At 41.4% G+C, this 57,671-nt stretch carries 48 protein-coding genes and 3 pseudogenes (2 of these 51 running past the window's edge); 27 read left to right on the top strand and 24 right to left on the bottom strand.

The features are described from left to right. From KFE98_19660 to KFE98_19570, 19 genes are all read left to right on the top strand, one after another. Positions 1 to 3,480, top strand: the 3' portion of a protein-coding gene (locus KFE98_19660; protein UTW62195.1) for a hypothetical protein. The gene continues 2,916 nt to the left of window position 1, outside the view; the window shows 3,480 of its 6,396 coding nt (coding positions 2,917-6,396); the start codon falls outside the window, past its left edge; the stop codon is at positions 3,478 to 3,480. 2 nt (positions 3,481 to 3,482) lie between these two features. Then, positions 3,483 to 4,163 (top strand): hypothetical protein, encoded by a 681-nt coding sequence (locus KFE98_19655; protein UTW62194.1) that lies wholly within the window; start codon positions 3,483 to 3,485, stop codon positions 4,161 to 4,163. 7 nt (positions 4,164 to 4,170) lie between these two features. Then, entirely contained in the window at positions 4,171 to 14,085 is a 9,915-nt protein-coding gene (locus KFE98_19650) for a hypothetical protein (protein UTW62193.1), read from the top strand. 437 nt (positions 14,086 to 14,522) lie between these two features. Beyond that, positions 14,523 to 15,218 (top strand): IS1 family transposase, encoded by a 696-nt coding sequence (locus KFE98_19645; GenBank protein ID UTW62192.1) that lies wholly within the window; start codon positions 14,523 to 14,525, stop codon positions 15,216 to 15,218. A 94-nt stretch (positions 15,219 to 15,312) separates the two neighbouring features. After that, entirely contained in the window at positions 15,313 to 17,238 is a 1,926-nt protein-coding gene (locus KFE98_19640; GenBank protein ID UTW62191.1) for a hypothetical protein, read from the top strand. Between the two features lie 8 nt (positions 17,239 to 17,246). Beyond that, positions 17,247 to 17,996: a hypothetical protein gene (locus KFE98_19635; protein UTW62190.1), complete on the top strand. Its 750-nt coding sequence runs from the start codon at positions 17,247 to 17,249 to the stop codon at positions 17,994 to 17,996. A gap of 737 nt (positions 17,997 to 18,733) precedes the next feature. Further along, complete coding sequence (locus KFE98_19630; protein ID UTW62189.1) at positions 18,734 to 19,186, top strand: hypothetical protein; 453 nt, start codon at positions 18,734 to 18,736, stop codon at positions 19,184 to 19,186. A gap of 552 nt (positions 19,187 to 19,738) precedes the next feature. After that, positions 19,739 to 19,972: a hypothetical protein gene (locus tag KFE98_19625; protein ID UTW62188.1), complete on the top strand. Its 234-nt coding sequence runs from the start codon at positions 19,739 to 19,741 to the stop codon at positions 19,970 to 19,972. Between the two features lie 531 nt (positions 19,973 to 20,503). Next, positions 20,504 to 21,196: an IS1 family transposase gene (locus tag KFE98_19620; GenBank protein UTW62187.1), complete on the top strand. Its 693-nt coding sequence runs from the start codon at positions 20,504 to 20,506 to the stop codon at positions 21,194 to 21,196. 74 nt (positions 21,197 to 21,270) lie between these two features. Continuing rightward, complete coding sequence (locus tag KFE98_19615) at positions 21,271 to 21,780, top strand: SUKH-4 family immunity protein (GenBank protein UTW62186.1); 510 nt, start codon at positions 21,271 to 21,273, stop codon at positions 21,778 to 21,780. Positions 21,781 to 21,933: 153 nt separating this feature from the next. Then, positions 21,934 to 22,353 (top strand): hypothetical protein, encoded by a 420-nt coding sequence (locus tag KFE98_19610; protein UTW62185.1) that lies wholly within the window; start codon positions 21,934 to 21,936, stop codon positions 22,351 to 22,353. A 444-nt stretch (positions 22,354 to 22,797) separates the two neighbouring features. Further along, positions 22,798 to 23,325, top strand: a complete 528-nt coding sequence (locus KFE98_19605) for a hypothetical protein (GenBank protein UTW62184.1) — start codon at positions 22,798 to 22,800, stop codon at positions 23,323 to 23,325. A 518-nt stretch (positions 23,326 to 23,843) separates the two neighbouring features. Next, entirely contained in the window at positions 23,844 to 24,125 is a 282-nt protein-coding gene (locus tag KFE98_19600; GenBank protein ID UTW62183.1) for a DUF1493 family protein, read from the top strand. A 208-nt stretch (positions 24,126 to 24,333) separates the two neighbouring features. Further along, a complete protein-coding gene (locus tag KFE98_19595) occupies positions 24,334 to 24,804 on the top strand; it encodes a hypothetical protein (GenBank protein ID UTW62182.1) in 471 nt (156 codons plus the stop codon). Beyond that, on the top strand, positions 24,770 to 25,081 hold the full coding sequence (locus KFE98_19590) for a hypothetical protein (protein UTW62181.1): 312 nt from the start codon (positions 24,770 to 24,772) through the stop codon (positions 25,079 to 25,081). The genes KFE98_19595 and KFE98_19590 overlap by 35 nt, the downstream gene beginning before the upstream one ends. Positions 25,082 to 25,133: 52 nt before the next feature. Next, a complete protein-coding gene (locus tag KFE98_19585) occupies positions 25,134 to 25,475 on the top strand; it encodes a hypothetical protein (protein ID UTW62180.1) in 342 nt (113 codons plus the stop codon). Between the two features lie 591 nt (positions 25,476 to 26,066). Continuing rightward, positions 26,067 to 26,774, top strand: coding sequence for a protein phosphatase 2C domain-containing protein (locus KFE98_19580; GenBank protein ID UTW62179.1), 708 nt, complete (start codon positions 26,067 to 26,069; stop codon positions 26,772 to 26,774). A 672-nt stretch (positions 26,775 to 27,446) separates the two neighbouring features. Then, positions 27,447 to 28,925 (top strand): tetratricopeptide repeat protein, encoded by a 1,479-nt coding sequence (locus KFE98_19575; protein ID UTW62178.1) that lies wholly within the window; start codon positions 27,447 to 27,449, stop codon positions 28,923 to 28,925. Positions 28,926 to 29,229: 304 nt separating this feature from the next. Next, positions 29,230 to 29,643, top strand: coding sequence for a hypothetical protein (locus KFE98_19570; protein ID UTW62177.1), 414 nt, complete (start codon positions 29,230 to 29,232; stop codon positions 29,641 to 29,643). A 38-nt stretch (positions 29,644 to 29,681) separates the two neighbouring features. Here the strand turns inward: KFE98_19570 and KFE98_19565 are convergent, their stop codons facing one another. From KFE98_19565 to KFE98_19505, 13 genes are all read right to left on the bottom strand, one after another. Then, positions 29,682 to 30,125 (bottom strand): hypothetical protein, encoded by a 444-nt coding sequence (locus KFE98_19565; GenBank protein ID UTW62176.1) that lies wholly within the window; start codon positions 30,123 to 30,125, stop codon positions 29,682 to 29,684. A gap of 97 nt (positions 30,126 to 30,222) precedes the next feature. Next, positions 30,223 to 31,065 carry a hypothetical protein gene (locus KFE98_19560; GenBank protein ID UTW62175.1) on the bottom strand — a complete coding sequence of 281 codons (843 nt, stop codon included), beginning with the start codon at positions 31,063 to 31,065 and terminating at the stop codon, positions 30,223 to 30,225. 58 nt (positions 31,066 to 31,123) lie between these two features. Beyond that, positions 31,124 to 31,414: a hypothetical protein gene (locus KFE98_19555; protein UTW62174.1), complete on the bottom strand. Its 291-nt coding sequence runs from the start codon at positions 31,412 to 31,414 to the stop codon at positions 31,124 to 31,126. Between the two features lie 186 nt (positions 31,415 to 31,600). Continuing rightward, a complete protein-coding gene (locus KFE98_19550) occupies positions 31,601 to 32,122 on the bottom strand; it encodes a hypothetical protein (GenBank protein ID UTW62173.1) in 522 nt (173 codons plus the stop codon). A 223-nt stretch (positions 32,123 to 32,345) separates the two neighbouring features. Next, entirely contained in the window at positions 32,346 to 33,071 is a 726-nt protein-coding gene (locus KFE98_19545) for a DUF2007 domain-containing protein (GenBank protein UTW62172.1), read from the bottom strand. A 208-nt stretch (positions 33,072 to 33,279) separates the two neighbouring features. After that, on the bottom strand, positions 33,280 to 34,107 hold the full coding sequence (locus KFE98_19540; GenBank protein UTW62171.1) for a hypothetical protein: 828 nt from the start codon (positions 34,105 to 34,107) through the stop codon (positions 33,280 to 33,282). A 255-nt stretch (positions 34,108 to 34,362) separates the two neighbouring features. Next, positions 34,363 to 34,602: a hypothetical protein gene (locus KFE98_19535; protein UTW62170.1), complete on the bottom strand. Its 240-nt coding sequence runs from the start codon at positions 34,600 to 34,602 to the stop codon at positions 34,363 to 34,365. Positions 34,603 to 34,767: 165 nt separating this feature from the next. Then, entirely contained in the window at positions 34,768 to 36,777 is a 2,010-nt protein-coding gene (locus tag KFE98_19530; GenBank protein UTW62169.1) for a transglutaminase domain-containing protein, read from the bottom strand. 134 nt (positions 36,778 to 36,911) lie between these two features. Further along, a complete protein-coding gene (gene aspA / locus KFE98_19525) occupies positions 36,912 to 38,336 on the bottom strand; it encodes an aspartate ammonia-lyase (GenBank protein ID UTW64750.1) in 1,425 nt (474 codons plus the stop codon). 90 nt (positions 38,337 to 38,426) lie between these two features. After that, positions 38,427 to 38,987, bottom strand: a complete 561-nt coding sequence (locus KFE98_19520) for a hypothetical protein (GenBank protein ID UTW62168.1) — start codon at positions 38,985 to 38,987, stop codon at positions 38,427 to 38,429. A 12-nt stretch (positions 38,988 to 38,999) separates the two neighbouring features. After that, entirely contained in the window at positions 39,000 to 39,392 is a 393-nt protein-coding gene (locus KFE98_19515) for a hypothetical protein (GenBank protein UTW62167.1), read from the bottom strand. A 90-nt stretch (positions 39,393 to 39,482) separates the two neighbouring features. Continuing rightward, positions 39,483 to 40,025 carry a hypothetical protein gene (locus KFE98_19510; GenBank protein UTW62166.1) on the bottom strand — a complete coding sequence of 181 codons (543 nt, stop codon included), beginning with the start codon at positions 40,023 to 40,025 and terminating at the stop codon, positions 39,483 to 39,485. A 94-nt stretch (positions 40,026 to 40,119) separates the two neighbouring features. Beyond that, entirely contained in the window at positions 40,120 to 40,809 is a 690-nt protein-coding gene (locus tag KFE98_19505) for an NUDIX hydrolase (GenBank protein UTW62165.1), read from the bottom strand. A gap of 125 nt (positions 40,810 to 40,934) precedes the next feature. Between KFE98_19505 and KFE98_19500 the strand changes: the two are divergent. The 7 genes and pseudogenes from KFE98_19500 to KFE98_19470 all read left to right on the top strand — a co-directional run bounded on the left by KFE98_19500 (position 40,935) and on the right by KFE98_19470 (position 46,487). Further along, positions 40,935 to 41,770, top strand: a pseudogene (locus KFE98_19500) (ribose-phosphate pyrophosphokinase). Continuing rightward, positions 41,767 to 42,318 carry an NADAR family protein gene (locus KFE98_19495; protein ID UTW62164.1) on the top strand — a complete coding sequence of 184 codons (552 nt, stop codon included), beginning with the start codon at positions 41,767 to 41,769 and terminating at the stop codon, positions 42,316 to 42,318. Before KFE98_19500 ends, KFE98_19495 begins: the two are co-directional and overlap by 4 nt. A gap of 5 nt (positions 42,319 to 42,323) precedes the next feature. After that, positions 42,324 to 42,866, top strand: a complete 543-nt coding sequence (locus KFE98_19490; protein ID UTW62163.1) for an O-acetyl-ADP-ribose deacetylase — start codon at positions 42,324 to 42,326, stop codon at positions 42,864 to 42,866. Further along, positions 42,841 to 43,680, top strand: coding sequence for a TIGR02452 family protein (locus tag KFE98_19485; protein UTW62162.1), 840 nt, complete (start codon positions 42,841 to 42,843; stop codon positions 43,678 to 43,680). Before KFE98_19490 ends, KFE98_19485 begins: the two co-directional genes overlap by 26 nt. Beyond that, positions 43,667 to 44,215 carry an RNA 2'-phosphotransferase gene (locus KFE98_19480; GenBank protein ID UTW62161.1) on the top strand — a complete coding sequence of 183 codons (549 nt, stop codon included), beginning with the start codon at positions 43,667 to 43,669 and terminating at the stop codon, positions 44,213 to 44,215. Before KFE98_19485 ends, KFE98_19480 begins: the two co-directional genes overlap by 14 nt. Beyond that, positions 44,212 to 44,935 (top strand): annotated as a pseudogene (locus KFE98_19475) (serine/threonine protein phosphatase). Before KFE98_19480 ends, KFE98_19475 begins: the two are co-directional and overlap by 4 nt. Positions 44,936 to 45,014: 79 nt before the next feature. Next, positions 45,015 to 46,487, top strand: a complete 1,473-nt coding sequence (locus KFE98_19470) for a nicotinate phosphoribosyltransferase (GenBank protein ID UTW62160.1) — start codon at positions 45,015 to 45,017, stop codon at positions 46,485 to 46,487. A gap of 98 nt (positions 46,488 to 46,585) precedes the next feature. Here the strand turns inward: KFE98_19470 and KFE98_19465 are convergent, their stop codons facing one another. The 9 genes and pseudogenes from KFE98_19465 to KFE98_19425 form a co-directional block, all read right to left on the bottom strand. Then, the gene (locus tag KFE98_19465; protein ID UTW62159.1) at positions 46,586 to 47,185 is read right to left on the bottom strand and encodes a bifunctional phosphoribosyl-AMP cyclohydrolase/phosphoribosyl-ATP diphosphatase HisIE; all 600 of its coding nucleotides are present in this window, start codon (positions 47,183 to 47,185) and stop codon (positions 46,586 to 46,588) included. After that, positions 47,182 to 47,949 (bottom strand): imidazole glycerol phosphate synthase subunit HisF, encoded by a 768-nt coding sequence (gene hisF / locus KFE98_19460; protein UTW62158.1) that lies wholly within the window; start codon positions 47,947 to 47,949, stop codon positions 47,182 to 47,184. The genes KFE98_19465 and hisF overlap by 4 nt, the downstream gene beginning before the upstream one ends. Next, positions 47,943 to 48,656 carry a 1-(5-phosphoribosyl)-5-[(5-phosphoribosylamino)methylideneamino]imidazole-4-carboxamide isomerase gene (gene hisA / locus KFE98_19455; protein ID UTW62157.1) on the bottom strand — a complete coding sequence of 238 codons (714 nt, stop codon included), beginning with the start codon at positions 48,654 to 48,656 and terminating at the stop codon, positions 47,943 to 47,945. Before hisA ends, hisF begins: the two co-directional genes overlap by 7 nt. Further along, the gene (gene hisH, locus KFE98_19450) at positions 48,653 to 49,231 is read right to left on the bottom strand and encodes an imidazole glycerol phosphate synthase subunit HisH (GenBank protein UTW62156.1); all 579 of its coding nucleotides are present in this window, start codon (positions 49,229 to 49,231) and stop codon (positions 48,653 to 48,655) included. Before hisH ends, hisA begins: the two co-directional genes overlap by 4 nt. Beyond that, complete coding sequence (hisB, locus tag KFE98_19445) at positions 49,228 to 50,316, bottom strand: bifunctional histidinol-phosphatase/imidazoleglycerol-phosphate dehydratase HisB (protein UTW62155.1); 1,089 nt, start codon at positions 50,314 to 50,316, stop codon at positions 49,228 to 49,230. Before hisB ends, hisH begins: the two co-directional genes overlap by 4 nt. After that, a complete protein-coding gene (gene hisC, locus KFE98_19440; GenBank protein ID UTW62154.1) occupies positions 50,317 to 51,342 on the bottom strand; it encodes a histidinol-phosphate transaminase in 1,026 nt (341 codons plus the stop codon). Continuing rightward, positions 51,335 to 52,623 (bottom strand): annotated as a pseudogene (gene hisD / locus KFE98_19435) (histidinol dehydrogenase). The gene hisC and the pseudogene hisD overlap by 8 nt, the downstream one beginning before the upstream one ends. Continuing rightward, positions 52,623 to 53,480: an ATP phosphoribosyltransferase gene (locus KFE98_19430; GenBank protein UTW62153.1), complete on the bottom strand. Its 858-nt coding sequence runs from the start codon at positions 53,478 to 53,480 to the stop codon at positions 52,623 to 52,625. The pseudogene hisD and the gene KFE98_19430 overlap by 1 nt, the downstream one beginning before the upstream one ends. Before the next feature lie 272 nt (positions 53,481 to 53,752). Then, positions 53,753 to 54,481, bottom strand: coding sequence for an SDR family oxidoreductase (locus KFE98_19425; protein ID UTW62152.1), 729 nt, complete (start codon positions 54,479 to 54,481; stop codon positions 53,753 to 53,755). 135 nt (positions 54,482 to 54,616) lie between these two features. Between KFE98_19425 and KFE98_19420 the strand changes: the two genes are divergently transcribed. Then, a complete protein-coding gene (locus KFE98_19420; protein ID UTW62151.1) occupies positions 54,617 to 55,462 on the top strand; it encodes a LysR family transcriptional regulator in 846 nt (281 codons plus the stop codon). 22 nt (positions 55,463 to 55,484) lie between these two features. On the opposite strand, the gene KFE98_19415 is transcribed toward KFE98_19420, so the two are convergent. Further along, positions 55,485 to 56,891 carry a hypothetical protein gene (locus tag KFE98_19415; GenBank protein ID UTW62150.1) on the bottom strand — a complete coding sequence of 469 codons (1,407 nt, stop codon included), beginning with the start codon at positions 56,889 to 56,891 and terminating at the stop codon, positions 55,485 to 55,487. 178 nt (positions 56,892 to 57,069) lie between these two features. After that, positions 57,070 to 57,671, bottom strand: partial view of a T9SS type A sorting domain-containing protein gene (locus KFE98_19410; GenBank protein ID UTW62149.1) — the final stretch only. Its footprint extends 4,579 nt past the window's final position; 602 of the gene's 5,181 nt are visible here — the last part of the coding sequence; its start codon lies beyond the right edge, outside the window; it ends in the stop codon at positions 57,070 to 57,072.

The following is a 57,671-nucleotide window of genomic DNA, read 5'->3' as shown; positions in this document are numbered from 1 at the left end:
ATAGAACTGCCTAATGAATCCAAAATAGAAATAGATTATGAGAGTGACTCTTATGGCAGAGTTATGTATAAAAAGGCTACCCGGATGTATAAGATCAAGGGGTTTGCCCATCATTTTCAGGATTTACCAACGGAAGAATTGTATAACGATACTCCAAATGAATTGGTGAATCACTTGTACATGGTTATTGATCTGGGGCCGGATGCTATAGATGGAGGCCTATCAAAAGCCCAAGCTGATCAAATCTTAAGAGCGCAGATCATTGGTGATTTGGAGGAAGTCTATTTTAAGGTTTTCGCAGGCCTAAAAGCCTATTCGGATGATACCTGGTTTGACTTTGTGGCCGGATATGCGGGAATTGATAAGTCTGAGTCTCAGATGTCTAAAACCGGTACTGAATGGGATAGGGTTTATATCAAGTTAATTCCCAAGGGACTGAAGAAAGATAAAATTGCGTTTCACCCCGTTTCCAAGGCTGTTTGCCAATTTGCACGGTCTATGCATTCGGGAAAAATGTTTCCTGCTGCAATCACTCCAGGAGGGCAGGTGAATGCCAGCTTGGCCAAACAAATGTTTCATGATGCAATCAGCATGCACAAAGGAGTGGATCATGTCTTGATGAAAAGAGGAGTGGGGAAATACATTTTTCCGCAGCGATCCTGGGTAAGGCTTAATTGTAAGAACGAGCTTAAATATGGTGGTGGACACCGAGTCAAGGAAATCCGAATGATTGATAATTGGGATAAAATGGCTGTAGGTGAAAACTCAAAATCCAATACCTATGGGCTCAGTTACACTTATGAAGATGAGACTAATCACAAGTCTTATGGGGTAGCAAATTGGGAGCCAATTATTGGTGGGGATGAAAATCCATTTAGAGAGCCTCTTCATTATGAAAATAAGCGGGTTTGGGCCAATAACGATGCTCTTTTCGGAAACTGGCCATTCGGTGAGTTTATGTGCCCATCCCCAGTAATTGTTTACGAGAAAGTGATTCAAAAGCCCCTGGAAATTTCAGGAGAGGTGGAAAAGAGGATAGGCTATACGGAATACGAATATTATACAGCCAAAGATGGCGGAACAACATTTAAGGCTGGAGAAATTAAGCGTGAAGAACATAGACCGCACCCTTTATTTCAGATATTCAATATTCGGAACAATTACGAGTTAAGGGCTTCGCAGGGTTTTGTATTAAAACTATCCGATTTACATGGTAAGCCTAAAAAAGTGTCTCATTATAGGTTCAAGTCAAATAATGATCAAGAAATCTATCAATACACAAACTACAAGTATTCCGTTGGTCAGAAATTGGATGAAGTAGATGAATCGGGTAAGTTGTATTCGAACAGTGGTTTTCATGGAAGAGAGGTGGATATGACCGTTTATAGTAAAGAGCAAAGATCGGAAACGCGCACGGCTTCGATTAAGGTCAATTTGGATGCTTCTTTCACTCCAACAACTCCTCCTGTATTACTTCCGATTTTTAGCCTTTATGGAATGTACAATGAAGATAAAAAGACATTTCGGTCTGCTACCTTCAATAAAGTCATTCAGGATTATGCTCAATTAGAGCAGGTAGAATCATACAAAGAAGGGTATTTACAAACGGTAGACAACAGCTACCTTGATCAACGTTCTGGCCAGGTTAGGATAACGGAATCTGTAGGGAAATTTCAAAATGATGTCTGGTCATCCAGTGATCCGGCCCATTTACGTTACCCAGAAATGGGATATGCTTATGAGAACATTGGTGCGACCATTAATGAAGACTATCCTAACGAACATTTTACAAATGATGGTCTCATAGATCAAAATGCCTCACAATATTTCTTTCCTGGAGATGAGGTTTATCTCTACAATTTGGATGATAAGCTTTATGATCCTGAGCCATACTGGGTAGTTGAAGCTCTCAATGACCTCAATCAGGGGGCGCCTGATTGTTCTACCTATGTGTTCATGGACCGACATGGTGATTTAGCCACGTTAGCCTCGGGTAAAAGGCATTCCGCAAAGATTATTCGATCCGGACGCCGAAACTTATTAACCGCTAAAATTGGCCAAATCACCGCGTTAGGGTCAGTTCCAGATCCAATTTCGCCAACTGCCATTAATCCGGCTATTTCTCAAACAGCTTTAAGCGTTTCCGCCCAAAAATTTGGACAAGATTGGAAGGTCTATGGTGCTCGTAAGAATATTACTGGGGAAGGAGACGATTGTGCTTTTCAATATGATGAGAAATGCTCTGCTGTTAAGACAGACGCAACCTACAATCCTTATGTGAAAGGTTCAAAGGGTAATTGGCGGCCAACAGAGTCTTTTGTATACTACGCTGGACGGAATCAGAATAAGAAAGAAAATGATAATCAAGATTTCCTAGATCTTAAATACCACGGGACATTTGTAGCCTTTCCGTTTTGGACTTGGAATGGAAGTCAATTGGTGCAGGCTGATTATTCGGCCCAAACCGGAGGAATTCCTGTGTGGTCTGACAGTGAGCCGCGGCCTTGGGTTTCTATGGGACAAATTCAGGAATACGGCCCTAATGGTAATCCAATGGAATCTCAGGATCCGAAAGGAATTGCTTCGGCTGCGCACATGGGTTATAACCAGAGCATTCCCAAAAGCCAGGTGGCTAACTCTAAGTATTTGCACGCAGCATACGATGGCTTTGAAGATTATGACTACCAATTCTCTAATCCTGGATCGGTTTCAAATTCTACAGCTCCAAACCTTCCGGCTTGCATGGACCAACATTTCAAATTTCCAATTACCAATGATGGCTATGTAAGTGGTAATTCTTCCCACACTGGACGGTATAGTTATTTGATTGAAGAGGGAAAGAGTGTCACGCTTAAAAGTAGAGTAGATGATCAATTGGAGCCGGTAGATCAAGATGCGTCCAATTTGAAACGGATGTTGGATGGCACCTGTTCTACTTTTTCTGCAAATCATGTACTGGATGACAAGGAATTAATCCCTCCATTTTCTTATAAACCCAATGAGCCGTATCGAATTAGTTTTTGGGTTAAGGTTGGTGATGAGCCGTATTCCTTAACCAGCGATAAGCCAATCATTTCTTATGAGGATGATGTTGAAGTTACGCTTTTAGGTTGTGATCCATCTGACGGTCAGTACACGGCTGAAATAGATTACTCACCTATCATTGACGGCTGGCAAAAATGGGACCTGACTTTTACTACGCCAGCGGCCAATGCCAAAATCAACATTGAATTAGTCTTTAAGAATAAAAATACCTCTAAGGATATGTTCATTGATGATATCCGTTTACATCCGCTTCAGGCTCAAATGGAATCTTACGTGATTGACCCTGTCAATCTTAGGTCACGAGCTGTATTAGACGTAAACAACTTCGCCACTTTTTTTGAGTATGACGACGAAGGAGTCCAAACCATTGTAAAAAAAGAAACCGAACGAGGCATTTTCACTATTACCGAAACCCGCCATTCAACCTTTAAGTAACCATGAAAGTATTAGTTGTATTTGTGGCACTAATCTCCAGCTTTTGGGGATGGGCCAATGATCAAGAAGCGTTTTATAGAGCCTATTCAAAGGCCTTTAGCGGAGACGAATATCAATATCGACTTAATTTCTCACTATTGGGAGAATCGGATCAGCAACCCATTGATCAGATGGAGTATTTCATCATGAAAAATTCCGGTGGTCTAAGTATTCGACTGGACAAGCAGAAGACTTATTTCATCAAAGGATACCTGGTCAATATTGATGAACAGAATGAAGTGGTTGTTCTATCGAAACCCGAAGGAGAGGCACTTCCAGGTATGGATCCTTCAAGCTGGGAACACCTGTTTGAATATTTGACCATTGATCAGGTAAAAAGAAACAATCAAGGGGTTCAATACCTGGTTTCAATCAACAATCATCCACTTTATTCTCATGCCGAGTTCATCTTTGATCAAGAAGATAATCTTCGATCTGTAAAACTTGAACTTAGAGCTCAATCTCCCTACAGTCAACAGTTTGGAGCACGCTACTGCCAAGTGGAATACCTTCAGGCTGATAAGCAGGATTTTGATGGTGATCTCTCCTTGAAAAATGTCTTTACGACAGAAAATCCTCCATTTGAGCTAAACCAACATTACACTCAATATCAACTCATTCAATACTCCGATTTTGAAAAATAACCACACCATGAAAAAATTGATCATTTTCCTTGGAGCCTTCTGTCTCAGTCTGTCTTTAAGTGCAGGTAAGGAGGTTGTCAATACTCGACTTGCGGGTAATGATATTAAAGCAAATGCTAAACTCACCATTGCTGATGGAAAGCATCATTACATGGATGCCAATCCTGGTTTATGGCCATCAGAATTCACCAATGTTGCTTTAACGAGTAAGGTGATTTTGGGAATTGATCCTTACCAGGGCTGGACACCGTCGAGTGACTATACCTGTACGGTTGAAGTAGCTATCCGCTATTGGAATGAGCAAATGACAGAAATAAACCTACCCAACCAACAGCTGGAAGTGACCTTTCCAGTAAACGGTAGTCCGGTTGTTGCTTTGGACAAGTATGTTTTTGAAGGTGCCATTAAAACCGAGATAACGGTAGTTTCTGTATCGGATAACCTGGGAGCACTGGAGAATGTGTTTATAGATCTCGAAATTCACACAGAGCGCTATTACAAGTTTGATTACGCTAATTTTCCGGAAACCAATCCTTCTCAAACGGATTTTATCAATTCATTCTTTCAAAAGAATTACGATGCTAATGCTCAGGAGTTGATTGTTTCCTGGGATGCCGTTACTGGAGCAGAAGCGTTTGAATTTGAATGGATCTATTTGGCTGACAAGAAAACCGGTGCCCCGGATAAGTTGAGCTTTGATGAGCGCTCCACAAGAATCCGAACTCATGGTCATTCTTTTGCCATTCCTATGGTTTATACGGCTGGAGACGTCGCCTTCCGCATACGGCCACTTTATTATTCGAAAGAGGATAATTATGCTCGCCTTCATCCCGGAAGATGGATAGATCATGGAATAGGAACGACGAGTTTAGCACAATATCCCAGTGGAGCCAAATACAATTGGTCAACTTCCTATGAGGAAACTATGACCTGGCAATTCCAAATGGGATTTAATGAAATGGGGAATACTAGCCAAAGCGTGGTGTATGCTGATGCCGCCGGAAATCCGAGGCAATCCATAACGCGAAATAATGAGGAGGATGAGGTTGTGGTAACCAGTGTCATTTTTGACGCTTATAGCCGACCAGTAATGGAAATACTCCCTTCACCAGTGGCTACCCAAAGTTTGAAGTATGTCAATGATTTGAATTTGTATCAAACAAGTTCTGGATTAGAGCCGCTGCATTTTTCTCATTTTGATACTGAAAATCGCCGTAATAATTGGTGTGTAAGTGGTCCAATTAGTATAGATCCGTCTTCAGCTGGAGCCGGTAACTATTATAGCTCGAGTAATCCCAATAAAGATGGTGCCGAAAAGTACTTACCTGACGCCGGAGGTTACCCCTATGTTCAAATGGAGTATCGTAAGGATAATACCGGAACGGTTATGCGAACAAGTGGAGTAGGAGAGAACCATCAATTTGGAAGTGGTCACGATGTATATCATCGTTTTGATAATGTGGAGAATGGCTTTTTGGCTAACTATTTCCCGTTGTTGAATTATGATGTAGGAGCTTCTCATACCCAAAGAATTACTCGGGATGCTAACCGGGTAACTACCCAGGAAGTATACAATTCTGCAGGTCAAATTATTTTAAAACAAGTGGGAGGAACCGTTCCTTCAAACCTTCAGCCTCTTGCTGGTAATTCAGTGGAAACTACAACCAATTTGTTGATCGATTTAACTGATCACGAGTATTACAGTGAGACTGAGCCACTTCTATACTCAGGAAGTTATGAGTTGAAGTATGACCTCACTTATGACCATTTACTCACCTGTAACCTTTGCTATACCTGTCATTATGAATTTGTTTTCAAAGTGACTAAGGTCTCAACGGATGAATGTAACCAGCAAACGGAAACAGTATTGGTGGATTACAGCGCGCCTATTGGGAGTTTAAATGTTCAATCTACCTGTCCTAATCCGGTTACCGAGGTTTTTGATGCCAATCGAGAGTCTGGACTTAAATTTTTCATTTCTCCATCGGAAGTTGAAGCCGATAAAATGGTTCACCTGGAAATAAAGAAGGAGATCAAGGTAAGTGAGGAATCGAAAGATTATTACAAGGAACAATATCTGGCAAACTACTGTGGAAGTGATCCGGAAACACACCTACTGGATATGACTCCGGATAATTGTAATTATGATTTTTGCACCTACGAGTTCTACTCTGAATATGGCACCAATGCCACGGAATACAATACGCTATTTGGTACCACCATTTCTCAAACCGATTACGAAAACATAAAAGCGGAAAAAATAGCCGATTGCAAGGAGACGCCTTCGCGATGTGAAATACTTACCGATCATTTAAAATCTGATTTTGCACCTGGAAATCAGTATGCGCTCTACGACAATGCACCGAGCGCCATGCAATCTACTTCCTATTCCCATTCAGATCCGTATAGCCTATTTAATACGGATGTATTTACCAATCTTCTTCGCCTTCCAGGTGATCCTAATCAAATTATTGATTACAAGTATTTTAATGGGCAGTATACCAAGCCCGATGGAAGTCTATTATCCGTAAACCTAAATACGGTTGAGGATTTTATGAAATACTACCACGATGGCTGGCTCGATTTGTTTTTACCTGCACACCCTGAATATGCTTGTTTGGATTTTGTGTGTGGAAACAAAGATGGTTCAACAGTGATTGCCCCGTATGAGTACGCCGATAAAATGAACAACACACTCACCTTTGACGAGGCTCGAAGTTCCGGTTTACTTAATCCACTGAATCTCAATTTTGGAAGTTCAGCAGACATGGGTAATTACCAGGTGAGTTGTAGTCAGTGCGGCACAGCTCAAATAGATGAATATTTTACCCTATCCGGATCGGCAGGAACAGCCTATTTGGTAGATCTGAAGGATTGGATTAAAGATACCGATGGGTTTTACGATGATGGAGCATCGACACCGCTCTATGTCAATATTTACGTGGCTGCGTACATTTTAGCAGCCTGTGATCAATCCACTCCAGCTTCCATCAATTCCTGTATTAATGCACAGTTAAACAGCGGTAAATTTGATTTGGACAATTTAGGTTGCGACAAAGAGAAATGGTGGATATTCTTTCGTGGATTGTATTTGCAAAAGAGAAACCTCCTGGTAAATGAATTATTGAAAACCGAGCGTAATACCTCTACCTGTCAGGTGCCCAATGGAAAAGAGGCAAGAATTTCGACATTCGAGGATCTTTTTGGTTCTGGATTTGATGTTCTTCGCCAGGCCATAACGACTACCCCAACTGTTTCTTACGGAACACTTCAAAACAACATCAATTCGGGCACTTCTTGTAGTGATGTTGCTGAATCTATGGCCGATGATTGGATGGCCGAAATAGGATCCTGTGGTTTGTCTGGCTCAGGAACACAACCTTACGACGATATTCGGGAAGCCTTTAAGCAGGTATTTATCAATTCCTGTCAAAATGATCATCCATTAGGGGCTCAGGAGTCTTCTGTTCCTTATTCGGTTTCAATTAACGGGAATATGAAAGACTTGTACTCCTTCGAAGATGTGTTGACCGAGTATGGAGTGACTCAAGGATTAAATTGTTCTGTTTATTTGATTGACGCTCCCCAAGTGGGAACAAAGTTGGGAGCCAATGGCCAATTGGATGCTTGTGGATGCGATGCCTTGTTTCAGAATGAACAAAACTTTGCGAACGCATCTTACACCAAGCCAGATGGGTTAACCACAGAAAGTGAGCTTTTTGATTACGATTATGGATATCGGTTGAACAATCTTGAAGAGCTTAAATGTGTTTGTAATTCAGCCATCACATCCACTTGGACGAGTGGCTACAGCTGGAGTGCAGCCGAGAAAGTGAGCTTAGAATCATCTTCCATGATGGTACCAGCAGGTATGGGATGTCCTACCTCCATTACCTGTAAGTTGATTACCGATGAACGTACGACGACGAGTGGTGTGGTAAATTATGCTTCAGAATTTCCAGGTTTTGCTTCCTCTTCTAACGATCTCAAACTGTTTACCCGATACATGAATCAGAAATATGGGGTGGTTTTAACAGAGTTTGAATACGATCAAATTCAACGAACCTGTGCTGAATTTGATAATGGCTCCAACGTGAAAACACTTTCATGGACCCTAACTGAGCAGGCCGATGATTTGGTGAAAATGCTGGATGATTTGGCCAAGTTCAAGGATCTTAAAAGCAATTCTTTGGTGCTTAAGTTTAGCCATGACTTCTATTATGGCTCCCTTTACGATCAGCAACCTTTGAGCGCCAATCCTGTAACCCTTACAACCACTCAATCCAATGGAGTATCTCAAATGATATTTACTGATAATGGATACAGTGTGGGCTCTTGTACCCTCGATTTGGATGAACCTACTACCCCCTATGATTTAGACGATATCACCGGTTTTGAATTAATCAAGGCTGTAATTAATACTTCTACTGCTTCCCTGGGAAAACAATATGGATTCCAAATAAAAGCACGATTTAAGGATGGGGCATCTGAATGGTTAGAAGGAAACAGTACATGTTGGCCAACCTTCGAAAACTTAATTGAAGAGAATTCGGTAAAAGACCTGCAATTCAACATTGGCGGGGTAGAACCTCATGTGAACAAGAAGGATTGTGGAAACCGCGCTAAGGCTGATGGAATGCGTTTTTATGCTCTGCGAGATTATGAAAACCAAAAGAAGGATGACTTGGAATCATTTTTAAGTGATTACGTGTCTCATTGTTCTAATCCGGATGAAAACTTGCTCTACGACGGGCAGCAATACGAGACCGCGATTACCTTGTTTTATTACGATAACCAAGGCCAGTTGGTTAAGACCGTATCTCCTGAGGGGGTGAATGCCATTGCTGAAACCCAGCACAAAATGGAGACGTTTTACGAGTATAACACCTTGGGGGAAATGACCTATACCCAAACTCCAGATGGGGGAGAAACCTATTTTTGGTACGACCATCTAGGGAGAATGGTAGCTTCTCAAAACGATGAGCAAAAGACCCGAGGAGCCTATTCCTATTCTCAATACGACAATTTGGGAAGGGTAGTAGAATCCGGTGAAATTTCGTCCTTGCTTTACTCCGATGCGAATTACAACAGTTCTCCAGGAGAAATGACTGATATCATTGCCCGAACTCCTCATTTATTGGAATTGTGGTTCACCAACGCTTCGACCCCTAACTCAGGAAACTCACTTCCTGCCAGAAATGAGGTAGTTCGAACGATTTACGATGATCAGGTTATGGCTATTGAAAATGGTTTGTCCAATTATTTTGATCAGTACAGCAACCCGGAATACAAAAACTTTAAGCAGAAGAATATCCTGAGTAGAGTGGTATCTGTGGTTTATTTCGATGAATATCGAGTATCCAACGAAGAGGACTACAAGGCTTTGGAAAGTTATGATCGAGCTCTGCATTACAGCTATGATGTTCACGGGAATGTAACCCATTACATTCAGGATGATCAGAAGTTAGAGGAATTTGGCCATGATAAGAAAATCATGGAGTATGAATACGACTTGATCACGAATCAGGTGACCTCTATGAGTTACCAGAAGGGAGAGGTGGATCAATTGATTCATCGTTACCTCTACGATGCTAATGAAAAACTCAGAGAAGCTTTTGTAAGTAAAGACGGCCAAAATTGGGACCGTATTGCAGACTACAAATACCTGCGTAATGGAATGTTGGCCCGTGAAGAAATTGGGCAACAAAAGGTTCAAGCCTCGGATTATGTTTACACTATTCAAGGTTGGTTAAAAGGAGTAAACGCTTCCACCTTGGTAGCCAATAGAGATGTGGGAAAAGACTCGGATAAAGGAAATTACCTAGCTGGGCAAACCAATCTTCATGAGCATATTGGAAAGGACGTGTATGGCTATGAGTTGAAATACAACAACAACGATTACAATCCCATTGATGGGGCGTTATCCTCATCGAGTGACTATTTCCTCGCTGAAGCAGGGACAAACATCTCAAATGCTTTATTGCCACAATACAATGGAAACATTGCCGCAACCACTATGGCACTTAGTGATCATAACGGAGCCGCCTTGCCCTACTATATGCGTAGTTATGAGTACGACCAGTTATACCGTCTGAAAAAAATGCACAACTACAGTGGAAGTAATGTAGAAGTGAATAATTCATTTGCTACAGCATCACTTACCGAAGACTATCAAACCGAGTATTCATACAACCGCGATGGTGACTTGCTATCCTTGAGTAGGAATGCCTATGGAAGCAACCGGGAAATGGATAGGTTGAGTTATTACTATACCGAACCCGGTACCCACAAGTTAGATCATGTTACCGATGATAAAGGGCAGACCTGGAATGTGGATATTGGTACCCAAACCTTCGATAATTACACCTACAACGAGCTGGGCCAATTAATTGGTGATAAGAATCAAGAGATCTCCTCCATTGACTGGAACATTTCCGGAAAAGTACGTCGCGTAAATCGAGAGAGTAGCTCGACCAAGGATGATATTTCTTTTGAATACGGTCCGATGGGTAATCGTTGGTACAAGAGCATTAAACCGCGATCATCTTCAGGTGGAAGCGATCAGACTTATTGGGACGATACGTACTATGTAAGGGATCCTCAAGGAAATATTTTGGCTGCCTATTCCATTGATTTTGAGACCGAAGGGACGGGCTATATAGAGTTGTGTGAAACGCATTTGGATCCGCATAGCTCTGTAGATGTGAACTACAACAACGGATCTGTCATGGTTCCATTAGTAGCTACTAATCCCGTATTTCTTACTGGGAATGCGTCGGCAAAAGCGGCTCAAATTGCAGCAGCAATTAACGGACATTCTGGTTCGCCTAATTTCACGGCTGCCGCTGTAGGAAATTGTGTTCGTATTTCGGCAGCCTCAGGTACTTCCAGTGAGCTGATTGATGTTGAGTTTACCTTAATCGGAAACGGTAGCCCTTTGCAACTTGAAAATCTATCCGTAACCCAAACCAACAGTAAGCAACTGCATTTAACCGAACACCATTTCTATGGCTCCAAACGGATAGGTGTAGGGCAGAATCAAGAACTATTGGCCGAGATTGAAGGAGATTGGGAAGCCAATTTGGACAAATCTGTGGAGGTGACACCAGGAACAGAAGTGCTTAACCAACCCGATCCAAGAATTGTTCATATTCGCTATCAGGAGCATTTGGGCCCACCATCAGATAACATGGCTTTTACCAATATTTCCTTGAATCGTTATGTAGTAGTCAACGTCAATGGAGCCCCTATTATCACTCAAACACTGGAGACCGCTTTTCATACTCTAACCTGGGAGCAGCAGATTGATGAGTTAGTCAATCGAATCAATACACAATCTTCTGTTTGGAGAGCTCACAAGATATTTCAATCGAACCATTGGGAAATGGAATTGGAATCTAAGGTGCCACAATCAGGCACGGTAAACTTTACCTTCGATTTGGGTGGAGGTACAGTGCCATTTTCGGTAAGTCGAATTTTGGATGAAAAACACAAATGGGGAACCCACCAATACGAGTTTTCCAATCATTTGGGGAACGTTGTTGAAGTGGTCTCGGATGCCAAGGAATCTGGTATTTCCTGGGTGACCGAAGAAAATAGCACCTTTCAAAATAATTCGGTAGATGGATTTACCGGGACTAACAATACCTCAGTAACCAACTTAGGGGCTGGTTTAAGGGTTTATCAGTTAACGGCTAATACAGCGGCGACTACCCAAAAGAACTGGACCGTGACTCCAGGAAAGAAATATCAGTTGGATATTAGAATGCTCACGGCGGGCAATTGTCAAAACTTAAATCTTCAATTAAAGGATGGTTCCACCGTGCTATATGATGATTTGAACCAACCGAATATTTATCTGGATGCTCAACAATCTCATACCACAACAAAATTAGATTTTGACGTTGTTGATGGAAACCTTACTTTGGTCCTCATGGGTACATCAGCCGCCAATACCTATACCGAGTATACCGTATCTTCTGTTCATTTAAGAGCCCAGGAAGCCACTTCCAGTGGCTCGAGATCGGCAGTATTAGCCTACAACGATTATTACCCATTTGGCATGGTACAACCCGGCCGAACTTACAACCACGGAGCCTATCGTTACGGCTTCCAGGGCCAGGAATACGATCGGGAATGGAAGAACGGGGCGACATCTTCTCAGGTGCCGGACTACTTCTATGTGGATGTGATGGACAACGACCTGGTCTTTGAGGATGATTTTAACGATTTAAGTCAATGGACGGTGTCCAATCATGGCAATGGGTCTTGTGCGAGTTTAGGAGCCGGAGGCGGCTTGGTACTCGATACGGAAGATGCTTGGTGTGGCGTACAAAGTGTCGAATTTGATGTGGAAAGCGGAAAATCCTATTGGTTAGGAATTGATGTGGACAAACCCGCCAGCCATGCTGGAGCAGAAGTTGTGGTTTTCTGGGATTATTGGGATGCAGGAAACAACCAATGGTCTCAATTGGGTGTCTTGGTGATCAACCAAACCGGTCGCCATAGTACCGGCATGTGGCGGGCCACAGGATCGACCAAATTGCGGATGCGCCTGCTTCCGGGTGGCAATGTTTCTTCCAGTAACCCATGTAAGGCTACTTTTTATGGAATTGCAGTTCGAGAACAATTAACCAACTGGACAAGCTGGCACAACTCTCAGGGCGATTTGAATCTAATAGGTCAGGGTGGACGCCTACGTCTACAAAACGATCAGAATTCAGGAGGTGGTCATTCTAAGGAAATAGCGATCACTAACAAAGGAGTCCCTCATACGGTTACTTACAACGTAGAACGAGTAACCCCTAACGATGCCAACAACAATTACTCTTGCCACATTATCATCGAACATCGCGATGCAGGTGGATCCTGGACTGAGTTGGATTACTCAGCTCGTTATATTTCCTACGACCCTGAGATCAAAACGATCACAAAAACCTTTACACCCACCAAGGATTATATCCGCTTTTATGTGACTTCGATCTCCTCGAATCCTTATCCCGCTCCAATTGAGTTCTATATGGATAATATTCGGATAACCGATGGTAGTACTGTTCCTATTGCTTCTAATGGGGGCGGGGATATGGTGAGTTATAAATACCGGATACATGATCCGCATATTGGGCGGTTCCTAAGTTTGGATCCGTTGGCTCCTAAATACCCTCATAACTCTCCTTATGCATTTTCTGAAAATCGGGTGATTGATGGTGTTGAGTTGGAAGGATTAGAAGTTATTTCAGTTCATGCTGATGGAAGGTTTTCCGTCTTTGCTACAATTTCGGTCTCAGCTGGTTTTGTCTTTGACATGCAAGGCAATGTTGGTGTTTTTATAACACCTGCTGGCGGTGGTGGTTTAATCGGTGGATATAGTGCTGGAGGAGGAGTGTCCTTTTTTCCTACTGGAAATACCATTTATGATACCGAGGGTTGGGGACTATCGGCTTTGGTTAGTGGGATTTTTGGTGGTGGACTTGGTGGATCTGCTGATGGTGCATTTGATACAGAATCTTTGAAGCATATACTGGGAATTGAAGAGCATCATGATTCTCATGAGGATAATTCAAAGTTAGGAGGCACGGTATTTATTGGAGGAGGTAAAGAAGTTGGTGGAGCTCTTGAGGTAACATATACTTGGGTTTGGGGTACTACATGGAAGGATCTGGCGGGTTTAATTTTAGGCTTTGAGAATGATGAGTTCAATCGTGCAATGGTTAATGGTCTTCGAAAAAGTATCAATTACCTTTCCGAAAAAATCCAGGATTCTGTCAATGAATTGGGTAGATTAAATAGGGATTATGATTTAAATAAAAACGAAATTGAGGAGATTTCTGATGTGCTTGAGAAACTTCGAATGGCGAAACAAGGTGCAGAAGTTGCTTTAGAATCTGTACTTGAAGCTGAAAAGGAATTGAAAACTGAGTAATTAAATATGGTAATTAACGTAATAATTTGTATTGTAATCATTGTTTGGCTTTTATATGGTGGAAGACTTGTTGTAAGATTTAATGAAGATTTGGCAGATATTGAAAGTACTTTTAGTAAAGAACCACGTTTTCGGTCAAATCGCATAAAGAAAAGGAGGTTAAAGTTTTTCAAACAGTTGTTTCTAAGCCTCCTTGTTTTGACTTTGGCTTTTAGCATTTTATCGATTATTGGGTCGACGGGTTAGGCTCAGCGCTCCCCACACACCTTATGAACAATACGGTAGTGTATCACTTTTATTGATAGCAAAAAATGAAAGTATAAAACGCTGGAAATCAGCATAATTATTTTGAATAAAGAAAATGGAGAGACGGTCAATTGATCGTCTTTCTTAGTTTTAGGCCGCTAAATCACCCTTAAAATGAAGATTCCTCTAATATGTGTATCAGATGTGTTGATGAAATTTTGAAATGCCAGAAATGCCAAGCTCGATGTGTAAAGAATGGTAAGACGAGAAGTGGAATACAACGTTACTTGTGCAAAGCCTGTGGTAAAACCAAACAAAGCGGTTACACCTACAAAGCCCTAATCGGAAATATCAATCAACAGATCGTTCGATTTTTGAAAGAAGGATTGGGAATCAGAAACATTGCCAGATTATTGGAAATTTCAACCAATACAGTAAATCGAAGAATCCTTGAAATAGGTGCTAAGGTTGAGAAACCAATGGTAAGCATGAATCAGAATTACGAATTAGACGAATTGAAAACCTATGTCAAATTCAAAAGAAACGAAATGTACGTGGGCTATGCCCTAAATCCGGAAACAGGCCAGGTAGCCAATTTTATGGCTGGAAAGAGAAATAAAAGAAACTTGAAGCTGATTACTGATACCTTGTTGTTTTCCCGGGCAAAACGAGTGGATACTGACGGTTTGAACATTTACAAATCATTACTTCCCAGAGAAATCCACCGAATCAAACACCGAGGAATCAATCACATTGAAAGAATGAATCTCACCTTAAGGACTCATTTGAAGCGATTGAATAGAAGAACGATCTGTTTCTCCAAAAGTCTTCGATGCCTCAAAGCGGTGTTGAAAATCTACTTCTGGGCCGATCCTGAAAGGGTTTAAAATTGAGTAATAACTAATCGAATTGCGGCCCCAATCTTCATAACAATTTCAGGAGTTACCCCCAAAAAAGCATGTAAGCCATCACCCCTTCGGCATGGTACAACCCGGCCGAACCTACAACCACGGAGCCTATCGTTACGGCTTCCTGGGCCAGGAATATGATCGGGAATGGAAGAACGGAGCGACATCTTCTCAGGTGCCGGACTACTTCTATGTAGATGTAATGGACAACGACCTGGTCTTTGAGGATGATTTTAACGATTTAAGTCAATGGACGGTGTCCAACCATGGCAATGGATCTTGTGCGAGTTTAGGAGCCGGAGGCGGCTTGGTACTCGATACGGAAGATGCCTGGTGTGGCGTACAAAGTGTTGAATTTGATGTGGAAAGCGGAAAATCCTATTGGTTAGGAATTGATGTGGACAAACCCGCCAGTCATGCAGGAGCAGAAGTTGTAGTTATCTGGGATTATTGGGATGCAGGAAACAACCAATGGTATCAATTGGGTGTCTTGGTGGTAAACCAAACCGGTCGCCATAGTACCGGCATGTGGCGCGCTACAGGATCGACCAAATTGCGGATGCGCCTGCTTCCGGGTGGCAATGTCTCTTCCAGTAACCCATGTAAGGCTACTTTTTATGGAATTGCAGTTCGAGAACAGTTAACCAACTGGACAACCTGGCACAACTCTCAGGGCGATTTGAATCTAATCGGCCAGGGTGGACGCCTACGTCTACAAAACGATCAGAATTCAGGAGGTGGTCATTCAAAGGAAATAGCGATCACTAACAAAGGAGTCCCTCATACGGTTACTTACAACGTAGAACGAGTAACCCCTAACGATGCCAATAACAATTACTCTTGCCACATTATCATCGAACATCGCGATGCAGGTGGATCCTGGACTGAACTGGATTACTCAGCTCGTTATATTTCCTACGACCCAGAGATCAAAACGATCACCAAGGCTTTTACACCCACCAAGGATTATATCCGCTTTTATGTGACTTCGATCTCCTCGAATCCTTATCCAGCTCCAATTGAGTTTTATATGGATAATATTCGGATTACTGATGGAAGTACCGTGCCCATTGCTTCTAATGGGGGCGGGGATATGGTTGCGTTTAAGTATCGGATGCATGATCCGCATATTGGGCGGTTTTTGAGTTTGGATCCTTTGGCGCCTAAGTATCCGCATAACTCGCCATTTGCTTTTGCAGAGAATAGTGTAATTGCGTTTATTGAATTGGAAGGGTTAGAGAAATATTATGCTGCCAATGGCAAGTATTTAGGGCAATTTGGAACATCTACTGATATTAGAATTATCACTGATAGGTCCTTAATGATATCGGCGATGAGCGTATTAGGAAACGGTGAACTTGCTAATAAAACTGCGGAAATTAAATACTCAGCTTTGAATACCAAATTTCTTGATGGAAGTACAAGAGCATACTTACCAAGTGAGGAGATGGATATTCTCAGAGATTGGAGTGTTGAGTATCAACCAAAGAGTAAAGACCGTGAGTATGCTATGGTGATTTATTCAGGTACCCTTGTAGATGAAAATGGTGACGAATTTACAGTACTTATGCCTGGAACAACTGTAGAAGGCAAACATAGGTATGAATTGCATGGAGGAGGGGAAGTAGATCCGGACGGATCAGTTTTACGAAATGATCAAGGTCAACTTATGGCCCAACATTGGCAAAAAAACGTAGCAAATATTATTTGGGTAAGACCTTTTGGCGGGGATTGGAAAAGGTATTCCATGATCCATAGTCATTTTGAAGGACTACAATTCCAATTCTCACCCGGAGATATTGACGTAGCTCGTGGTATTCATTACAGAACAAATTCTCACTTGATACATTACAATCATAATTCAATTAAGAGTTTTAATTTATCTACCTACGAACGACTAAAAGATCCAAATATTAAGGATTACGACTTTGGAACTAAACTTGATGAAAATGCGATGGATAAAGCAGTTGAAGAAACAAAAAATTTCATTACAAAATAGAACTCTATATGTCCCAGTTTAGATATTCTTTAGTGGCAGTTTTTGCTGCGTTTTTAGTTGGATGCACTTCCATAAATCCATCAAACGAGTTGTTTGAACAATTATCAAAAAATATTGATGAATCAGTATTGATAGAATTTAAGTCATCTAATGTCGATTCTAATGGTTATCCTTTGAAACTTATAGAATTTGGAGGGATTGACACTAATTCTGAACTTGGTAAAAAAATAACTGCTTTTTTGAATAACGAGACTTATGTTGATGATTCATCTTTTAGCACAATTTATTTGAAGGTAAATCTTCATTTTTACCTTAATGACCGATTAAATGATTCCATGGAAATTAGACAATTATCTGAGGATATTTATGACTATTATTGGAAATTGCGGCGAGAACGTTACCAATTAGAAAATGATAGAATTGCTAAGAAAAATTACCAGTCTATAGGAATTGGAGACACTGTTGAGTTGGTTTTGCCGGTTTCGTCAAACTTTGGGAGAAGGTCTACATTTTACACGAAAGGATATCCGTATTCAATGAATTACAATTTTGTAGGTGATTCCTTGTGGTTAAAAGGGGAATTACTAAGTAAGGGCTTCGAAGAATTAACAAACGGTGAACTTGATTCAAATTCCTTGACCTTCTTATTTGAGCTAATTGAGGTTGGAGATACTTCGGTTGAGTTTATGTACGGAAAGTGTCGAATTGGTGAAGAGTTTGAGTTAAATCTTCAGAGCTATGGAAGGTTGATCAATTAATTGGGGGGGTAGTGTATCACTTAGGCATTGTCCACTTCGTATGGGTGGGCCATAATTACTCATAACCTTCAAAAAAATCAATAAATTACCTCACAAGCTCGGCAATGGCTCAAAAGAGTTGGTGATTCTATCACCTGTCAAAACTGCGGTTGCTCTGTTATTAAATACGGTCTTAGTAAATCTGGCAAGCAACGATTTCATTGCAAGACTTGCCATAAAACCTGTTTGGAGACCTATTCTTCCAGAGCCTATAAACCTGATTTGAATCAACAGATTATCAACTACATTAAATTTCTGACTTCCAACAAAACGCTGCAATCGGAGAGGTTGCGTTTAACTATTTTCTTCTAATCGTTTCAGAAGGAAACGTTAGAAATGTAAAGATTAGACTCTGGAGGGGTGGTCGTAGTTTCAAACCGAAAGTAAATGATGTAAAATATGACGCGGATGGTAATTGGCAATCAGGTGGTGTATCCGTCAATACTGATCCATTAAACAGGAACGTAGCTCCGAGGGGAGCATTCGAGATAGAAGGTTTGCCTGACGGGCTCCAAATTAAACAAGCTGGTAGAGATAAAGGGCATTTTGAAATAATTCCAAGTCGACCAATGAAACAAGCGGAATATGAAAAATTGCTGGATGATATTCCTGTTTATAACACGAACCCTGCTTACCCTTTGAGTAATAGTGGTGCTTCTGGTGGAAGCCTATAGTATTTAAAATTAACTTTGAAAATAATGTTTGATACTGGTATTCGAATAGAAAAATCTATATGTTTCGATTGGTATGATGGCCAACCTACTGAGGGTTATTTGGAAATTCCCAGCACCCGTGAATGTTATCATTTTCAGTTTCTTGGATGGGGACATAAAGATTTGGCTGCCATGCCAGAATTCTCCGTCTATAAATTTTTGAAATTGAAAGGAATGGATTTTCAGAAAATTGAGAAGCCATTTCTTGAATTTGAAAATTCAAACTATCCCATTTGGAAGATTAGATCTTGGCACTCTTCTGAGGGTAGTGGCCAGGTTTTAGAGAATCACCTTGGTAGCCTAAAAGATATGACGACCCCGGAAAACAATGAAAATGAACTTTTGGTTGGTGTGATGCTTCCCGAGTTTGAAATAAAGAAGGTGCAAATACTTTCTGAAATTGACCATAAAGGAGATGACTACTCTTGGTGGTGGTAGGCTTTGTCCAGAGCGCAGGTAGTGTCCTAAAATTGGTGTGCCCTGAAACTTAGAGATGCGAATCTATAAGAATGCTGTAATTAAGATGGTGGTAGGCCCGCCAGAGACGTTAATCAGGTAACGTTTCTAAACCGCCTACAGGTGCTTTGTTAGTAATACCAAGTTATTGAGCGTGGTAGGAAAAGGTCGGCTTAAGGACGTATCAGGGGTAGTGTATCACATTTATTGATAGCAAAAAATGAAAATATAAAACATTGAAAATCAGCATAAATATTTCGAATGAAGAAAAGTGAAAGGCGGTCAATAGATCGCCTTTCTTATCCGCCCGGCCAGTCGGACGGGGCGTTAGGCCATATAATCACCCTTAAAATGAAGATTCCTGTGATATGCGTAATTAAATGATTGTGAAACGAGAGCAGTTGACCAGTTGGAGCAATTGAGCTTAATTTTACCATACCAACCGATGAAAATGGCAAAGTTGATACCGATAAGACAGAGGATTTTACCCATATAAGAGCGGGAATTACAGTTTCTCCTAGTTTAGGAGTTGGTGTGGGACTTGAAGGTCATGCTGATGTATCCTACACCGTACCATTGATAGAGTTCTCAGGGAAAAATATGTATGAAGAGTTAAAAGCTATATTTCTCGCAAATCCACAATACTTAGATTATTTTGGCAGTGATAATTTTGATGAGTTTTATAAAAAATTTGAGTTTGTCATTTCATTCGCTAAAGAAAAAATAGAAGGGGAAAATTTAATTGAGAAAAATGTAATTATTGATTAATTATGGCAACACTTGTCTATTTATTTATGACCGTATTGGTAGGTTTAAGTTTACTCTACGGCATAATTTTGGTTTTAATTTTTACCAGATCTAGTAAAAAACTTAAATCATCTAGATTAGTTTTTTCAACTTCTAAAAACAAAGAGCCTACAACCCCTATGGAGCGAAAACTTTTTAACTGGCTTCAAATTTTGGGTGTATCTATCTTATTGACTTTTGTTATGACAGTTGGAATAGCATTTATAAACACTTTCATGCAGTGGTAGAGGTAGGCTTTGTCCACTTCGTATGGGTGGGCCATAATTACTTATAACCTTCAAAAAATCAATTAATTACCTCATAAGCTCTTTCGGATTTTCGGGAGAGCTTTTATTTTGCGGTAACTTGTATGGCCGTTAAACCGTGGCTTTTGAGCACCAGCGAAAGACCCTATTGTCCACCTTTTTACAACTTCAACTGATGAAAACTTGCAAACACTGCCGATCTATTAAAATCATAAAGAGCTGAAAATTAAGGAGCAAGCAACGCTTTTTGTGTAAACGCTGTGGCAAAACATTTGGGTTACTCATCCATACAAGACAAAAAACAATTTTGATTAATCGTTGCGTTGAATTGCATAATTTGGGTATGCCATTTCGGGGTATTTCCCGTGTTTTGAAAGTAAGTCCACAGACTGTTCAAAATTGGATCAAGAAAAAAGGAAAGTTGGTCGAGCAAAGCCTGCCAGGCTTTTGTAAAACAATGGAATTTGACGAACTGTTTTCTTTTGTGAATAACCGTACCAACCACCAATATGTTTGGATAGCAGTAGAACGCGAAACCAAGAATCTGTTATCAGTTGAAATTGGCAGAAGAAGAAAAGTGGATTTTCACCGTATGTGGAAAAAGTTAAAGACCGTTAGAGTCCAAAACTATTGTAGCGATGGGTACATAGTTTACAATGTAACCTTACCTAAAACCAACCATCTAAAGGGGAAACAACACACTTATACAGTTGAAGGAATGATGTCTTTGTTACGTCATTATTTGGCTAGGTTCCGAAGAAAAACACGCTGCTACTCTAAGAGTGTTGAAATGATGAAGTATTCACTTTTGGTATTTATGGATTCTTGGAATGCTTGGTATTTAGGTTCGCCCCAAAGGTTTAGATTTGAAAGAATCAATCGAATTGCGGCCCCAATCTTCATATCAATTTCAGGAGTTGCCACCCGAAAAAGCATTTAAGTTTTCACCCCTGCGGCATGGTAAAACCCGGCTGAATATAAATGAAATGGTATTAGAAGCGAAAAATCAAATTTATGATTATAGAGAAGTACATTAACCTTGATAAATATCAAGACTTCTATCATGGAGGCTTAATGACTTATAGCCAATATGAACTTGAAAAGATAAAGGCATTTGTTGATTACCAAGTTTTCATAGAAATAGGAATTCCAAAGAAAATTTTAGGAAGTTATGAAGCGATAGATAAATTAATGTTTACTGAGCAACATTTAATATTTGGTAAAATGACTTACGTTGACAACAATTTTTTGGTTATCGATAAATCGCAGAGTGTTCTATTATTTGAACGCAATGAAAATCAAAGTTTCCTGTACAATTCGTCATTTTCTCAATTCATAGCTTGCGTTTATGAGTTTGATAAATTTTTAAAGAATAGTATTCAATCGGAAGCTTTCGGAGAATTTTACTCTAATCGAAAAAGGTATGTCGATGTAATTCGGGATAAATTAACACAAATTGATTCGTCAATCGATAGTTCTCTTTGGATAGATTATTTGGATGAAATGGAAAATGGAGCTTGGTAGTGCTTCAAAAATGTGGACAGAAATTTCTGGCTCGGAACCATTTAAAAATCAACACAAGTAAAAGAGCATTGGACTCAATCTGGGCCAGGTGCTGGAAAGCCCAAAGTTTACAAATTGACATTTACTATTTCACACTACTTAATTCGATAAATAATGAAGATTATATGCGTCTTTTTAGGTGTTCATCTGTTAATTTCAACAAATTCCTTTGAATGGAAATCAGAGGATTGTAATGGTTATTCTTTTATTCTTAATAAAAATGGCAATGAATACTCAGGGTTATTCTATGGCACTTGCGTTACGGAAAAAATGGATACTATTTATTATCGAGCGAATTGCGAAGATTTAATTATTAATGATTCGGTTGTTTCTTTCTCAATTAAGGATTTTTGGTTTAACAAAAACACATTCGATAATTGGGACGATAAATTTGAATTTAAAGACCCTGATTTGAACGTGTTTTTGCCAAACAGGTTTTTGGGCAAAAAAATAAATAACGGGAAACAAATTGAAGGAAGAATAACAAAGCTCGGAGGGTTTTCAAACTCCGAAAATTGTATCTTCTTTAAATAGAATCGTAACCGTCTTTGTAAGGTTATGGGCAACGGATCAAAAGAGTTGGTTGCTTGCGACTACTTGAAAATAAGTTAATCATAAAAAGAATGAAAAAGGAAGGGTGATCTAAAAGGTCGCCTTTCTTATCCGCTCGGCCAGTCGGACTGGATGTTGAGCGTTCGATACTAACCTAGTATCATTCAAATCATTCAGATTTAGAGTTTGAAACATATTTTGGTACCCACAATTATAGCGTTACAAATATGGATAAGGTAATGAGGAGAATAGATTGGGGATTTACCAATAAAAGTACCATTGGCATTTCAACAGAAGGGGGAGGATTCTTCACACCTACAAATGATTATCCACACTATAAATGGAATAAAGGTGATATCTAAGAACTTAAATGCTTTAATCGTTTTTGAAGGAATCATATTATTTCTACTTATATCGTCCTGTTCGATGGAATATGAAAAGAAACGATTGCCCCAAGAGATTGATAACATCCAAATCGAGGCTAATAATGCCAAAATTGATACGTGTAGTTGGGATTCCTTAAAAAGGAGGAATGGAGAATATTTTGACCGGGGTAAAAAGTTCTCTGGGATTTGTCAAGAAGACTTGAATGATGGAAAAACGTCCATCAGTTACATTCGTTTAGGAATGGAATTTCGGACCTCCTATTACGACTCGTTGGAAGTGCTTTTTGAAGAAATAGATACTGATTCGACTGGTGTTTGGCGAGTGAGGAGATTCTTTTCTAATGGAAATTTATCCTACGAAATGAATCTAAAATGGAAAGATCATAGATGGGAATACTATTATGAGAGTGGCTCTATTCGAAGCAAGGTTGGTTTTGGTTATGTTCCAGAGGATAGGGATTTTGAATTCTATGATGCTGACACCAAACGCCTTTATGATTCTCTTTGGCTTGAAAATGGTGAAATTGACACTGTCAGATATTATTCCAAGAGCAGCATTATTTATTGAAATGCAATTGTTGTGACGATGTGGTAAGTACTCATCTCGTCGAAGTTATCCGCAATCACCTGCCCGGATCGATACAGAAATAGAACATTTTGGAGTTTTAATCAGATGATGAGAATAATGCACTTTAAAAAAGTAAAGGAAATAGCAAGCAACTATTTGGCGACTAAAAAAGCGCAACCAACATTTCCGACCAAATTGGTGATTGATGGGATCAGGACAGTTGAATTCGAATTTGGTTGGATACTTTATCCAACCCCAATTGAATACCTCGAAACCCTCTCTGGTCGTAGTTTGCTACTACGACGGTTTATAAAATAAGAATGAGAGCCCTGGTAATGCTACTGGGGCTTTTTATGGTGGTAGTGTGAACATAGAGATTGCTGAGTTTAGCTGCCTTTATAAGGTTGTCAAGTGTATAGAAAATATGCTCTTTGTCTTTGTTGGAAAGGGGGGTAATGTCTTGAATAGCGGTTAGGAATTCTATAAATGATTAATTCAGTTAGATTAAATTAAGAATTATGGAAAGTAAGGAAAGTCTTAGGTGTTGGCTATCAGAAGCATTACTCTATCCGGTTGATTCCGAAACTATTTTTTTCGACGATTTGGGATTAGCTGGAATAGATTTGGAAACTTTTATTTTGAAATTTATGGAAAAATATGAAATTGATCCTGCCGATTTTAATCTTCAAGATTATGTGCCCGGTGGAGTAAATCTTTTCAAAAGAACCAAAATAAAATCGCTTAATCTTGATCACTTGTATGCAGTAGTTGAAAAAGGTGTTTGGTTTGATCCCTTTTAAGTAAGCAGTAATTTGCGATGGGTAGTGCCTCAAAAAAGGGTAATGGCACAAAAGTATTGACGGAACAACTATCTGCACTCAATGCGCCAATCCAGTGGTAAAAATCAACAAAACCAAACCAGGAAAGAAACAATCGACGATAACGGTTTTAATCTAATTATTAATTGTTCAATAATTTGGTACTCGCATGGTATTTGACCCCATTTAGATGAACGATAGAATATTAGAAGATGATCTAGAAATATTTGATTTCGAATGGTATGGAATTGATCAAATCGGACAAATTGCTCGTTTCTTTTCGGGTGGTTTCTTGATGCCTGCTGGAGCCATGAAATCTAAATCCGATCTGAAAATTTTGAGTAATTATTTCAATAGTTTGCCCGACATTAGTGAGGTGAAAATTTTTCATCCTGAAATTAACAAGTTTATTGGACGCGCTGCTTGGTCGTTGGATAATATTGGTCTACATGTTCCAGCTTCAACAAGCCCTGGTTTTCTTAACGCTTATGTTCCAATGTCCAAGAAGGGTGTGTATTCATACTGTTCCAAGGGGATGGATGATTTTCGTGATGAGTATTTTTGCGTTACCCAGCCCTTGAGTAGTGTTAATTCAAAGTTGAAATCAATTGATAGCATACTGTTAAATGGAACAAAGCGAAATCAATCAACTCAAGATTAAGGCATTAAATTACCTTTCGGAGAACCTGAAGAACCCAGAGTTAATCCAGGAACTTAAATCTGATGGAATTGAGAAAACATCTTCGATAATTCCATCCTTATCTAAGGTTAGTAGAAATTACTTCAACAAAATGTACGATGGGACTTTGTTGGAGTTAAGGTTTGATCTTGAGTCCAGTGAAAATCAGAATTTTCATGGTACATACGCCATGTACTTTTTTGAAGATGGACAATTTTTTGATGATTTTTTGTTTTGGGATGATCCTGATACGTATTAGTTCCTATGGATTTTTTTGTAGATAGGACAAAAATGAAAACCGTGATTCTAATTTGAAATCGATACTATTATTTATAATTTTTCAGTCCTGGTGTATTCAGCCAAGCAACAATGTATTTGAATCCGAGGTCATTGACAATTATTGGCTAAGCTGTAATATTGATAATGAGGACAAGCAAGATTCATTATCCATTTTAGTTTACTTCAATTCAGAGAATGTGGAATACACTGTATTTTCTGGTGGTAAAAGTGAGAAAGTGATCTACGATTATGATGATCTTATCGTTCAAAAAAACTATTTCAGGCTTAGATTAAAAAAGGATAAAAAAAGGAAAATGACCGGTGGTTATATGTTCGGTCTGTTGGATGGTGGGGGCTTCGGATTTATGTATTAGATGAGAAACTCGATCTCGATGAATTTGAGTCCAAAATTGATGAATTTTCATTTATACTAATGGAAAAGCGGTAGTGCACGATAATGGGTGAAAAGGATGTTTGACTCAATAGATTGTGCTTACTATTAGGCAAGGAATTTTAGCTCATGCCAATGTTCTTGAATTTTGGATGATAATTTTATAGCACATTGCTCAGGTATAAAAGTCTAAATTTTGAACAAGCACCATGTCCTTTCTAAACGATAATCAATCAACAGCAATTGTTAGAATCTTAGAAAAGTTAGCTAATCGAAAATTTCAAGAGGACGTTTGGATTAGTCAACTGTATTATAATGAGGTGCTTAACTTTGACGAGGCTGTTAATCTGTTAGATGATTATCTATTTTTCGACTTTGCAGAAAGCCTAGATAAATCAACCCATTCCTCAGAGGAAATAGTTTTATTCCAACAGTTATCCAAAGAGTTAACAGAATACGAAGAACCTCCCAACCCTCGCACCATGCAAAATGATCCCAGGTGGATCCGAATAACCCAATTGGCCCAAAAAGTTTTGAATACCTTTAACGCATAAATCAATAGCCAATCCAACCCATGCTTGAAACAACAGCAAATTCAATCAAATACTACCTCAAAGAAAAGAATGGCGACCATTTCCAACTAGAGAACATGGAGGAAGAAAACTTTCTCATAGCCATTGTTTGCGACGGGGTAAGCAAACAACCCTGCGATTGGATGGCATCAGAGATGGCCTGCAATCAATTTGTGGATTCATTCAGAAAAAATGGGAAACTTGATTTATCGCAGCGGGTTATTCAAAGTGTTCAAGAGGTCAATCGTAGACTTTTATCCGTGGAAGGCGACTGCGGTGGACTAAGTACAACCTTCAGCATCTTGGTTGTCAATCACAAAACGAATGATGGAGTTATGTGCAATCTCGGTGATTCACGAATCTATGAGTGCACACCAAACGAACTAAAGCAGCTTACCCGAGATGACAGCATAAAGGGAACGAGGGTCGTTCAATCAGAATTGGGCAGAAGAACCCTCCAAGTTTCGAGCCTAACCAATGCCTTGGGAAAAAGCCATATTGAAATACGGATCGAACCTATAAGGCTGAATGAAGAATCTATCTATGTTTTAGCCACAGATGGATTTTATGATGCTCGTAAAGGTTCATTCCAACGGGATATGATGGAACTGGCTGGGAGCACTGAATGGAAGAAGAAATTTTCAGAACTTTTTACGAGGTATGAGATTTCTGCCCGGGATGATATGACGGCTGTTGGAATAAGAATATGATAGATTAATACACTCAGAAATGAAGTAGAGTTTTGATGAAATTGGATCTGCAGTAATGAATAATGAACAGTAAAAATGCCCTTGAGATTCTGACTTATATTATTCTGATAGTTTGGACAATTTATGGATACCTGCGAGTATCTCGGATAAGAAAGAGGATTGCCAAACTTCGAAATTTCAATGGCCTTCCTGATTATAGAGGGCTAAACAAAAAAGAAATAAGAAAAGTTCAGACAAGATTTCTAATTGAACTCATTATAAGCTTGATCATCATAGCTTCAATTGTAGGAGCAATTTCATCGTTTGCTGCACTGAGGTAGGTATTGTTCACTTCAGTGCGAAGGGCAATTTATCCATGGTATGTCTTGACACACATTCTATTCTGAGGCTTATTATATTGAGGAAATAAGCCTCTTCCAGAGAACCACCTCTGAAAGAGCATCAAAAGCACAAGTTCCAATTAATATCCACTCCCTTTTTCAATAGAACCTGAACCCTAAATTTTCGGTCAAATTTTCCCCACATCAAATTCAACCCACCTCATGTTTTCAGGGTATCCATAAAACGCCATAGACCCTCCCATTCTTAGCGCCCTTGAACCGGTCATCATTTCAATTGTTTATTTTAGGGTAATGATTTGACCCATAAATACTTGGGTGTCGATTCTCGAACATGAAAGCTAAACTATTTGGATTTGTAGTATTGGGCTTGGCTCTTTTGTTTCAGGGCTACGGTTTTATCGGTGTGGGTTACGAGGCTCTTGATGATGAACTTCCGGAGAATTATTACCTCCTGGATAGTGTACCATTAAACGAGCTTTCTGAATCCGATAGGTATCTGCTGGATAGCTGTCTCAACCTGTTTCACTGTGCTGAGAGCGATACCGATCGCATCAAATCCATGGCTGGCGTGTGTGCCTTCATGGTCCATGAGTGCTACAATGATTACCAGAAATTCATCGTGGATTTGACCGAGGAATACCTCAAAAAGAAAAATGATAAGAAGACCGAACTACGATTGCTTCGATCTTATGGGAGTGGTTTGAACAACCTCGGCATTCATTGTGAGGAAAAAGGTGATCTAAAAAGAGCCCTGTATTACTTTCATAAAGGTTTGAAAATAGCCGATAGGCTTGAAATTGAAGTATATAAAGTGCGTATCATGATCAATATTGGATTGGTATACCGTCACCAAGACAACTACGCTTTATCCCTGGAGCATTTTAATAAATGTGTCCACCTGGCTGCTGAAATTGAGGACAACAAAGGCATTGCTGCATCCTTGATAAACTTGGGGCATATTTATGAAGAAATGGGCGATTACGAAGGATCCATCAAACATTTCCAACGGGCATTGATTTTGACCCAGGAAGCCAATATGGAAGTGGTCAGAATAACTTGCTTGCAAAAAATTGGAAATAACCATTTCCATTTGGGAAGATTGAATGAAGCCATTGAATATGGCCAGCAGAGTTTGGATTTATCCAGGGAATTGGGTTATTCGCCAGGTATTGTGGCCGGTTTAGTTTCTTTGGCACAAGTTCATTTGCAGGCTGGTCAAATCGCCCTGGCTGAAGAAGAGGCAAAACGTGCTTTGGCTAAGGCACAAAAACTTGGATATCCCGAGTTGATTAAAGGTTCGTCTAAAGTACTGAGTACCATTTACCGCCTAGAAGGAAATTGGGAGCAAGCCTTTGAAATGTATGAGCTTTATGTCGGCATGAGAGACAGCCTTCACAATGTTGATGTGGAGCGTGAAATGCTTGAAATTGCTGCGAAGAATGAGTTTGAAAAGGAAGCTATTTACCAGAGGCAGAGAGATAAAGATGCTCGTGATCAATTAGATAAGGAAAAGGAACGCTCCAATCGATTGCAGTATTCGGGGATAGGTGTTATCCTATTTATGCTTTTTGGAGGATTGTTTTTAATGGGTAATTATTCGCTTCCCACCTGGGTCATTGAGTTGGCCGTATTTGTTCCCTTTCTAATTCTTTTTGAGTTTCTTCTGGTGTTAACCGACCCTTATGTGGAAGAGTTCACCGGCGGTATTCCGATGTATAAACTCATGATCAATGCGGTCATGGGAGGAATGATGTTTCCCATCCATTCTTTTTTTGAATCCCGTTTGAAAAGTCGTCTGTTTAAGCAGTGATCAACCTAAATGAAGCCTGGACAGGCTAATAAGAAGATTCATCGCAAACTAACACTAAGCCTCTACCGGAGGTCCACCTCCGGTAGAAAATTAAAAGCACAAGTTTCTCCAAAGGATTTCACCCACAAGGTCGATCGATCTTTTCCAATCCTCAACGGCTCCAATTTTGCTTTTTGCGGTCCGAATTCGTACTTTGTAGATCATACTTGCCAAATTCCAATAAACCAACATGAAGCTGATTCCTAAGACCTTCGATTACCAAGTTGAACCAACCCAGAAACTAACTAAACGTTATATGAATACTATGACCAAGACTAAATACAACCAGACTCTTTCCCGATTGGGATTATCAATGATTCTATTCCTCCTCATTTTTTCTTCGTGCAAGAAGGATGAGGATATTGCCGAAATCGACATTAGCGGTAAATACTGCACCAGCGACTCTTCCGGCACCAGCTATTCGGTTTGTCAAACGGAGCCCGGCTTATACCTATTTAACCGAACAGAATCTTTTAATTTTAAACTGAATGCCGATCATTCCGTTACGATTCCTGAACAGGAAATTACCGCTTCGAGAATGTCTCCCGGTGGTTCCATTTACGAGCAAACCTATTCCATAAGAGGCGATGGGATCTATGATAGCAGTACTAAAACCTTAACCTTGAATCTGGAGTATGGCTCGGGTTATGAGGGAGTTATAAAAGTAGAGGAGTGTTGACCTTCCGTTCCAAAACCTAAAGCAATATCCTCTCAAGTTTACTTATCAACCACAACCAAAAGTCCACTGCCTTCCAACCGAACGCGACCCACATCGGTAATACGAGTCTGAATAAGTTGGTAGATTTCAGTTAGCTGCTCATGCAGGTAAATACGCAGTTCTACCTGACCGGGGCGATTGGTCAATTCTATGCGAATATTCTGTTTTCCGGCAGCACGTAGAATATCGAGGAATAGGAAGTAAACCTTTTTGTCAACGCCGGTTCTTTCCAACACATCCAGGTTGTGATAATCCACCTGAATCTCGCTTCCATGCCAGGAGGTAAACAGCAATACCAAGCGATCCAGAGAAAGACGTAGCCCTTCCTTCTCAAAGTCCCAGCCGGCCGTCAATTGAGAAAGTGTATCAATTCGATCGAGCAAATCGTCTAATTCTTTGGATGGTGTAGAGTCATCGTGTTGTTCAGAGGAAAGTCGTAGCACCCCAATTCGAAAGCGTTTAATTAATTCCGCCAGGTGCCCGGATTCACTTTCAATCTGGTCTACAAATCTTCGGTTAGACTCGGTTTGTGCCCGAAACTTAAAGCCGATTGATAACCACGATAAAGAGGATGACCAATACCGAAAGAAGACCGACAAAGATCAAGACGAGCTTGCTTTGCTTTCTTCGGGCTTCCATCTCCGTTTGAAGCAAGGCGTTTTGGTGACGCTGTTCAATTAGATGAAGGTCCTGACGATTGGTAATTTGCTGCAAAGAGTCATACACCTGCTGATGGCGAAAGGCCATTTGGTTGTCCTGCATTTTAAGGCGAACGGCAAATAGGTTGTAATGCAGGAAGGCTGAAATGTTGTGGGTTAGTGTGGTATCCTGAATAACGGGAAGTAGATCTTCCAGCAATTGAAGAGCCTGCTGGTTGGAGTCCATTTCCATCAAAAATTCAGCTTCGTTGATGGCGGCCATCCAGGCGAGGTGCAATTGGCCATGATCTTCAAACGATCGTTTTACCCAGCGCATCCAGTGCAAGGCACTATCGGGTTGTTCACGTTCAGAGTATACCAGGCATTGGTTATGCATGGCAACGGATAATTCGGCTGGTGTGGTTGCGGATTGCTGGGCCCGCTGAAAATAATACTGTGCTTGGTTTAAATCCCCCAAAGTGAAGTAGACTCCACCGAGATTAGAAAAGGTTTTACTCTTTGCGGCAAGCGAATCTGATTTGAGGTAATAGAGTAGGGCTTGTTTTAGATCGCCCTCATGAAAATAGCAATTGCCCGCATATCGAGCCGCCTCAGCCTTCACCTGATCGGATTCGGCTTGGGAATAAAGCTTTAAAGATTCTGACAACAGTTGCTCATATTCTCCTGATTCCTGGAGCGTCGCCAAGTGGGATAAATCGTCCCCGGCCATAAGCCAGGGCGACATTCCCCCTGTTAGAATTACAATTAATATGAGTTTAAGTAGAGGTTGTCGCATTAGAAGATCACTGAATGATCACAATTTTTCGTCCTTTGATATCGCCGCCCTCTCTCACCAGGACAAGTACCTCGGATTGACCGGCCATCATCCCATCAAAGGTATGATCTACTTGGATACAATGATCGCTTTGTGCGGGATCATGGATTAAATTGTAAATAACTTCCCCGCAAGTAGGTGAGCCAGTGTGCCCTCCAAACTCCAGGTTTTGTCCTTCTCCGGTGTCGCAGTGAAACTCTAACCGGATCTCTGTAGCTCCGACCACTTCTGCAGTGGTGTTATACGGATCGTGTTCCATATTATAATCATTATAGAGGCTTAAAACCTCTTGGTTTTCCGATCAAAGGTAGAAGAAACTACCAGCCGCCGATAATTGTTCGGTGAATGCCTGATTTTTTGGGTTTTCCTGAATTACCGGTACTTTCTGATGTTTTCAGAGGGCAGGAATAACGGACTAATTAGGTACAAAAACTTGAGCGATTGTTTAGCCGAGAAAGGACCCAAAACCGACTAAGATCAAAATGGGAATAAGGCGAAAAAGTAGCGGGTCCAGGAAGTTCCGATTGTTACTATTTCGTCGAATAAGCCCAAAAAAGATTAGTACGAATGCCAGGATCGAAGTGAAATTCAACAATGGTTCTGCTCCGGGATAGTGCTGAATCTTGAATAGCAACCCAAGCATTCCGGTGGCTAAACTAAAACCAGTGGCAAGTGTGAAAAGAAGCCGGGAAACTCCAGCGGCTTTGATGTGACTTGAGGAAAAGGGACGTTTCTTGGCAAGTGCTCCAAAAACGTATAGTCCAAAGGGAAAATAGTAGATGGATACTACAAGGGTCGACAAAATGAGAAGTAACGAACCTCCGGGCCAGTGCATAAGCCTCATGACAAAACCAATTACGAAGAAGGAAAAACAGGCTATTTCTACCATCCGAATTCGACTGGAATAAGAGAAAACGGGCTCCTGATCAGGAAATACGGATTCGTCAAGAGGGGAATGGATACTCATGGTAGGGGCTTTTCTCGATAAGGTGTTTTGGGTTCGGCAAGGTCTTTTTTCTTAAAATCCAATCCGCAGTCAAAGCAATGGCAAATTTTGCCCATGAAGGGTAGTGGAATGCCAAGCAAGAGCAAACCAATGGCAATACCTCTTGGTGAATACCGTGGACGTGATATTTCATCAGAGCCACATTGGGGGCATTTTATTTGAATTTTTTTACTCAAAACAAAATTTATGGATGAGCTTCCATCTTACAATGAATGGTCGTATGCTCAGATGTTAAGACCAAGGTCTGGTCATTTATTTCGATGGCGTAGAATCCTTCAAAGATGTGCTCGAAGGTATCGAGTTCGGAGATATATACCTCATCGTCGATCAGTTCCCATTTGCCCATAACTGGGCGGCTTTGGAAGCCTGGAATGATCATAACACGCCTGGCAAACATCAAAGTCTCTGAGCAGCTTTCCGAAGTCAAGTTTCGTTCTCGATTTTCAATGGTCTTTGGTTCGAAGTACTGTCCGTCAAAAGTGATGTAGTTCACACACCAGTTCTGGGACATTAATTGACTCTTGACCGATGGGACCAAAGAGGCATAAAGAAAGGGTAGTGGAGTTAAACCTATAATACCCAACAGGACCAAAAAGCGAAGTTGTAGCTGGAGTTTCCCAATCCAAGGTAGATTATGGGTAAGTCGATTAAACTTGATCCAAAACGCACCAACTCCAGGTTCTTCTTCCGGAATTTGCCCCCATTCCTTAAGCAATTCCGTAGCCCTAACGGCGTCTTTCTCATCCACCTGCAGCCGAATTCCTCCCATGGCATTCGACATCAAATTATACACCTGAACGGTCAATTCATCTGCTGCAAAACATTCAATACCTTCAGACTCCAGTCGAGCACGAATAACGGCCAACTCCGATGGATAAGTAAATGTAGCAATGGTAACTGGGCGGGTCATGAAATCGTGGTCTTGTTATACAAGAATAGGAAAAATAGTGGAGCCAGATAAGCTTGGGAGCTTAATGTTAAATGATCAGGCTAAATCATAAATCTTAAAGTAATTTCCAATCTCTCTACTATCCCATCGCCTCAATAATATCCTTAAGATTTAACTTTAAGATTAACCCTGAAGATTGAAGATTGATCCTGAAGATTGATCCTCAAAATCAAAGCTGTTCGTCAATCTCCTCCGCACTTACCGGCAAATACATACTCCATCCAAGATATCCTTGTTTGCCGCTGGCTTTTTCCTGAGCGGTTTGAAAATAGGCAGTCGCTTCGTTCATTTGCTTTTGCTCTTTTTTGATCAGGCCGAGGTAATAGTAGCTATTAGCCAATCGATCGTAGAGTTTTACTTGTTTTTGAAAGGCAGTCTCGGCTTCCTCGAATTGACCATTTTGATAGAGCAAAACACCAAGCGTATAGAAATCATAAGTTCCGGCAAACTCCTCTGATTTTAATTCCGCAATGGCTTCTTGGGCAGTTAGTACGGCTTTTTGCAAACTATCCGTTTTTGCGTAGCAGATACTCAAGATGAGCTTCATTCCGATTTCACCACCTGGACTGTATTGCGGGTAAGATCCTTCTCTTGCCAAATAAGATTCAACATCTTCAATACAGGCTTGATAACTGTGGAATGAAAAATACCAATAGGCCCGGTAGCATTGATAGGTAATGGGATCGAGCTCCACAGCTTTATTGAGCAGTTTCATGCCCTCGCCAATTTTTCCCCGTTTCATATAGGGGACTGCTTTTTCGCAATAGGCATAGGCGAAGTTGGGACCAACCGTAATCGCAGAGTCAAATAGAATTTGGGATTCAATACTTCCCTGGCGGTGTTCAATGGCTTTATAAGAGAGTTCACATGCCTTACGTTCTCCGCTTCCTTCTGGGTAGAGCAAGCAGTTACCTTGAGCCCAGCTGGTTTGAAAAAGGCCGATAACGGCAAATAGGAGTAGGGTAGATTTAATGGAAAATGGTTTCAAGCTGTCCATGGTTAAATTTGTAGTTAATGAATTTTGAGCAGTCCAGGTTTTCTTTATTCGATCGGCCGGATTGCCATTTGTCCAGACCTCGGGTCAATTGAATGAGGGTATCCACAAGTTCTTTCGGAGCGGGTTGTTCGACGTATTTTGAATCCAGAGTTTCCGCCCGATATCGGTCGGTTTGTTGGTTACAATTCATCATAAATCGAATGATGATATAGCCACTGTAATCGGATTGGATGGCCTTGGATTCGAGTCCGATTCTTATTTCCTTTTCCAGGGCCTTCCATCCCCTTCATACTTCAATGCACCTCGACTGTGGTAGATGCGATTGGAGTCGCAAAAGGAAAATTCTGGATTGTCTGTTTGAGCGTCAAAAGGTATCTCTCCAATATCGTTTCCATGGTAGGAGGGTTGTGGGGGAGATTCTTTTGAGGCATTAGGCGTTTCATGATTGCAGCTGGCCAGTATTACCAGGGATAAAATAAGAAGGATTCGGTTCATTTTTCTCAGATTGTTGGTGTGAAATTGAGAATAATGAGCCAGAATTCAGGACCCGCTCCAGGGGATTAACAAATCATTAACGGCTTGGAGATTATCATCTGGTTTCGATAAAAATTACACGATTATCTGATTGTTAGGAGGTTGCAGCTGCTGGGCTTGATCGCATCAATTTTCAATGATGCTTTTGAATTTTTTCTTCCAGCTTACAGCGCGTTTCTGCATAAGGTCATACAGGTCCTTGTCCCGATTAAAGGCATGTTCGTAGTGCTCAAGCATAAAGGTGTTTTTCTGTTCATCCAGTTTCTCCTTTCTCTCTACTTGACCTTCTATTTTTCCCCAGAAATCTTCTACCAAGGCAAAGTTTTCTTCCAACCAATTTAAGTGTCTCAAGGCATCCCGTTGATAGGCCATAACCTTCTTAATCTCCTCCATATACAGGTATTTCAGGTACTTGTCATACTTAATCGCACTCACAATGGTTCCCTCATTCATTTGAACCTTTGCATCCGCCTTTCCCTTCTTGGTATAGGTATTCATTTGCTTAAGCAGATTCATGGCCGTTTTGTCTGGTAACTCCTGATCCATAAGTAGGACATAGCTGGTCATCAAGCTATCAAACTCCAATACAATCTGGCTATCTACTTGATGGATAAATCGATTGTAGCCAAAGTTGTTATGCCGGATGTATTCACCGCTCAGGCGAAGCAGGTATTCAATTTCTTGAATGTTGTAGAACAAGGGTTTCAGTTCGGAGTTTTGAAAGTGTTCAGCCGTTGCCGCATTGAGGCTATCAAATACCTGGGCAACTTCCCTAATGGAATCCTGCCACAGTTTCACGGGTTCCGTATCTGTAGGTACTTCATACTCGCCATTGACCAATTCCGGATAAGTTCGGCCAATCTGCTCCAGGTATCCTTGAAGCTTTTTCTGGTTGGAAACAAGGCGTTCTTTTAAACGATCAATTTGCCCCAGGCATTTGTCGTGTTTTTGCTTGGTCTTGGTTTCCTTTTTGCCAATCGTTTTGTTAGAATTTTGAGCCAATTTGTAGCTCCCCTTCAGCATTTTCTTTTCCAGCTTGAAGTTCTTCTTCTGGTTGGCCATGTCTTTTTTGCTGTAGGTAATTACCGTATCGGTGTAGGCCAGTAGTTGGCTGTATACGGCAATCGTCATGGCCTCTGGGGCATCCTTAAAGTATTTCTTCAGGTCCTGGTTGTTCAAAATGCTGATGTAATTGAAGTAATTCAAAGCCTTCATGCCAGCGTTGTCTGGATTGTACTCATAGCTCTTGTCTGCTACCTCAATCATTTTCTCCAAGGGTCCTTTGATTTGATGTTCATTCAATACATCGTAATAGTCGTAGGCCACATCAGAAGTAGAGCCGAGTATTTCCTTTAGTTCTTCCTCTTCTTTTTTGAAGTCGTCGATACCGATGGGGTGATTTCGAAGCTGCCAAAACTTAACGGCTGGGAGATGAGTGAGAAGAAAGGTATCGTTTTCAGGCATAAACCAGTCCTTGGCAGGAGCTTGTACAAAGTCAATCCTCTTTTCATGACTGGGCCCTTTCTCTACTTTTTCCTCATACCGCTTCATTCGCTTTTTGTAGCGTTTTTCAAACCGACGAATCCGGCCGGGAGTAGCCCAGATTTTGGGAGTTTTCTTTTTGGGCTTTTTGTATTCGATAGGTATCCGGCCAATGTATCCGGCATCCCAGGTAGGGTCAAAGAGTCGCCATTCGCTGTCAACGACGGCGCCTACCCAGCTGTGACCGGCCCGGCACATCATAAGCGAATCTTCCCAGGCCGCTGCGCGAATGTAGCCTTGAATGGGTTCGGCTTCAATGCCTACTTCCAGTAGCATAAAGCTCAGTAGGCGGGAATATTCCGAACTCATGCCTCGCTTCCGTTTCAAGGTCGCATCAGGCGATTCATATTCGTAGCATTTGTTGTCACTTAACCTGCCGTAGTCATATGCAATGTTGTGCGTAATCCAACTGTAAATGGTGTCGAGTTTTTCCTCTTCCGTTTTCAGATCATCCGTTAAGTAATGCGCCAACAGGACGTAGGATTTTCTGATTTTTCCAGGAATTTTTTTCTTTTTCTGGGCCTGAAGAGTCAGGGTAGAAAATAGCAATACGAAGCACATCAAGGCAGTTGGTCGCCAGAGGTCAATCTTCATGGTACTGGTTTTGGTTTATTAGTTGACCAAAACTATATCAAACTAAAAATATGGTAGCCTCTCTATCCGATCTTCTTTGCAGAATGCATGAAATAGTATGCGAAATCCAAAGCGATCAATGGCTTTAACCGGAGCTATTTCTTGTGCAGTTTGGCTTGGTACTGTGGACGCATCAGGTTATCTGCATCCAAAATTCTATCCAGTTCTTCCTCGGTAAGTAATTCCTTTTCCAAAATCAGCTCCCGAATCGATTTTCCGGTTGTCACGGCTTCCTTACCAATTACGTCTCCCATGTGGTGGCCGATGTAGGGATTCAGGAAGGTAATCAGACCGACGGAATTGTAGACCATGTCTCGGGTGTGCTCAGCATTCGCCGTTATGCCTGAAATGCACTTCGATGAAAGCGTACTTAAAGCATTAGACAACAAATCGATGGATTCAAACATACACTGTGCAATTACCGGTTCCATCACATTCAACTGAAGCTGGCCGGCTTCCGCAGCAAAGGAGATAGCCACATCATTTCCGATAATCTTAAAACACACCTGGTTAACCACTTCCGGGATTACCGGATTTACCTTAGCCGGCATAATCGATGAACCGGCCTGCATTTCAGGAAGATTAATTTCGTTGAGACCGCACCTTGGTCCAGAAGACAGGAGCCTGAGGTCGTTACAGATCTTGGATAGTTTCACCGCCGTCCGTTTGAGCGCTCCGGAGATCATCACATAAGCTCCACAATCCGATGTAGCTTCGATCAGGTTAGATGAACACTCAAAACTGGCTTTGGTAAATTGAGCCAGATAACTCACCGCCAATTCAGCATAACCCTTAGGTGCATTCACTCCAGTACCGATCGCAGTAGCCCCCAAGTTCACTTCCAGAATCAGGTTGCGAACCATTTTGAGGTTCTTAGATTCTTCGCGTAGATTAGTAGACCAAGCGGCAAATTCATCTCCCAAAGACATAGGAACCGCATCCTGAAGTTGGGTTCGTCCCATTTTAAGCACATTGCGAAATTCAGCTGATTTAACATCCAGCTCTGTACACAATAGATTAACCCGTTCCAGCAGGTGATTGATATGGAAGAACAGCGCTACTCTGAATCCAGTCGGGTAGGCATCATTCGTGGATTGCGATTTGTTCACATGATCGTTGGGATGAAGCACAGAATAATCGCCTTTAGCATGTCCATTCATTTCGAGAGCTACATTGGCAATTACCTCATTGGTATTCATGTTCACCGAGGTACCAGCACCTCCCTGAAACACGTCCGAGGGGAAATAGACTGCATACTTCTCCAAGTTGGCCAGTATTTCATCACAGGCCTGAATAATCATATTCGCTTTGTCTTCCGGAATGGTACCAATATCCCGATTGGCACTGGCACAGGCTTTTTTAGTGAGTACCATGCCTTGCACAAAAAAGAGGTGATCTCCGATTACGCCATTCGAAATCTTGAAGTTATCCATAGCTCGTTGCGTATGAATGCCATAGTACAGATTTTGATCAATCTCCATTTCGCCCAAAAGGTCAATTTCCGTTCTCTTTTCCATGATTATGCAGTGTTGTTATGGTGGGGAATGCGCTTCATTCCATGTCGTCGAAATTAGGCTATTGGCATAAAAAGAGCGAAGGGGAGTGGGGGATTATTTTGAGGAATGCATTGTGGATATTGATTTCCACTCAATTTTGGAAATGTCAGGATAACTTTGATCCGGAATCAATTCGCTTAGGTCAGAAGATTCTCGTAGCTGAGCATTGGGCCGGAAAATGCGTACTTCTATTGTTTCCAGGTTTCGCCGTACAATTAATGGACGATGAAGTCGATAGCCCCACCAGTGCTTGGTTTGAATCAGTAGAATGAGGTAGTCATTCGAATAGCATATTTGGGCTTGTCTTTTTTGGCTAAAATGGTTTAGGGTAACAGGATGATTAAAGCGAGGAGTTACCGTGCGTGTTGGATGCCAGAATATCTCCACCTCGAGAGGGATTTCCTGATAAACTAAGTTGTGTTCTTTCAATTTCTCCTGGCAACGTATATACTTCCTTCGGTTGCTTCGATTTCGCCACCATAAGATTCCAGGAAGAAAGAGTAATAAGAGATAGATTAGACCACTGAATTCAAAGGTATCCGGTAGCGCCCCGTTTAATCCATACACCGCCAGGAATACGATGAGCAATAGAAATGCGACTTTCTGATTGTTCATGAGCCAAAGCAATCAAACAATTCGACCTCGAAACTTTCCGCGATTAAAGGCATTGACCCGATCGCGATCCTGTTTGAGAAGAATACCATAAACGATTACCGGTAGTGAGAAAAAGCCTCCTATTATATAAACCGTATAATGGTTACTGGAATTCGCCACGACTCCCAAAACATAGTAGAACAGGAGCGGAGTACCGAGAATGAAAACCGCCGTAGCCACAACAAGTGCCAGTTTAGAAGGTTTGGCTGTCCACTCATCCACATCGATTTCATGAGCCGTGTTGCACTCCGGGCAATTCACCTTAATCGCATCACCTTCACGCCGCGCCAATTCAGCTCGGGTAGGCGACCAGGTAGAGTGAGAAAGTACATGGGGGCAAGTAGGACAGGGGCTATAAATTTTCATTGCAGTTGATTTTGAGTTTCAATTCAGAGGTTGTTTATTTCTTCGAAACTGCTTGCAATATAGAACAATGGATAGAATTTGTACGCCGTACTACTTCTTTAATGATAGATAAAGATTGACCACATGAACAATAAAGGAAAGACCAAGGAATATTAGAAAGACACTCTTTGAAACGGATTGAAATAGTATAACAGTAAGAAGAATAAGAGCCGCTTCGACCATTGAGATCAACGAAATCCTCCTAGTCCTGAACCGCTTTAATTCTTTTAATTCAATAACCAGATTATCCTGATATTTAATCGACTCACAAAAGTCGAGATATTGATTTATTCTTTTTCTCTGTTTTCTAATAAGCAGGCTTTTGCCATAAAGTTTGGTTAGATGAATGAAGTGATGGTTTTGCGCACATCTATTTCCAACTACAAGTAGTTTGAAGTCATCAAAAAGCAGAAATACTTTAGCTAAATTGTTCTGCAGGAAGTAGGCCTCACCTACATATCTCAAAGTTTCAATTTGTTCAGGTGTTAAGGCCTCTGCTAAAATCCTCTTCCGGTAGCGCTCAAAATGATGAATGATCAATCGTACGTTGTGGCGATGGCTATTAATCGTCTGGTATATTTCCTCGATTTTCATTTTTGAGCTGAGGGAAAGTGAACCAATTTTTTGGGATAGTTAGATATCCAGCTGATATTTCCCAAAAGTCCAATGGCTATAAGTAAGAGATTATTTATATCTCAAAATGCATCCCATCCTTCAACAACCGATTATACATCTTTTTGTTAAAGCGAAACAAGTTGCCCGGTCTACCAGCTCCAGATTTTATGGCTTTTTCATCCAATTCATCCAGGATGCCGAGGTGCATGACCTTCTTCTTAAAGTTTCTACGATCAATCGGGCGATCGAGAAGGGTAGAGTACAAGTGCTCCAAATCGGAGAAAGGAAACTTAGGATCTAACAATTCAAAACCGATGGGCTGGTAAGTGATTTTGCTACGAAGACGTTCGATGGCCATTTCCAGAATTTGGGCATGATCAAAAGCCAATTCAGGAAGGTTTTTGATGTTAAACCATCCAGCTTCTTCAGCATCGGTAGAGGCCTTCAATTTGCTAAACTGTTTCGACTTGACCAAACCAAAGTAAGCTACTGAGACCACCCTTCTTCTTGGATCACGATCGGGTTTACCAAAGGTGTAAAGCTGTTCGAGGTAATTAATTTTTACCCCAGTTTCCTCCAATAATTCGCGTTCCACGGCTGTTTCCAGTGACTCATCATTCTTCACAAATCCACCTGGAATGGCCCAATCGCCTTGAAAAGGAGGATATTTTCGTTTGATAAGTAACAGAGATACTCCTTCTTCCTTGCTGTAACCGAAGACGATAGCATCCACGGCCAGACTTATATTTTGCGTTTCTTTCACGCAATAAAGGTAGGGTAAAGTGCTCTGAAATAGAAGGATTGAATTTATATGTGTAAAATAAACGCAAAAAGGTTTGCTGGTTTGGATCTAAATCCTATATATTTGCGTTGTTAATACGCAAAACCATGAAATACCTAAACCTAGATACCCAATTTGAGCCCTTTGGATCTTCAGTGAAGTTCGAATCCATGACATTTTCAGGAGGGAGCCTCATATTAAGTTGTTGGAGGAATTAACGGAAAGAGATGAGGTAACGATCACATGCAGAATTCGATCATTTAATGATCTTGGATTATTGTTTGTTGCGGTTGACGCATTGAGAAGGGCTGATGTTTCGGATATCCATTTGTTGATTCCTTATTTCCCTGGCGCACGACAAGATCGGTTAATGGTGTATGGTGAGCCACTAACTGCTAAGGTTTATGCAAATCTTATTAATTCAATGAATCTGAAAAGGGTTACTGTATTAGACCCTCATAGCGATGTGACTCCGGCTTTGCTCGATCGAGTGAAAGTTATAACTAACGAGTATTTCGTGGAATTGGCCACCAAGAACTATTTAGATTTTGTACTCGTTGCACCTGATAATGGTGCTTTGAAAAGAACTTTTAGAGTTGCACAGTACTTAGGAAAGAATGAAGTAATTGAATGTGCTAAAAAAAGAAATGTGGCCACTGGAAAGTTGAGCGATTTCCAAGTTCATGCGGAAGATCTGGATGGAAGAACCTGTGTTGTTGTAGATGATATTTGTGACGGAGGAGGAACCTTTTTAGGATTGGCTAAAGAGTTGAAAAGGAAAGGAGCAGGAAGTTTAGTTCTTGTAGCAACACACGGAATTTTTAGCAAAGGTTTTGAAGAGTTGTTGAAATGGTACGATGAGATTATTTGTACAGATTCTTTTCAAAGCTTTGAAAATCAAGAAATAATCCAAATTAAATTAAACCAAATATTAAAACCATGAAATACTCCATTGAAAAACTGTTGACCATGAATGGTCAGTTAAATAGTTCGGAATTTCTTTTTTTCTGGGGGCATCAGCCCAAGAAGGACGGAACCATTGGAAGCGGTTGTTTGAGTCAATGGTGGATGTCAGCTTTTGAGTTTCAAGGAATGCATTTTGCCACTGCCGAGCATTGGATGATGTATAAAAAGGCGGAGTTATTTAAGGATGCTCAAATGGCAGAAGAAATTCTCCAATGCGAGTCTCCGGCAAAGGTGAAAAAGCTAGGACGAAAGGTCCAAAATTTCGATCCCCATTTATGGAATAAGAAGAAATTTGAATTCGTGGTCGAGGGGAATAGACATAAGTTTTTTCAAAATAGAGAGTTAGCTGATTTTCTAATAAGCACAGGGGATAAAATCATAGTGGAGGCCAGCCCATATGATAGAATCTGGGGAATTGGTATGTCGAAAAATCATTCTGATATAGAGAGTCCTGATAAATGGAGAGGGCAGAACTTATTAGGATTTGCCTTGATGGAGGTTCGCGATTGGCTTAAAAGCAATTGAGAAAAATGTTTTTAGAAATTGTACATGGAGATATTACCCAATTACCAATTGATGTAATTGTAAATGCGGCAAATAGTTCACTTTTAGGCGGCGGCGGAGTTGATGGTGCTATTCACCGAGCCGCTGGACCTGAACTGTTGGAGGAGTGTAGAACCATTCGTAGAAAGCAGGGAGGATGTGAGGTAGGAGAAGCCGTGATGACCGGTTCGGGAGCATTACCCTGCAAACGAGTAATTCACACCGTGGGCCCCGTTTATAACCAGGGAGGACAGGATAAGGAAAGACTTCTTGCAGCATGTTACTCCAATTCAATTCAGCTGCTCTTAAAAGGAGGATATGAAAAAATAGCATTCCCGAATATCAGCACCGGGATTTATAGATTCCCAAAAGAATTAGCAGCAACAATAGCTGTAGAAACTGTTCTTCAATTCAAAAATGAGAGGGCCTTGAAAAAAGTCGTCTTTGTTTGTTTTGAACTGGAGAATTACCAATTATATACTAACCTAATCAATCAACAAACCAATGAATCGAGAAATAAGAAAAACTAAGGCCCAAGAAACATTAAAGATATTGGAGAAGGGGGGATATTCTTTAAACCCTGAAACCGCTATTGACTTTTCATCAGAGTTAAAAAGATCCATAAATAAATCACAACTCTTTAGTCCTGATGAACTGAGTGATGTATCCCATTCTTTAGAATTTGACAAAAGTTGGGACATGCAAACTGAGATTGTACATGAGGATACTCTGAGTTGTATTTTAAGGCTTAAAGAAGAGGGAAATGCCCGGATTCTTTGCCTCAATTTTGCTTCTGCAAGAAATCCAGGAGGAGGGTTTCTGAATGGTTCGTTAGCCCAGGAGGAAAGTCTTGCCGTATCAACCGGACTTTACCTGACGCAATTAAAGCATTTTGACTTTTACGAATACCATCGTAATCAAAAGACCTGTTTTTATTCTGATCGGATAATTTACAGCCCTAATGTTCCAATTTTCCGAGATACAAATGGCGATCTTTTACCAGCCTTTAAACTTTGCAGTTTGATCACCAGCGCTGCTGTGAATAAGGGAGTCATCCAACACAAAGAGATGGATAGATTAAATGAGGTTGTGCCAACCATGAAGCGCAGAATCGATCGGATTTTATCATTGGCGTACCTTAAAGGCTATGATACCCTAATATTAGGAGCTTGGGGGTGTGGAGTGTTCCAAAATGATCCTGATGATATTGCTGCTCTATTTGCGGAATTGTTGAACACAAAATTCAAAGGCCGGGTCAAAAAAATAGTATTCGCCATTTATTCAAGGAGTCCTAGGTTTATACAAGCATTTAAATCACACTTAACCGATAATGATGAAAAGTAATAACAAGCAAATAAGCAAACTAATGAGCTTGGTTCTTCGGCATCAACCCGAGTATATTGGAGTTCAATTAGACGAAGAGGGTTGGCTATCCATAGATGAGCTACTCGCTGGAATGAAGAGGAAGGGAATTAGAGTGGATCGTAAACTCCTGGAAGAAGTCGTGAGAACCAATGATAAACAACGGTTTAAAATCAGCGAGGATGGTAATTATATAAGAGCGAATCAAGGGCATTCAATTGAGGTCAATCTTGATTTCGTATCAACAACGCCACCCGAAATACTCTTTCATGGTACGGTTGATCGTTTCATTCCTGCTATTCGAAAGGAGGGCTTAAAAAGAATGTCCAGAAATCATGTTCATCTAAGCGCGGATATGCAAACCGCCCAAAAAGTGGGAAGTAGAAGAGGCAAACCGGTTTTATTGAGAATTAAAGCGGCCGATCTATTTGCAAGCGGCCAGCCATTTTACCTATCACACAATGGGGTATGGCTCACTCAAAATATAAGCCCCGAATTTATCGAGTTTGAATCATGAGAACATTGGTTTTTGGTGATATTCATGGGGGCTAAAGGCCCTGACCCAATTGATAGGTAGAATTGATCTTCAGAAGGACGATGAGTTAATTTTTTTGGGCGACTATGTTGACGGGTGGAGTGAATCTGCTCAGGTCATTGATTTTTTACTTGAGCTAAAAACTCATTACAAATGCCAGTTTATTCGTGGAAATCATGATGTATGGTTATGCCAATGGCTTAAATCCGGAGATCCAAATTCTATATGGATGACCAGTGGGGGCAGGCTACCGTTGAAAGCTACGCAGGTTATGGGAGTGCATCTAAAGAAGCTCACATTCAGTTTTTGGATGAACTACAGAATTTTTATGTTGATGCAGAGAACCGTTTGTTCATCCACGCTGGTTTCTCCTCAATGCATGGGCCCAAAAAAGAACATTATGCATCAAATTATTATTGGGATCGAACGCTATGGGAGGTCGCCCGTGCCATTCACAACAGAGTTTTAATAGGAGATAGGGATTATCCAAAGCGATTGGGTCATTATAAAGAGATATTTATCGGGCATACACCAACTATAGAATGGCAAGTGGATACACCTTGGCAAAGAGCAAATGTTTGGAATGTAGATACTGGAGCAGCCTTCACGGGTAAGCTTTCGGCCTTGGAGGTTAATCACAAGCAGGTTTGGCAAAGTGACACATTGATTTCTTTATACCCTGAAGAACAAGGGAGAAACTAATTTTATTTAATTGTGTAAAAAATACGCATATTCATTTTTTAATTTATATTTGTGTTGTTATAACGCAAAATAAAAAGAGATGAATACCCTGAACCTTACCGACGGATATAAAGTAGATCACAAAAGTCAATACCCAAACGGGACTGAAATGGTTTACAGCAATTGGACACCCAGAAAAAGTCGAATTCCAAAAATTGACCAGGTTACTTTTTTTGGATTGCAATACTTCATTAAAAAGTATTTACAGGAAGATTTTGACAAGAACTTCTTCGGCCAGCCAAAAGACAAAGTGGTAAACGCATATAGAAGAAGAATAGGAGCTTACCTTGGACCGGATGCCATTACTTACGAGCATATTGAGGCTCTTCATGATTTAGGTTATTTACCTCTGGAAATAAAAGCACTGCCCGAAGGAACAAGTGTTCCTTTGAGAACGGCGATGTTTACCATTAAGAACACTCTTCCTGAGTTCTTTTGGCTAACCAACTTTTTTGAAACCATTTTGAGTTGCATTATCTGGATGCCCTGTACAAGCGCTACAATTGCCAAGCAATATCGAGTGCTTTTAGATCAATATGCATTAGAGACTGGTGGTGATCCTGATTTCGTGCCCTTTCAAGCTCATGATTTTAGTTTTCGCGGAATGGCGGGATTGGAAGCTGCAATGATGAGCGGAGCAGGGCATCTTTTAAATTTTACAGGCACAGATACTATTCCAGCCATAGATTTTTTAGAACAGTACTACCATGCACAAACCGAGTGCGAATTAATTGGAGCCAGTGTCCCAGCCACCGAGCATAGTGTAATGTGCATGGGTACTGTTCTTTATGAACAAGACACTTTTGAGCGATTGATAACTCAAACTTATCCAACAGGGATCGTAAGTATCGTTAGTGATACATGGGATTTTTGGAAGGTGATTACTGAGTATTTACCTGCTCTTAAGAAACAAATATTGAATAGAAATGGAAAGGTAGTAATCCGACCTGATAGTGGAGATCCGGTAAAAATACTTTGTGGAGATCCTACTGCTCCATTGGGTACACCTCAATACAAGGGAGCGGTAGAATGCCTATTTGAAACTTTTGGAGGAACTTTAACTCCTACTGGATATAAACTGCTGAATCAGCATGTGGGCCTCATATATGGAGACAGTATTACACTCGAACGGTGCGAGGAAATTTGCAAACAATTGAAGGCAAAAGGTTTTGCAAGCACCAATGTAGTCTTTGGAATTGGGAGCTACACCTATCAATATGTAACTCGGGATACTTTCGGGTTTGCCATGAAAGCGACCTATGGGCAAGTTGCAGGGCAGGGAAGAGAGATTTATAAAGACCCTAAAACGGATGACGGAACTAAGAAAAGTGCAAGAGGTTTATTGGGAATATTTGAAGATGATAATGGAAAATTGACGATGAGAGATCAACTCGACCACACAGAAGAGAAGCAAGGACTGTTAGAATTAGTTTATCAAGACGGTCAATTACTAAAGGAGACTACTTTGCAAGAAATCCGGGAAAGGATTCGAGCTAAGAATCTCGTTCACTAAGATCTCTTTTGATCAGTGAAACCATTAAGTGCTTACTTAAATCGAAAAAGGGACGGAATTAATAGCGTCCCTTTTCCGTTGGTAAATCAATCGAATCATTACAGTTTAGTCGGTATACTCCGTCCCAACAAAACCTCTTCAACGTCCCCAACACAAAACCCCTTTGCCTTCAGCAGGATCAGATAGTGGTAAAGCAAATCGGCCGCCTCGTTTTTGAATAATTCGTCGTTGTGGTCTTTGGCTTCTATGATCAACTCCACGGCCTCTTCACCTACTTTCTGAGCCACTTTGTTGATCCCGCTTCGATAGAGTTTGTTGGTATACGATTCACGGTCGTTTGCTTCGATTCGCTGGTGAATGGTTTTTTCCAGCTCATAGATAAATCCTTTGCTGGTTTCTTCTCCAAAACAGGAGGTGCTACCGGTATGGCAGGTGGGCCCTTGGGGTGTGGCTTTAATTAAGAGGGTATCGCGGTCACAGTCTACCCGAATTTCATCGACCAATAAATAGTTCCTGGATTGTTGTCCCTTGGTCCAAAGTCGATTTTTGCTGCGGCTAAAAAAAGTGACGCGTCGAGTAGCCTGGGTTACCTCAAAGGCCTCTTCATCCATGTAACCCAGCATAAGCACCTGTAGGGTTTGATTGTTTTGAACGATTACGGGAACCAATCCATCCCCTTTTTCAAAATCTATATTCATCTTTTATAGTTCTGCCTTATGGCGATTTTTTCTTCGGACAAATAGTTCTTTAACTCGGCTATGGCAATCTCACCATAGTGAAAGATTCCTGCGGCCAGTCCACCTGTGGCTCGGGTCTGTTCAAAAACGGTTTTGAAATGTTCCAGAGAACCAGCACCTCCGGAGGCAATGACCGGAATGGATACGCTTTGAGAAACCTGATGGGTTATGTTTAAGGCAAATCCTGTTTTGGTGCCATCGTTGTTGATGGAAGTCAGGAGAAGTTCACCAGCACCTAATTTCTCGGCCTGTTGAGCCCAGGATACGGTTTCAAGCGCAGTCTCAGTGCGGCCGCCGTGGACAAATACTTTCCATTTATCCCGAACATATTGGGTGTCAATGGCAACTACAACGCATTGTTGGCCAAATTCACGGGCCATCTCCTGAATGAGTTTAGGATGTTGAACTGCGGCAGAATTCAAGCTGATTTTATCGGCACCGGCCTGGATGAGGATACGAGCGTCTTCTAGCGTATTTATGCCACCACCAACGGTAAATGGAACGCTAATCTCCCGAGCTACTCGTTGGACCCATTCAACCCTGGTTTTTCGCTTTTCCACGGTGGCTGTGATGTCTAATAAAACAAGCTCATCTGCACCGTTTTGAACATAACGTCGAGCCATCTCCACGGGATCGCCAGCATCTTGAATTCCCACGAAATTCGTCCCTTTCACAGTTCGTCCATTCCGGATGTCTAAGCAGGGTATAATTCTCTTTTTTAGCATAATGTTTCCAATTCTTTTAAGGTGATGTTTCCTTCATAAATGGCCTTGCCGATGATGGCTCCTTCGCAGCCCATTTCTTTCAATTGCTTTAGGTCGGATAGGGAGGATACGCCTCCGCTGGCTATCAGCTTTACCTGGGTTTTCTCAATGATCTCCTGGTAGAGCTCAAAGGAGCTACCGGCCAGCATTCCGTCCTTCTCAATGTCGGTGCAAATGACATATTCTACCCCTTGATGCTTGTACTGTTGGATAAAGTCCACTACTTCCCAATCAGAATTTTCTAACCAACCGTGGGTGGCTATTCTTCGGTTGTGGCAATCGGCACCGAGTATGATTTTGTCCTTTCCGTATTGGTTGATCCAATCCAGAAAAAGGAGCGGATTTTTCACGGCGATGCTTCCTGCAGTTACCTGTTGTGCTCCGCATTCGAAGGCCATTTGGATATCTTGATGGGATTGAACACCGCCCCCAAAATCAACGTGCAATTCAGTTTGGGTGCAGATTTTTTCTAAAACGGAATGGTTAATCAGTCGCTTCGCTCGGGCTCCGTCTAAATCCACCAAGTGTAGGTATTGAATACCGCTGGCTTCAAACTGTTTGGCCACTTCCAGTGGGTCTTCATGGTAGACCTTTTGGGTTTGGTAATCTCCCTGAGAAAGTCGCACGCATTTTCCATTTATTATGTCAATGGCAGGTATAATTCTCATAATTCCAGGAAGTTTTTGAGGATTTGCTCGCCTACAGGTCCTGACTTTTCAGGGTGAAACTGGGTGGCGTAAAAGTTGTCCTTTTGCAAGCTGGCACTAAAGGGGACGATGTATTCTCCGAGAGCCACAGTTTGATCGCAGGGTTCGGCGTAATAGCTGTGCACGAAGTATACGTCATCCTGAATTTGGATGTCCTGAAACAGCGAGCCTTCCATGTGCGATAGATTATTCCAACCCATGTGTGGTACAATATCCCTTGAGGGAAAACGCTTCACTTCAGTGTCAAATAGACCAAGGCCATCTGTATTTCCTTCTTCACTGCGTTGACACATCAGTTGAAGTCCCAGACATATTCCCAAAGTAGGTTGGATCAGAGAAGGGATCGTTCGATCCAATCCGGCGTTTCGTAGACTTCGCATAGCGGAACTGGCTTCACCAACTCCTGGAAAGATGACTTTATCAGCACGTTGTAGAATTGAGGCGTCATCAGATATTAGGCATTCACAGCCCAATCTTGAAAGCGCATTTCGAACCGAACTAAGATTTCCGGCGTTGTATTTTACTAAAGCAATCATAACTGTCCTTTGGTGCTGGGGATGGAGTAATCGTTCGTTCGTTTGACAGCCATTCTGATGGCCTTGGCCAGGGCCTTGAAAATGCCTTCAATCTTATGATGCTCATTTTGTCCCTCTGCTTTTATGTTGAGGTTGCATTGAGCTGAATCACTAAAGGATTTGAAGAAGTGAACAAACATCTCGGTAGGCATTTCTCCCACTTTTTCACGATTAAACTCAGCCTCCCAAACCAACCAGGGCCTTCCTCCAAAGTCGATGGCTACTTGGGCCAGGCAATCATCCATGGGCAAGAGGAATCCATACCGTTCGATGCCCTTTTTACTTCCCAAGGCTTTGCGAAAGGTTTCTCCTAAAGCAAGAGCAACATCCTCTATCGTGTGGTGATTATCCACGTGTAAATCCCCTTGGGATTGAATAGTGAGATCCAACTTTCCATGTTTGGCCAGTTGTTCCAGTAAGTGATCGTAAAATCCGATGCCGGTGGAAATTTTGGACTTACCTTGACCGTCAAGATTGAGGGAGATAGAAATGCTCGTCTCCTTTGTCGATCGTTGCACCTGTGCTGTTCTGGGTTTATCCTTGAGGTATTGGTAAATAGTTTGCCAGCTGTGAGTGCTCAATTCGGCGAGTTCGTTGGATTCACCGAGGTAGATTCCCCGGGCTTTTAGGTTTTGGGCCAATTCCATGTCCGTAATTCGGTCTCCAATAACATAGGAGTTCTCCAGGTCGTAATGGCCGTAAATGTACTTCTGAAGCAGGCCAATGCCGGGTTTCCGGGTAGGAGCATTTTCTTCGGGTAGGCTTCGGTCAATAAGTACTTCAGCAAATTCAACTCCTTCGTTTCTAAAGGTTTGAATGATCTTGTTTTGGGCAGGCCAAAAATCTTCTTCTGGAAAAGAGGGAGTGCCAAGTCCATCTTGATTGGTAACCATTACGAGTTCATAATCCAATTCCCGGGCTATTTGGGATAAACCTTGAAATACGCCTGGGTAAAACTCCAATTTTTCGAGGCTATCCAATTGATAATCGATAGGAGGTTCTATGACCAGAGTTCCATCTCGATCGATAAAGAGTACTTTTTTCATTTACAGTGATTTTAGGGTTTGAAGTAGGGTTTTGTTTTGATCAGGAGTGCCTATGGTGATGCGCAAACAACCTTCCACCTGGCGGGCTCTGTTTCGTACCACAATCCCATGATCGAGTAGGGCCTTAAAGTTGGTGGAGGTATCCTCGAATTGAACCAGAAGAAAATTGGCCTCCGAGGGATGTACCTTCACAACCTGAGGAAGTATTTCTAATTCATTTCTAAGCCACTCACGCTGGTGTTTAATTTCCTGAATTTGTTGGAGTACGATCTCACGATTTTCAAGAGCCTTAAGGCCCATTTGTTGACTCAGGGTATTGATGTTGTAGGGTGGTTTGATTTTATTGAGCACCTTGATGATTTCCGGATGAGTAAAGGCCATGCCAACGCGTAAACCCGCTAAACCATAGGCTTTACTCAAAGTTTGAAGGACCACGAGATTGGGAATTTTACTCAATAAACTGATAGCACTGGGAGTCTCGGAAAAATCGATGTAGGCTTCATCCACCGCTACAATTCCTGGGAATTGTGAGGCCAGTTCTTGAATAGAATTCAAGGAATAGGCCGTTCCTGTTGGATTGTTTGGTGAGCACATAAAGAGCAAACCCTTTGACCGTATTATAGACTGAATTTGGGACCATTCGGGCAAGTCGAAATCTTGGAGCAGGGGCAATTCAACTATTTCCACCTGATTGATCTGTGCTCCAATGGCGTACATCCCATAAGTAGGAGGGAAGAGGTAGGCCTTGTCTACCTGGGGTTCGCAAAAGGCCCGGAATAGCAGATCGATTATTTCATCGCTACCGTGACCAATAAAGATTTGATTTTCCTCTACCTTTTTGAGCTTCGCAACGGCCTTTTTTAATTCTGTTTGGTAGGGATCCGGATAACGGTTCATGTCCGTTTCGTAGGGATTCTCATTGGCATCCAGCCAAATGGAAGCGTCCCCACAAAATTCGTCCCGGGCTGAACTATAGGACTTGAGTTCCCTAATATTCTTTCGGATAGCTTGGTCAATATCAAACATCTTGCAGCTTTTTTAGGCGGAGGGTTACCGCATTTTTGTGGGCAAACAATTGTTCGGCTTCGGCCATGGTTTCAATGGCCTTACCCAGATTTTGAATGCCCTTGGGACTTATCTCTTGAAAGGTGATTTTCTTCACAAAGCTGTCGAGCGAAACGCCGCTGTAGTTTTTGGCGAAACCATTAGTGGGTAGCGTGTGATTTGTTCCACTGGCATAATCACCGGCACTTTCGCAGCTGTAGTTGCCCAGAAAAACGGATCCGGCATTGGTGATCAGCGGTATGTATAAATCCGCCTTTTCGGATGCCATAATGAGGTGTTCCGGAGCATATTGATTGCTGAATTGAAAGCACTCGACCATGCTATTCAGAAGTAGAGCTTTGCTGTTTTTTAAAGCCTGCTCAGCAATGGATTTTCGTGGCAAACCCCGGAGTTGTCCCTCGAGAGCTTTCATTGTTTGATCCAGGACTTCTTCCTGAGCAGACAACAAAAACACTTGACTATCCGGACCATGCTCAGCTTGCGAGAGCAAATCAGCTGCGATAAATTCAGGATTGCCGGATTCATCGGCAATGATCAACACTTCGCTGGGACCTGCTGGTAAATCAATGGCAATACCGTTTTGCTGAATCAGCTCCTTGGCTTTGGTTACATACTGGTTGCCAGGACCAAATATCTTGTAGACCTGAGGAATACTCTCCGTGCCATAAGCCATGGCGGCAATCGCTTGAGCGCCTCCTACCTTGTAGATTTTTTCAATGCCTAAGAGGTTAGCCGTATAGAGAATGGCAGGATTGATCTTCCCATTAGAATCGCAAGGAGTGCACAGAATCACCTCCTGACATCCGGCAATTTGCGCAGGCACTCCCAACATCAAAATGGTCGAGAATAGGGGAGCAGATCCACCCGGAATATAAAGTCCCACTTTTTCGATGGCTACGCTTTTACGCCAGCAGGTTACACCGGGGTGGTCTCGATTTTTTCTTCGTCCAGACGCTGTGAAGTGTGAAAGGTTTCGATATTCTTACGAGCCAATTGAATGGCTGCTTTTAGTTCATCTGAAACTTGGTTAACTGCCTCTTGAATTTCGTTTTTGCTCACAATCAATGATTCCAGGCGAGTCTGGTCAAATTGCCAGGCATATTGGATGAGGGCAGCGTCCTTTTCCCGCCGCACCGTGTTTAGGATATCGCTTACTACCGCGTTCAGACTGTCATTTTCCATTCGAGGCCGTTCAGTGAGAGAAGACCACTCCTGCTGTTTGGGATTTTTCAGTTTTTCCATCACCTCACCATTTTATCGATAGGAACAATCAAAATATCCTCAGCTCCAGCCGCTTTAAGCTCATCTATGACTTCCCAAAAGGTGCTTTCATCGATGACTGAGTGTAGCGAACTCCATCCTTCCTGGGCCAAGGGCAAAATCGTAGGGCTTTTCATAACCGGTAGAATCTCAGCCACCTGTTCAATTTTTTCATTGGGAACATTGAGCAGAATGTATTTGGAATTTCGGGCTCTCAGTACCGCTCGAAGGCGAAACAAAAGCTTGTCCAATACGGCTTCCTTCTCGTCCGATAACTTGGGGGATTTGACCAAAACCGCTTCTGATGAAAGAATGGTTTGCGTTTTTCTCAAGCCGTTTTTAAAGAGCGTACTTCCCGAACTAACGATGTCGCAAATGCCATCAGCCAATCCAATGTTAGGAGCAATCTCCACCGACCCAGAGATGGTATGGATTTCCGCATTGACCCCATTTTGAGCCAGGTAATGTTGCAGTGTTTTGGGGTAGGAGGTCGCTATTTTCTTTCCTTCAAAGTAGGTCACCGAATCTTCGACAACATCCTTCGGAACTGCCAGGCAGACCTTGCATTTGGAAAAGCCCAAGCGCTCCACCAATTCTACTTTACCCTGCTTTTCAAACAGTAGGTTCTCCCCAATAATTCCAATATCGGCCACCCCATCTTCGATGTATTGGGGAATGTCAGAATTGCGGAGGTAGAGAATTTCAATCGGAAAATTGGCTACACTCACTTTGAGCTGGTCGTTTCCGTTGCTGATGGAAATTCCGCAGCTTTTCAAAAGCTGCAGCGATCCTTCATTCAGCCGACCTTGTTTTTGGATGGCGATTTTTAGTTTACTCATTTTTGGGCTTTAGTGCCTGAGTAAACCGATTGGGAATTTCAGCAAATAAAAAACCCGCCTGATGTACTCAGACGGGTTTTGAAATATCATTGATTTACCTACAAATCATTTCCAGCTCGCCTGAATGCAAGGATGAAAATGATGATGATGTAGGGTTCTAAAATTCACTTCTGTGTTTTTGCTGGTGCAATGTTACTTCTTTTTTTTAAATCGAAAAGTCAGCGGCTAAAATCTCGGTAAATCCCATTGAGCACACGCTTACTCCATCGATATTAGGCATCTTGCCGAGTATCGGTAATCACAATTTCACGGAGCAAAACGCCTTGCGGAAGCTCATAGGCAAACTTGATGGTGGTGGCCACATCTGCAGCAGTAATGCTAACTGCTCCTACGTTTTCCTTCCATTCATTGTATCCATCTACGATGCTTTTATCCGTGGTGTGACCAAGCAGTTCCGTAGAAACCGCACCGGGCTCGATAGCTATCACCCGAACATTGAATGGGGACAGTTCCATTCTCGCCGTTTGAGTTAAGCCTCTAACCCCATATTTACTGGCACAGTATGCCGCGTGGTTAGGAAAGGGTTGAATACCTGCGATAGAAGAGAGGTTGATAATCGTTCCTCGGTTTCTGGATTTCATTCCATCTATCACCAGCTGCATTCCGTTCATTACCCCAAGGAGATTCACATCCAGCATTTTTTTCCATTCTTCTGGATCTTGGGTTGCCAGGTCACCCAAGAGCATTACACCAGCGTTGTTAACCAGCAGGTCCACTGGCCCGAATGAGGCTTCCGCCTCTTTTATGGCTTCAGCAAAACCATCCTTATCGGTTACATCCACTTTTTTGCAAAGTGTATTGGGCAGATTCAGGGCTTCCATTTTATCAATTCTTCGAGCGAGAAGGAGCAATGGATATCCATCTTTTGAGAATTGTTTCGCCATTTCTAAGCCAAATCCTGAACTGGCACCGGTGATTACGACTAATTTCTTTGATGACATTTTATGATAATTTTTAATTATGATAATGGGGCGCTTTCTTTACAAGAGCTTTCTAATAAATACCTTTGACAAAGGTAAGGGTAGTGCTACTTCACTCAAAATACCCATTTTGTATAGTTGTTATAATTAGAAGTTATGGATTTAAGGTTGTTAAGGTTTTTTATAGCCGTGTATGAGCAAAAGAATTTGACCAGGGCCGCTGAACAGTGCTTTGTGTCTCAGCCCAATATTTCTAATGGAATCAAACAGCTGGAAGAGGAGTTGAACAAGTCCCTATTTACCCGCCATAAAAGAGGAGTGGAGTCCAAGGTAGAAGCTCATTATTTATATCCAATTGCTAAAAGGTTGGTTGGAGAAGTAGATGGATTGAGTGAGGTATTTACCGATCGGCAGTTTGAAAACAGAATTCAAATTGGAGTGGCGGATAGTTTACCTCAGGAGCATAAACAGCAGTTTTTTAAAACGGCATCGAACTTATGTGAATCCGTAGAATGGGAGGTAAAGGAGATTGGTAGAGAGAACGAAATCAACCTATTGGTAAGAGAATGGAAACACGAAGAGGATTTGTTTTTACCACTTTGGAAAGAAAACTATGTGCTTTGTATACCCGATGGGCATCATTTGCTTAATAAGGCTACGATCGATTTAAAGGATTTGGAGAGGGAAGCCTTTATCCATTGTCCTCCCTGTGAAGCTCATCAGCAGTGTTTGTCCATATTGAATCATGAATCCAACAAAATGCGAACGGTGGCCAATTGTTCCACCAAAACCGAAACATTGACCTTACTTATGGCCGGATTGGGAGTTACCTTTTTACCCGAAAACTTCGTGGATGGCTGGCCTGGGTTTGAGGTGAAACCCTTCAACGGGCCACAGTATTTCAGAGAAGTTGGCCTTTCCTATCCGAGGAAGAGTTTAGGGAATTTGGCTATTGCAAAATTGATTGAGCATTTTTCGAAGAATGCCCTTAAGCTAAATTGAGGAAAGAACTTAATACTCTCCGTTAAGACCCGATCAAACTGGAACTAATCACAAAGTTGGCCATATAAGCCAGGCAAATCAAGCCCATGGTATATTGCAGCAAAATGTAAACGACCGATATCTTGTGATCAAACTTGAGATTTTCGACCGAAATTTTCAATCCAAAGAAGATCAGGCAGGTGTAAAAGAAAACCATGTAAGGATTCCTCATCAAAAAGAAATGCTTAACGTTTTGCGACCGATTGATTTTCTGCGCAACCAAACGATTATTCGACTCGGCAATAGCTTTTATGGGGTAAACCTCTGAGATGAGAAAGGGAAAAAGGATCCAATTGATCAGTCCAAACAAGAAGATGAGGAAAAAGGAATTAAACCAAATTCTTTCTTTTTCATAGCCGTAGCCGTTCCAGTATTCATTGAGCAGGCTCAGGATTTTGCCAATAGACTGCACCAGTTTTGAGTCATTGGGATTTTGGCTGAGCTTAAATCTCTGGTAATCCTTATCCAGCGTCTCATAGCTAGCCATGAAACCGTATTCCTGATGATCGCTCAAAAGGGTTTCAAACAAGTAGGAGTATTGCTCAAACTGCACGCTACTAAGTTCTTCAGGAATCAAAAGTTGAAAGTTGCTATACCGCAGCTTTAACTTCCCAATGACCGATTCGTCAATGACCAGTACGCATGGCGTGTTTCGCTCACCAATCACATTGTTTTGGCTCAAGTCAATTTGGTTCTCAATGACCAAATCCTTTAGGGTTAAGGTATCTGGCAGTTGGCAATCTCTTAAGGTTAGTTGCTGAGCAGCCAATCCATCGAAAGAGAGATTTGGGGAGGTGCTAAAATCGCAATCGATCATGATCAAACTACTGTCCACCTCATTTAATGTGAATTCTGCATTGGAATGGAAATGCAATCTATCCAGGTAGAAGTCTCCAATTACCTCGTTTCCAAAGCACATAAAACGTTTTTCAACGGTAGATCTTCTTAAGTATAAATCCATTACGTAGTTTTCCGATAAGTTAAACTCGCCTCCGGCAAATAGCTCATGAACCTCTATGCTTTTACCTTCTATCCCCGAAATGTCTACCTTGTTTTCAATCCTTAACTGTTCCAAGTAACTCTTCCAACTTTCAGAGTATTGGATGATTAAGTTTTGAGCTTCCAAAGTGTCAATTCGGAAATTAGAACCAATACTATTCCCATAGAATAAAGCCGTATCCTTGACTTTTACACTTTTTAGAAACAATTCATTAAGTATATTGAGCTTAACAAAAACCTGATTGAAATCTTGCTTTTCCAATCTTATTTCGGCGTAATCTTCTATACTGTCGCGAAGGATAAAATTCTCTTGAGCAAAGCTCCAAGAGGCCATTAACGTGAGAAGCAGAATAAAGAAAGAGGCCTTAAGGTATTGTTTGATTGTTCCCATTTTGATCGTTTTCCAGGCGGATGATTCAAAGATTAGAAATTCTGGGAATTTGGGTGCCAACAAAAAAGGCTGCAACGAATTGCAGCCTTTCAGGTTGATAGTTTTGCGAAGATTTATCCACTCAGAGAATTTAGCCGGTATTTATGTGGATCACATCCAGTGTGAATTTTGGCGCATTCTAATCAATTACGGTCTTCATTCTAAAATGATGGGTCGAATTGAAAACTCGAATAAAGTAGACTCCCCTGGGAATCTCATTTAGATTAAAGGTCATTGTTTTAGAGGATACATTCATCTTTTGTGAAATTACCTTTCCCTGAAGGTTAAAGACCACTACATTCCAGGATTCTTGTTCAAAACCGCCACTAAATTCCAATTGAAAACTACCGCTATTTGGATTCGGGTAGAGAATAATTTTGCCGCTTGAAGAAGGTTGTTGTTCAACTGAATTTAAGTTCATCCCTTCTGAGCCGGTTTTGCAAGTATTGGTTACTACAATATCACAGAATGCTTCGCTATAACAATCGTCTCCATCCTCAATTTTGACCGAATAGGTTCCTGAATAATTTGCTCCGGGAGGAACGAAACTTGTAGTGGGTACCGAAGTGGAATATGAGTTTGTTCCTAGTGTCCAAAAATAGGTAGGACTGCCGGTAATGGTTCCTGAATGAGAGGCCATGAGTTGCTGAGGATTACTCGTTGGCGGACAAATGAACAGTTCTTCAGGAGTGAGAGAGGCTTGTATTTTGTCGTATACATCTAACAAAACGTAGCCTTCTC

The sequence above is a fragment of the bacterium SCSIO 12741 genome, from assembly GCA_024398055.1.
Classification (GTDB): Bacteria; Bacteroidota; Bacteroidia; order Flavobacteriales_G; family Salibacteraceae; genus SCSIO-12741.
Note: the sequence above shows the minus strand (reverse complement) of the source record. Positions and strands in the feature narration are given on the sequence as shown.

What these genes read in the sequence shown, in the direction of transcription:
- KFE98_19655 (UTW62194.1), top strand. Translation starts at nt 3,483, where the DNA reads ATGAAAGTATTAGTTGTATTTGTGGCACTAATCTCCAGCTTTTGGGGA.
- KFE98_19650 (UTW62193.1), top strand. Translation starts at nt 4,171, where the DNA reads ATGAAAAAATTGATCATTTTCCTTGGAGCCTTCTGTCTCAGTCTGTCT.
- KFE98_19645 (UTW62192.1), top strand. Translation starts at nt 14,523, where the DNA reads ATGTGTATCAGATGTGTTGATGAAATTTTGAAATGCCAGAAATGCCAA.
- KFE98_19640 (UTW62191.1), top strand. Translation starts at nt 15,313, where the DNA reads ATGGTACAACCCGGCCGAACCTACAACCACGGAGCCTATCGTTACGGC.
- KFE98_19635 (UTW62190.1), top strand. Translation starts at nt 17,247, where the DNA reads ATGTCCCAGTTTAGATATTCTTTAGTGGCAGTTTTTGCTGCGTTTTTA.
- KFE98_19630 (UTW62189.1), top strand. Translation starts at nt 18,734, where the DNA reads ATGTTTGATACTGGTATTCGAATAGAAAAATCTATATGTTTCGATTGG.
- KFE98_19615 (UTW62186.1), top strand. Translation starts at nt 21,271, where the DNA reads ATGATTATAGAGAAGTACATTAACCTTGATAAATATCAAGACTTCTAT.
- KFE98_19610 (UTW62185.1), top strand. Translation starts at nt 21,934, where the DNA reads ATGAAGATTATATGCGTCTTTTTAGGTGTTCATCTGTTAATTTCAACA.
- KFE98_19605 (UTW62184.1), top strand. Translation starts at nt 22,798, where the DNA reads ATGGAATATGAAAAGAAACGATTGCCCCAAGAGATTGATAACATCCAA.
- KFE98_19600 (UTW62183.1), top strand. Translation starts at nt 23,844, where the DNA reads ATGGAAAGTAAGGAAAGTCTTAGGTGTTGGCTATCAGAAGCATTACTC.
- KFE98_19595 (UTW62182.1), top strand. Translation starts at nt 24,334, where the DNA reads ATGAACGATAGAATATTAGAAGATGATCTAGAAATATTTGATTTCGAA.
- KFE98_19590 (UTW62181.1), top strand. Translation starts at nt 24,770, where the DNA reads ATGGAACAAAGCGAAATCAATCAACTCAAGATTAAGGCATTAAATTAC.
- KFE98_19580 (UTW62179.1), top strand. Translation starts at nt 26,067, where the DNA reads ATGCTTGAAACAACAGCAAATTCAATCAAATACTACCTCAAAGAAAAG.
- KFE98_19575 (UTW62178.1), top strand. Translation starts at nt 27,447, where the DNA reads ATGAAAGCTAAACTATTTGGATTTGTAGTATTGGGCTTGGCTCTTTTG.
- KFE98_19570 (UTW62177.1), top strand. Translation starts at nt 29,230, where the DNA reads ATGACCAAGACTAAATACAACCAGACTCTTTCCCGATTGGGATTATCA.
- KFE98_19560 (UTW62175.1), bottom strand. Translation starts at nt 31,065, where the DNA reads ATGTCGCCCTGGCTTATGGCCGGGGACGATTTATCCCACTTGGCGACG.
- KFE98_19555 (UTW62174.1), bottom strand. Translation starts at nt 31,414, where the DNA reads ATGGAACACGATCCGTATAACACCACTGCAGAAGTGGTCGGAGCTACA.
- KFE98_19550 (UTW62173.1), bottom strand. Translation starts at nt 32,122, where the DNA reads ATGAGTATCCATTCCCCTCTTGACGAATCCGTATTTCCTGATCAGGAG.
- KFE98_19545 (UTW62172.1), bottom strand. Translation starts at nt 33,071, where the DNA reads ATGACCCGCCCAGTTACCATTGCTACATTTACTTATCCATCGGAGTTG.
- KFE98_19540 (UTW62171.1), bottom strand. Translation starts at nt 34,107, where the DNA reads ATGGACAGCTTGAAACCATTTTCCATTAAATCTACCCTACTCCTATTT.
- KFE98_19535 (UTW62170.1), bottom strand. Translation starts at nt 34,602, where the DNA reads ATGAACCGAATCCTTCTTATTTTATCCCTGGTAATACTGGCCAGCTGC.
- KFE98_19530 (UTW62169.1), bottom strand. Translation starts at nt 36,777, where the DNA reads ATGAAGATTGACCTCTGGCGACCAACTGCCTTGATGTGCTTCGTATTG.
- KFE98_19520 (UTW62168.1), bottom strand. Translation starts at nt 38,987, where the DNA reads ATGAACAATCAGAAAGTCGCATTTCTATTGCTCATCGTATTCCTGGCG.
- KFE98_19515 (UTW62167.1), bottom strand. Translation starts at nt 39,392, where the DNA reads ATGAAAATTTATAGCCCCTGTCCTACTTGCCCCCATGTACTTTCTCAC.
- KFE98_19510 (UTW62166.1), bottom strand. Translation starts at nt 40,025, where the DNA reads ATGAAAATCGAGGAAATATACCAGACGATTAATAGCCATCGCCACAAC.
- KFE98_19495 (UTW62164.1), top strand. Translation starts at nt 41,767, where the DNA reads ATGAAATACTCCATTGAAAAACTGTTGACCATGAATGGTCAGTTAAAT.
- KFE98_19490 (UTW62163.1), top strand. Translation starts at nt 42,324, where the DNA reads ATGTTTTTAGAAATTGTACATGGAGATATTACCCAATTACCAATTGAT.
- KFE98_19485 (UTW62162.1), top strand. Translation starts at nt 42,841, where the DNA reads ATGAATCGAGAAATAAGAAAAACTAAGGCCCAAGAAACATTAAAGATA.
- KFE98_19480 (UTW62161.1), top strand. Translation starts at nt 43,667, where the DNA reads ATGATGAAAAGTAATAACAAGCAAATAAGCAAACTAATGAGCTTGGTT.
- KFE98_19470 (UTW62160.1), top strand. Translation starts at nt 45,015, where the DNA reads ATGAATACCCTGAACCTTACCGACGGATATAAAGTAGATCACAAAAGT.
- KFE98_19465 (UTW62159.1), bottom strand. Translation starts at nt 47,185, where the DNA reads ATGAATATAGATTTTGAAAAAGGGGATGGATTGGTTCCCGTAATCGTT.
- hisF (UTW62158.1), bottom strand. Translation starts at nt 47,949, where the DNA reads ATGCTAAAAAAGAGAATTATACCCTGCTTAGACATCCGGAATGGACGA.
- hisA (UTW62157.1), bottom strand. Translation starts at nt 48,656, where the DNA reads ATGAGAATTATACCTGCCATTGACATAATAAATGGAAAATGCGTGCGA.
- hisH (UTW62156.1), bottom strand. Translation starts at nt 49,231, where the DNA reads ATGATTGCTTTAGTAAAATACAACGCCGGAAATCTTAGTTCGGTTCGA.
- hisB (UTW62155.1), bottom strand. Translation starts at nt 50,316, where the DNA reads ATGAAAAAAGTACTCTTTATCGATCGAGATGGAACTCTGGTCATAGAA.
- hisC (UTW62154.1), bottom strand. Translation starts at nt 51,342, where the DNA reads ATGTTTGATATTGACCAAGCTATCCGAAAGAATATTAGGGAACTCAAG.
- KFE98_19430 (UTW62153.1), bottom strand. Translation starts at nt 53,480, where the DNA reads ATGAGTAAACTAAAAATCGCCATCCAAAAACAAGGTCGGCTGAATGAA.
- KFE98_19425 (UTW62152.1), bottom strand. Translation starts at nt 54,481, where the DNA reads ATGTCATCAAAGAAATTAGTCGTAATCACCGGTGCCAGTTCAGGATTT.
- KFE98_19420 (UTW62151.1), top strand. Translation starts at nt 54,617, where the DNA reads ATGGATTTAAGGTTGTTAAGGTTTTTTATAGCCGTGTATGAGCAAAAG.
- KFE98_19415 (UTW62150.1), bottom strand. Translation starts at nt 56,891, where the DNA reads ATGGGAACAATCAAACAATACCTTAAGGCCTCTTTCTTTATTCTGCTT.